The sequence below is a fragment of the Geobacter hydrogenophilus genome, assembly GCF_018501225.1.
GTDB lineage: Bacteria > Desulfobacterota > Desulfuromonadia > Geobacterales > Geobacteraceae > Geobacter > Geobacter hydrogenophilus.
Genome location: NZ_JAHCZI010000012.1, coordinates 1 through 57,671 on the forward strand (window position 1 = coordinate 1; position 57,671 = coordinate 57,671).

At 58.6% G+C, this 57,671-nt stretch carries 49 protein-coding genes and 2 tRNA genes (1 of these 51 running past the window's edge); 43 read left to right on the forward strand and 8 right to left on the reverse strand.

Going from position 1 to position 57,671, the window contains the following annotated elements:
• The 7 genes from KI811_RS15160 to KI811_RS15190 all read left to right on the forward strand — a co-directional run.
• Positions 1–523, forward strand: a 523-nt coding sequence (locus KI811_RS15160; protein ID WP_246551799.1) for a HisA/HisF-related TIM barrel protein, incomplete at its 5' end; no start/stop codon positions are given.
• A 43-nt stretch (positions 524–566) separates the two neighbouring features.
• Positions 567–1,796, forward strand: coding sequence for a glycosyltransferase family 4 protein (locus KI811_RS15165; RefSeq protein WP_214187323.1), 1,230 nt, complete (start codon positions 567–569; stop codon positions 1,794–1,796).
• Between the two features lie 22 nt (positions 1,797–1,818).
• The gene (locus tag KI811_RS15170; protein WP_214187324.1) at positions 1,819–2,529 is read left to right on the forward strand and encodes a class I SAM-dependent methyltransferase; all 711 of its coding nucleotides are present in this window, start codon (positions 1,819–1,821) and stop codon (positions 2,527–2,529) included.
• A gap of 4 nt (positions 2,530–2,533) precedes the next feature.
• Entirely contained in the window at positions 2,534–3,688 is a 1,155-nt protein-coding gene (locus KI811_RS15175; RefSeq protein ID WP_214187325.1) for a DegT/DnrJ/EryC1/StrS family aminotransferase, read from the forward strand.
• Positions 3,682–4,275, forward strand: coding sequence for a sugar transferase (locus KI811_RS15180; protein WP_214187326.1), 594 nt, complete (start codon positions 3,682–3,684; stop codon positions 4,273–4,275). Before KI811_RS15175 ends, KI811_RS15180 begins: the two co-directional genes overlap by 7 nt.
• 72 nt (positions 4,276–4,347) lie before the next feature.
• Positions 4,348–6,288, forward strand: coding sequence for a polysaccharide biosynthesis protein (locus KI811_RS15185; protein WP_246551800.1), 1,941 nt, complete (start codon positions 4,348–4,350; stop codon positions 6,286–6,288).
• 56 nt (positions 6,289–6,344) lie between these two features.
• Entirely contained in the window at positions 6,345–8,024 is a 1,680-nt protein-coding gene (locus KI811_RS15190) for a capsule assembly Wzi family protein (protein ID WP_214187327.1), read from the forward strand.
• A 29-nt stretch (positions 8,025–8,053) separates the two neighbouring features.
• Here the strand turns inward: KI811_RS15190 and KI811_RS15195 are convergent, their stop codons facing one another.
• On the reverse strand, positions 8,054–9,487 hold the full coding sequence (locus tag KI811_RS15195; protein ID WP_214187328.1) for an MBL fold metallo-hydrolase RNA specificity domain-containing protein: 1,434 nt from the start codon (positions 9,485–9,487) through the stop codon (positions 8,054–8,056).
• Positions 9,488–9,693: 206 nt separating this feature from the next.
• On the opposite strand from KI811_RS15195, the gene KI811_RS15200 reads away from it, so the two are divergent.
• The 5 genes from KI811_RS15200 (at position 9,694) to hrpB (ending at position 18,473) form a co-directional block, all read left to right on the forward strand.
• A complete protein-coding gene (locus tag KI811_RS15200; RefSeq protein ID WP_214187329.1) occupies positions 9,694–12,666 on the forward strand; it encodes an SLBB domain-containing protein in 2,973 nt (990 codons plus the stop codon).
• Positions 12,667–12,678: 12 nt separating this feature from the next.
• Complete coding sequence (locus KI811_RS15205) at positions 12,679–13,881, forward strand: GumC family protein (protein ID WP_214187330.1); 1,203 nt, start codon at positions 12,679–12,681, stop codon at positions 13,879–13,881.
• 34 nt (positions 13,882–13,915) lie between these two features.
• Positions 13,916–15,097: a VanZ family protein gene (locus KI811_RS15210; protein WP_214187331.1), complete on the forward strand. Its 1,182-nt coding sequence runs from the start codon at positions 13,916–13,918 to the stop codon at positions 15,095–15,097.
• 73 nt (positions 15,098–15,170) lie between these two features.
• On the forward strand, positions 15,171–15,851 hold the full coding sequence (locus KI811_RS15215) for an HAD family hydrolase (protein ID WP_214187332.1): 681 nt from the start codon (positions 15,171–15,173) through the stop codon (positions 15,849–15,851).
• Positions 15,852–15,941: 90 nt separating this feature from the next.
• Entirely contained in the window at positions 15,942–18,473 is a 2,532-nt protein-coding gene (hrpB, locus tag KI811_RS15220) for an ATP-dependent helicase HrpB (RefSeq protein WP_214187333.1), read from the forward strand.
• 26 nt (positions 18,474–18,499) lie between these two features.
• On the opposite strand, the gene KI811_RS15225 is transcribed toward hrpB, so the two are convergent.
• Positions 18,500–19,222 carry a peptidoglycan DD-metalloendopeptidase family protein gene (locus KI811_RS15225; RefSeq protein WP_214187334.1) on the reverse strand — a complete coding sequence of 241 codons (723 nt, stop codon included), beginning with the start codon at positions 19,220–19,222 and terminating at the stop codon, positions 18,500–18,502.
• 336 nt (positions 19,223–19,558) lie between these two features.
• Here KI811_RS15225 and KI811_RS15230 point away from each other — a divergent pair, with 336 nt between their 5' ends.
• The 6 genes from KI811_RS15230 to rlmB all read left to right on the forward strand — a co-directional run bounded on the left by KI811_RS15230 (position 19,559) and on the right by rlmB (position 25,793).
• Complete coding sequence (locus tag KI811_RS15230) at positions 19,559–19,897, forward strand: P-II family nitrogen regulator (protein ID WP_004513157.1); 339 nt, start codon at positions 19,559–19,561, stop codon at positions 19,895–19,897.
• A gap of 46 nt (positions 19,898–19,943) precedes the next feature.
• Positions 19,944–21,356, forward strand: coding sequence for a type I glutamate--ammonia ligase (gene glnA, locus KI811_RS15235; RefSeq protein WP_214187335.1), 1,413 nt, complete (start codon positions 19,944–19,946; stop codon positions 21,354–21,356).
• Positions 21,357–21,487: 131 nt separating this feature from the next.
• Positions 21,488–22,555 (forward strand): flavodoxin-dependent (E)-4-hydroxy-3-methylbut-2-enyl-diphosphate synthase, encoded by a 1,068-nt coding sequence (ispG, locus tag KI811_RS15240; protein ID WP_214187336.1) that lies wholly within the window; start codon positions 21,488–21,490, stop codon positions 22,553–22,555.
• An 11-nt stretch (positions 22,556–22,566) separates the two neighbouring features.
• Positions 22,567–24,279, forward strand: coding sequence for a proline--tRNA ligase (locus KI811_RS15245; RefSeq protein WP_214187337.1), 1,713 nt, complete (start codon positions 22,567–22,569; stop codon positions 24,277–24,279).
• Between the two features lie 22 nt (positions 24,280–24,301).
• A complete protein-coding gene (gene pyrF / locus KI811_RS15250) occupies positions 24,302–25,021 on the forward strand; it encodes an orotidine-5'-phosphate decarboxylase (protein ID WP_214187338.1) in 720 nt (239 codons plus the stop codon).
• 19 nt (positions 25,022–25,040) lie between these two features.
• The gene (rlmB, locus tag KI811_RS15255) at positions 25,041–25,793 is read left to right on the forward strand and encodes a 23S rRNA (guanosine(2251)-2'-O)-methyltransferase RlmB (RefSeq protein ID WP_214187339.1); all 753 of its coding nucleotides are present in this window, start codon (positions 25,041–25,043) and stop codon (positions 25,791–25,793) included.
• A 45-nt stretch (positions 25,794–25,838) separates the two neighbouring features.
• On the opposite strand, the gene KI811_RS15260 is transcribed toward rlmB, so the two are convergent.
• A tRNA-Leu gene (locus KI811_RS15260) sits at positions 25,839–25,925 on the reverse strand.
• Between the two features lie 127 nt (positions 25,926–26,052).
• Here KI811_RS15260 and KI811_RS15265 point away from each other — a divergent pair.
• The 18 genes from KI811_RS15265 to KI811_RS15350 all read left to right on the forward strand — a co-directional run bounded on the left by KI811_RS15265 (position 26,053) and on the right by KI811_RS15350 (position 42,278).
• Positions 26,053–26,128: transfer RNA gene (locus KI811_RS15265), tRNA-Ala, on the forward strand.
• A gap of 165 nt (positions 26,129–26,293) precedes the next feature.
• Positions 26,294–28,078: an aspartate--tRNA ligase gene (aspS, locus tag KI811_RS15270; protein WP_214187340.1), complete on the forward strand. Its 1,785-nt coding sequence runs from the start codon at positions 26,294–26,296 to the stop codon at positions 28,076–28,078.
• Between the two features lie 14 nt (positions 28,079–28,092).
• Positions 28,093–28,785 (forward strand): LysM peptidoglycan-binding domain-containing protein, encoded by a 693-nt coding sequence (locus tag KI811_RS15275; RefSeq protein WP_214187341.1) that lies wholly within the window; start codon positions 28,093–28,095, stop codon positions 28,783–28,785.
• 253 nt (positions 28,786–29,038) lie between these two features.
• A complete protein-coding gene (locus KI811_RS15280) occupies positions 29,039–31,261 on the forward strand; it encodes an NADP-dependent isocitrate dehydrogenase (protein WP_214187342.1) in 2,223 nt (740 codons plus the stop codon).
• Positions 31,262–31,312: 51 nt separating this feature from the next.
• Positions 31,313–32,266: a malate dehydrogenase gene (gene mdh, locus KI811_RS15285; RefSeq protein WP_214187343.1), complete on the forward strand. Its 954-nt coding sequence runs from the start codon at positions 31,313–31,315 to the stop codon at positions 32,264–32,266.
• Between the two features lie 195 nt (positions 32,267–32,461).
• Entirely contained in the window at positions 32,462–32,656 is a 195-nt protein-coding gene (locus KI811_RS15290) for a 4Fe-4S binding protein (RefSeq protein WP_004513147.1), read from the forward strand.
• Between the two features lie 24 nt (positions 32,657–32,680).
• Positions 32,681–33,814, forward strand: coding sequence for a 2-oxoacid:acceptor oxidoreductase subunit alpha (locus KI811_RS15295; RefSeq protein WP_214187344.1), 1,134 nt, complete (start codon positions 32,681–32,683; stop codon positions 33,812–33,814).
• Between the two features lie 2 nt (positions 33,815–33,816).
• Complete coding sequence (locus KI811_RS15300) at positions 33,817–34,635, forward strand: 2-oxoacid:ferredoxin oxidoreductase subunit beta (RefSeq protein ID WP_214187345.1); 819 nt, start codon at positions 33,817–33,819, stop codon at positions 34,633–34,635.
• A 30-nt stretch (positions 34,636–34,665) separates the two neighbouring features.
• Positions 34,666–35,214: a 2-oxoacid:acceptor oxidoreductase family protein gene (locus tag KI811_RS15305; RefSeq protein ID WP_214187346.1), complete on the forward strand. Its 549-nt coding sequence runs from the start codon at positions 34,666–34,668 to the stop codon at positions 35,212–35,214.
• Positions 35,215–35,364: 150 nt separating this feature from the next.
• Positions 35,365–36,531 (forward strand): HD-GYP domain-containing protein, encoded by a 1,167-nt coding sequence (locus KI811_RS15310; protein ID WP_214187347.1) that lies wholly within the window; start codon positions 35,365–35,367, stop codon positions 36,529–36,531.
• Between the two features lie 85 nt (positions 36,532–36,616).
• Positions 36,617–37,567 carry a GTPase-activating protein gene (locus tag KI811_RS15315; RefSeq protein WP_214187348.1) on the forward strand — a complete coding sequence of 317 codons (951 nt, stop codon included), beginning with the start codon at positions 36,617–36,619 and terminating at the stop codon, positions 37,565–37,567.
• A gap of 39 nt (positions 37,568–37,606) precedes the next feature.
• Positions 37,607–38,344 (forward strand): hypothetical protein, encoded by a 738-nt coding sequence (locus KI811_RS15320; RefSeq protein ID WP_214187349.1) that lies wholly within the window; start codon positions 37,607–37,609, stop codon positions 38,342–38,344.
• A gap of 80 nt (positions 38,345–38,424) precedes the next feature.
• Complete coding sequence (locus KI811_RS15325; RefSeq protein ID WP_246551801.1) at positions 38,425–39,063, forward strand: DedA family protein; 639 nt, start codon at positions 38,425–38,427, stop codon at positions 39,061–39,063.
• Between the two features lie 24 nt (positions 39,064–39,087).
• Entirely contained in the window at positions 39,088–39,834 is a 747-nt protein-coding gene (locus KI811_RS15330; protein ID WP_214187351.1) for an RNA methyltransferase, read from the forward strand.
• The gene (locus KI811_RS15335; protein WP_214187352.1) at positions 39,831–40,148 is read left to right on the forward strand and encodes a SemiSWEET family sugar transporter; all 318 of its coding nucleotides are present in this window, start codon (positions 39,831–39,833) and stop codon (positions 40,146–40,148) included. Before KI811_RS15330 ends, KI811_RS15335 begins: the two co-directional genes overlap by 4 nt.
• On the forward strand, positions 40,145–40,729 hold the full coding sequence (locus tag KI811_RS15340; RefSeq protein ID WP_214187353.1) for a LemA family protein: 585 nt from the start codon (positions 40,145–40,147) through the stop codon (positions 40,727–40,729). Before KI811_RS15335 ends, KI811_RS15340 begins: the two co-directional genes overlap by 4 nt.
• An 11-nt stretch (positions 40,730–40,740) precedes the next feature.
• Positions 40,741–41,613 carry a TPM domain-containing protein gene (locus KI811_RS15345; RefSeq protein WP_214187354.1) on the forward strand — a complete coding sequence of 291 codons (873 nt, stop codon included), beginning with the start codon at positions 40,741–40,743 and terminating at the stop codon, positions 41,611–41,613.
• Between the two features lie 20 nt (positions 41,614–41,633).
• Positions 41,634–42,278, forward strand: a complete 645-nt coding sequence (locus KI811_RS15350; protein ID WP_214187355.1) for a TPM domain-containing protein — start codon at positions 41,634–41,636, stop codon at positions 42,276–42,278.
• Between the two features lie 7 nt (positions 42,279–42,285).
• On the opposite strand, the gene KI811_RS15355 is transcribed toward KI811_RS15350, so the two are convergent.
• The 5 genes from KI811_RS15355 to KI811_RS15375 all read right to left on the reverse strand — a co-directional run bounded on the left by KI811_RS15355 (position 42,286) and on the right by KI811_RS15375 (position 48,969).
• A complete protein-coding gene (locus tag KI811_RS15355; protein WP_214187356.1) occupies positions 42,286–43,839 on the reverse strand; it encodes a DHA2 family efflux MFS transporter permease subunit in 1,554 nt (517 codons plus the stop codon).
• Positions 43,840–43,851: 12 nt separating this feature from the next.
• Positions 43,852–44,976: an HlyD family secretion protein gene (locus tag KI811_RS15360; protein ID WP_214187357.1), complete on the reverse strand. Its 1,125-nt coding sequence runs from the start codon at positions 44,974–44,976 to the stop codon at positions 43,852–43,854.
• Between the two features lie 2 nt (positions 44,977–44,978).
• The gene (locus KI811_RS15365; protein ID WP_246551802.1) at positions 44,979–46,247 is read right to left on the reverse strand and encodes a TolC family protein; all 1,269 of its coding nucleotides are present in this window, start codon (positions 46,245–46,247) and stop codon (positions 44,979–44,981) included.
• Positions 46,248–46,299: 52 nt separating this feature from the next.
• Positions 46,300–46,713, reverse strand: coding sequence for a MarR family winged helix-turn-helix transcriptional regulator (locus tag KI811_RS15370; protein WP_214187359.1), 414 nt, complete (start codon positions 46,711–46,713; stop codon positions 46,300–46,302).
• A gap of 117 nt (positions 46,714–46,830) precedes the next feature.
• Positions 46,831–48,969 (reverse strand): lytic transglycosylase domain-containing protein, encoded by a 2,139-nt coding sequence (locus KI811_RS15375; protein ID WP_214187360.1) that lies wholly within the window; start codon positions 48,967–48,969, stop codon positions 46,831–46,833.
• Between the two features lie 262 nt (positions 48,970–49,231).
• Here KI811_RS15375 and rnr point away from each other — a divergent pair, with 262 nt between their 5' ends.
• The 7 genes from rnr to pilB all read left to right on the forward strand — a co-directional run.
• Entirely contained in the window at positions 49,232–51,535 is a 2,304-nt protein-coding gene (gene rnr, locus KI811_RS15380) for a ribonuclease R (protein WP_214187361.1), read from the forward strand.
• A gap of 76 nt (positions 51,536–51,611) precedes the next feature.
• On the forward strand, positions 51,612–52,472 hold the full coding sequence (tatC, locus tag KI811_RS15385) for a twin-arginine translocase subunit TatC (protein ID WP_214187362.1): 861 nt from the start codon (positions 51,612–51,614) through the stop codon (positions 52,470–52,472).
• 9 nt (positions 52,473–52,481) lie between these two features.
• Positions 52,482–53,453, forward strand: coding sequence for a bifunctional riboflavin kinase/FAD synthetase (locus tag KI811_RS15390; protein ID WP_214187363.1), 972 nt, complete (start codon positions 52,482–52,484; stop codon positions 53,451–53,453).
• Positions 53,450–54,484, forward strand: a complete 1,035-nt coding sequence (locus KI811_RS15395) for a lysylphosphatidylglycerol synthase transmembrane domain-containing protein (RefSeq protein WP_214187364.1) — start codon at positions 53,450–53,452, stop codon at positions 54,482–54,484. Before KI811_RS15390 ends, KI811_RS15395 begins: the two co-directional genes overlap by 4 nt.
• A gap of 2 nt (positions 54,485–54,486) precedes the next feature.
• A complete protein-coding gene (locus KI811_RS15400; RefSeq protein ID WP_214187424.1) occupies positions 54,487–56,346 on the forward strand; it encodes a glycosyltransferase family 117 protein in 1,860 nt (619 codons plus the stop codon).
• Positions 56,347–56,349: 3 nt separating this feature from the next.
• A complete protein-coding gene (gene aroE, locus KI811_RS15405) occupies positions 56,350–57,210 on the forward strand; it encodes a shikimate dehydrogenase (protein WP_214187365.1) in 861 nt (286 codons plus the stop codon).
• A 63-nt stretch (positions 57,211–57,273) separates the two neighbouring features.
• Positions 57,274–57,671 carry the 5' end (the start) of a type IV-A pilus assembly ATPase PilB gene (gene pilB / locus KI811_RS15410; RefSeq protein WP_214187366.1) on the forward strand. Its footprint extends 1,309 nt past the window's final position, so only the first 398 of its 1,707 coding nucleotides appear in the window; its start codon is at positions 57,274–57,276; its stop codon lies off the right edge, out of view.

Genomic DNA, 57,671 nt, shown 5'->3' on the forward strand with positions numbered 1-57,671 from the left:
ATTGAGAAGTTCTCTCCCAGGGAGTGGTACACTTTTCAATTCCCGTAACTGGTACACTTTTACGTTCCCATTGACACTTGTCCGAGAAATTTCCGATTCTCTTGGAGCCTCAAGCACTGTCGTGTGCGTCGACGTCAGGAAACAGCCCCTTGACGATTCCTATATCCCCTACCTGTCAGCGGGCCTGAATCAGGGAAATGTGGACCTGATAGAGTATCTGGTCGAAGTCCAGGAGGCCGGAGCAGGGGAAATTATTGTTACGGACATAGAGCGTGACGGCACGATGTCAGGATTGAATCTGCCGCTCATTGAGGAGCTGCGTCGGCATGTCAGTGTGCCCCTGCTCTTCTCAGGGGGCACTGCAGATATTTCCGATTACGGCAGGGCGGCCGCGCTTGGTGCCGATGGAGTGGTCGCTGGGGCAATGCTGGTCTACTATGGCATACACAAAGCGGTTCTAATCAACTATCCCACTTCAGAGGAAATTGACGATGTCTTCGAATCTTATTGCCTGTGTGCCTGATTTCCATATCAAGTAATGCTGCTGTCGAACAGGAAGAACTCTTTTGAATATACTGCTCGTAAATCATTATGCAGGTTCGCCGGTCCATGGCATGGAGTATCGCCCTTTCTACCTGGCGCGCGAGTGGGTGCGCCTTGGACACAGCGTGCGGATTCTGGCTTCGGCCGAGTCGCACGTACGGGCGCGCCAGCCAGATCTGCTGGGACGGAAAAGTCTCGAAGAGGTCATTGAAGGGGTTTCTTATTCCTGGTACCGTACTCCTCCCTATGTGGGTAACGGGATCGGCAGGGTGCGCAACATGGCTTCATTTGTGGGGTGGCTGTATCGGGAAGGGAAGCGGATTGCGGATGATTTCCGCCCCGACGTCGTCATTGCTTCCAGCACCTACCCGATGGACATCTGGCCGGCTCATCGCATTGCACGGATGGCCGGTGCTAGATTGGTCTACGAAGTCCATGATCTCTGGCCCCTTTCTCCGATTGAGCTTGGCGGGATGCCACGCTGGCACCCGTTCATCATCCTTGTGCAAATAGCGGAGGATTATGCGTACCGGCATGCGGATTCGGTTGTGTCCATGTTGCCCAAGGTGCGAGAGTACATGGAATCCCGTGGCATGGCACCGCACAAGCTGCATATCGTTCCCAACGGTATCGACCCTGCAGAGTGGGACTCGGACTTTCCTCCTTTGGAGGGCGATGTCAAGGCGGTATTCAAACGCTTTCGGGAGGAGGGGTTTTCTATTGTCGGATATGCAGGCGCACATGGGGTTGCCAACGCGCTGGATGCATTTCTGGAAGCGGCAGTTCTAATGGCTGAGGAACGGGTGGTATTCATGCTTGTGGGAAATGGACCGGAGAAAGCAGTGTTACAGCGGCAGGCCTCCGCAGCTGGCTTGAGAAACGTCTGTTTCCTTGATCCCGTTAAAAAAAACCAGATTCCATCACTGTTGAAGTGGTTTGACGTAGCTTACATCGGTTTGCAGAGGCAGCCGCTCTTCCGATTCGGAATAGCCCCCAACAAGCTTATGGACTACATGATGGCGGGCTGCCCCGTGCTCATGGCAATTGAAGCAGGAAATGATCCTGTGGGCGAAGCCGGATGCGGCCTGACCGTCATGCCCGAAGATGCCGGCGCAATCGCAAAGGGAATTCGCACCCTGCTCGCCATGGGCGAAAAGCAGCGGAATGAAATGGGTAGATTGGCAAGGAAGTATATCCTGCAACATCATACTTATCTGGTGCTTGCACGGCGCTTCCTGGAGGCGGTGACATGAGAGAAGAGAGGATAGATCATTAATGGTTGATCCAGAGGAGATCCAACTGGTCAAAGAGCGGTACGAGCGCCGCAAAGGGCTTGGCCAGGCCTCCTTGTACAGCCCCCTCAACCCTGATGTTTACATGGGACAGCAGGAAAGGGAACGTGCACTTATCTCTCTGTTCAAAAGGGCACACCTTGGGGCGCTGGACAGGGTGCGGGTCCTTGAAATCGGTTGTGGTTTCGGCGATAACCTGCTCCAGCTCATTCGGCTCGGGTTCGCCCCCTCAAACTTGACCGGAAACGAACTCTTGCCCGAACGTGCGGAGAGGGCGCGGAGCAACCTGCCACAAGCGACTGAGGTATTGGTTGGAGACGCTTCTGCTCTTGGCTTCGCTGACCGCTCCTTCGATATCGTCTATCAATCCACGGTATTCTCTTCCCTTCTCGACAATTCGTTTCAGCGCATTCTAGCCGACCGGATCTGGTCGCTGATCAAACCGGGGGGGGGGGTGCTCTGGTACGATTTTACCTTTGACAATCCCCGGAATCCGGATGTGCGGGGTATGCCGGTCAGGAGAGTGCGCGAGCTCTTTCCTCATGGTGAGTTGGATTTTCGCCGGATAACCCTTGCCCCACCCATCAGCAGGAGGGTCACGCGGATACATCCCGGCCTTTATACAGTTTTCAATGCGGTGCCCTTTTTAAGAACTCATGTCCTCTGCTGGATAAAAAAAACAACACAAGGTTAAAACCATGTCCTCTTTCCTGCCGTTCGCTCTCCCTGATATCGGAGATGAAGAAATCGCTGAAGTGGTTGACGCCATTAAGTCCGGTTGGCTGACGACCGGACCGAAAACGAAACGATTTGAAGACCAGTTTGCTGCATTCATCGGTTCGGATTGCGAGACAATAGCCGTCAACTCGGCAACCGCCGGTCTTCACTTGGCCTTAGAAGCTGCGGGAATTGGCCCCGGCGATGAGGTCATTACGACCACCTATACCTTTACCGCCACTGGGGAGGTGGTCCGCTATCTTGGGGCCGACTCGGTATTCGTGGATGTGGACCCGCTGACCTTCAACATGGATCCGAAACTTGTAGAGGCATTGATCGGACCCCGTACCAGGGCTATCGTTCCGGTTCATTTCGCGGGCCTTTCGTGTAATATGGAAGCCTTGCTCTCCATTGCCAGAAAGTATGGTTTGAAGGTAATAGAGGATGCTGCCCATGCCCTTCCGACCACCTGCAATGGAAAGCTGATTGGCTCTCTGGAAAGTGATGCCACTGTCTACAGTTTTTATGCCACCAAAACTATTACCACCGGCGAAGGTGGCATGTTGGTTACCCGTGATCCTGAGTTGGCAAAACGCTGCCGAGTTATGCGACTCCATGGCATCAGCCGTGATGCTTTTGATCGTTATACATCCAATAAACCTGCGTGGCACTATGAGGTGGTTGCGCCAGGATTCAAGTATAACATGACGGACCTCGCGGCCTCTCTCGGCATACATCAACTCAAGAAGGCATGGCAATTCCAAAAACGCAGAGCAGCAATGGCTGCTATCTACGACGAAGCATTTAAAGAATTACCGGTAATCCTCCCGCCGCACGCACCCGAGGGTGATGTCCATGCCTGGCATCTCTATGTTATCCGATTGAGAGATGATGTAAGTATCAGCCGGGATCGATTTATTGAGCTTATGGCTGAGAAGGGGATTGGTTGCAGCGTTCATTTCATACCGCTTCATCTTCACCCTTACTGGCGTGACCGATATAATCTTAAGCCTGATGATTTTCCGAATGCCCTTCGTGCCTATGAACGCGCAGTGAGTTTGCCTTTGTACACTAAGATGACGGACTCTGATCAGCAGCGCGTCATTGATGCAGTCAAGGAAATTCTCGAATGTTAGCAAAGCGTGTTTTTGATCTATTTTTTTCCATTGCTGGAATCCTTGTGTTGCTGCCGTTATTTGCATTCATTGCAGTCTGGATTAAATTTGATTCGAAAGGTCCAATATTTTTCCGACAAGAGCGGGTAGGACAGTTTGGCAGAGTATTTCGTATATTCAAGTTCAGGACCATGTGCCAGGACGCAGAGGCAAAGGGGAGACAGATCACCGTTGGAGAGGACTCCCGTATCACCTGCTCCGGTAGATTTCTTCGCAACTATAAGCTTGATGAGCTTCCCCAGCTCATTAACGTAATTAGGGGAGAAATGAGTCTTGTGGGCCCTCGACCTGAAGTGCCACGGTATGTTGCAATGTATCCGCCAGCAGTAAGGGAGAGGGTTTTGTCGGTACCGCCAGGGATTACCGACTACGCCTCGATCGAATATCGTGATGAGAATACAATTCTCGGACATGCGTTGGATCCGGAACGAGCATATATAGAAGAGGTAATGCCTGTGAAACTTTCTTATTACGAACGCTATGTGTCCGAACGATCATTGTGGGTTGATTTCTGGGTGATCCTGAAAACGTTGAGGGTGGTGTGGTAGCTTTTTTTGAGGGTTTTTCGTTGTGCTGATGAATTTACTTTGATCGCTTCTTGGAAGGGACAGCCGGCAACCATGTTCAAACCGTTCATCTTCATTCTGACCCAACGTCGCCTGATGGTTTTCTCTCTTGATACAGCGTCAATCGCTGCCTCGTTCCTCCTCGCCTTCCTCCTCCGCTTCGACTTCACCTTTCCTCCTTCATACCATGAACTCATCAAGGATGGTCTGCTGGTTGTCCTGCTCGTAAAGCCTCTGGTTTTTCTTTTTTCGGGAATGTACCGCAGCATCTGGAAATACGCCTCATTGCAGGACGGTATCGAAATTTTCAAGGTAGTGACCCTTTCCACTCTCATTACCTCCTTTGTCCTCTTTTTCCTGCACGATACCAGCGCAATGCCCCGTTCCATCTATGTCCTCGACTGGGTTTTACTCTTTGCCATGGTGTCGACGTCGCGGCTTCTATGGCGGGTCTACCGCGAAACCTACATCATCCCCCGTTACCATACCGGCAAGCGGACGCTGATTGTAGGAGCGGGCGAGGCGGGCAACCTGTTATTGAAGGAAATAAGGAAGCAGAAAAATCCAGCCAACCAAATCATTGGATTCCTGGACGACGATCCGGCAAAACAGGGGATGCGCCTCGGGGGGGTGCCGGTTATGGGGGATCTCGGCCGCCTGCGGGCCGCCATCAGAAAGCACCGGATCGAAGAGGTCATCATCGCCATTGCGACTGCCCAGGGTGCTGTAACACGGCAGGTCGTCTCCTGCTGCAAGGAGACCAAGGTCAGGTTCAAGACCCTGCCGGGGATCAAGGACATCATTGACGGCACGGTCTCCATCTCGCAAATCAAGGATGTGGAGATTGAGGATATTTTGGGCAGGGAGCCCGTTAAGCTCGACCTTGAAACCATCCGGGGATACCTGACCAACAAGCGTGTTCTGGTGACCGGCGCGGCGGGGAGCATCGGCAGTGAAATTTGCCGCCAGGTGGCGGCATTCTCTCCCTATAAGCTGCTCCTCTTCGAGTGCGCGGAAACCCCCCTGTATCAGATCGAGAAGGAACTTACGGCAACCCACCCCAATCTCCGGATCATTCCGGTCATCGGTGATGTGCGGGACCAGGCCCGGGTCGAGGCGATTTTTGATGAGTTTCAGCCGGAGGTGGTTTTCCACGCGGCAGCCTACAAGCATGTGCCGATGATGGAGTACAATCCGGTGGAGGCAGTCACAAACAACATCGGCGGGACACGGGTGCTCGCAAACGCGGCCCACCGGTTTGGGGTGAAGAATTTTGTCATGATTTCCACCGACAAGGCGGTGAACCCGACCAATATCATGGGGGCCAGCAAGCGGGTGGCGGAGATCTATGTGCAGAGTCTGGCAAGGCGAAGCAGGACGAATTTTACCACGGTCCGTTTCGGTAACGTGCTGGGGAGCAACGGGAGCGTGATTCCGCTGTTCAAGGAGCAGATCAAGACGGGGGGGCCGGTTACGGTCACCGACCCCAAGGTGATCCGGTACTTCATGACCATTCCCGAGGCGTGCCAGTTGGTACTGCAGGCAGGGTGCATCGGCAACGGCGGAGAGATTTTTGTCCTCGACATGGGTGATCCGGTCCGCATCCTTGATCTGGCGGAAGAGTTGATCAGGCTTTCGGGGTTTGTCCCCCATGAGGAGATAGATATCGTTTTCACTGGTCTGCGGCCCGGTGAGAAGCTCTTTGAGGAACTCCTCATCGATGGGGAGGGGATTAAGCCGACACGGCACGAGAAGATAAAGGTCCTTGCGGCCATGGATTCCGATTTCGACGCCGTTGAGAGGGAACTGGGAGTTCTTTTTGCCATGGCCGGAAACGCTGACATCGCGGGGATTGTGAAGCAGCTCCGGACGATTGTGCCGGAATTCTCGCCCCAGTATTCGTTCAACGGTGCTGCACCGGTTGCATTTCAGCGGGTTCGCCCCGATCTTTTTCCTCCCTCGGCTTCGAAGGTGGTCAAACTGCAGAAGCAATAGATTGCGGGAAATTTTTTTATGGTTCGATGGAGTATGTTTATGGGGGAGAGAGCCATATGGCAATTAATCCTGGGGTGAATACCAAGCGGACACGACGTGTTGCCTGCTTCTCATGTCTCGCGACCCTGGCGCTACAGATTTTTGCGGTAAGTGCTTGGGCCTTGTCGTCCCCCAACATCCCCCTCGACAGCCCTGTCTATTCCTATCTTGAAAAGCTGGCCGGTTTCGGATTGATGCGGTCTGACGTGGCGGGGATCAAGCCTTTTTCCCGGGCCGAGGCTGCGCGGCTTTTGTTGGAGGCGGAGTGGAACCTGGAGGCGGGGATGGGCGCCGGTGATCTGGAGTTTGCCCGGTCAATCCTGGCGGAACTGCGCCGGAAGATTCCCCGGGAAGCGGCCCTTTACCAGGAGCCCGGCAAGGCGGTGGCCGTGGATGTGAACCCCCTGTCGAGCGCCCGAATCAGGTACGTGTATCTGGATGGGAAACCCCGCTCCTACGAGCGGCCGGTCCACGACCCGGGTGACGATGGGGTGTTCGGCATCGGGTCGGGGCTTCGGCCCGCCAACTCCTATCCTTATCCCGTGCAGCAGCACGGTACGGAGGGGACGCCCCTCATGGAGAACAACGAGGGGGTTATCTACCGGGACGGCCATAATGCCGAGGTGCGGTTCAGCGCCGAGGCCCACGTGGGAAGCGTGGCGTCCGCCCTGGTGGAGCCGCAGCTTTCCTATGGCCGAGAGGAGGGGGCCTCGGCGAAACTCGTCAAGGGGTACCTGAAGCTCGGCGGAGGCGGGCTGGAGCTGGAGGTGGGACGGGATGCCAACTGGCTGGGGCTAGGGAGCCGCGGAACGGTGACCCTGACCAACAATGCCGAGAACTTTGACCTGGTGAAGCTTTCGAGCCCCGAACCCATTCAGCTGAAGTATATCGGCGCCATCAAGTATACCCTTATCGGCTCCCGCTTCGATGCCACCGTGACCAACGGCGTGGAGCGCCGTCCCTGGTTTCTCGGCGCGAAGCTCTCGGTGAAACCCGTTGATACCTTCGAGGTGGGGATCAATCTGGGGAAGGAATTCGGCGGGCCCGGGGTGAACAACAGTTTCGGCGATTACGTGCGGGGAATTGTCGGCGGCACGAGCGCGGACAACACCAACAACCTTGCCGGGGTGGAGATGCGGCTGAGACTGCCGTTCCTGCGCAATACCGAGATCTACGGCGAGTTCTCCGGGGAGGATTCGGCCTCGTTCTGGCCCATCGTTGAGAGCTACGTGGCCGGCTTCTTCATCCCCCGCCTCACTGCCAGCGGCAGGGACGACCTTCGTTTCGAGTTTTTCAAGGGGAACAACATCCTTTACACCAGCGGCACATTCCCGGAGGGGTACCTCCACAAGGGGATGCCCATCGGCCACTCCCAAGGGGGGGCGGTCATCGAGTTCTATCTCCGCTACAGCCACTGGTTCTCGGCGCGGAACAATCTGGCCTTGGAGTTCTACCGGACCGACCGGGGACACGAGGGGAGGGTGAAGGCGGACGCCGCAGGTCACTTTGATCCGAACGGCGTCATGCAGGCCATCGAGAAGAAGCATGCCGGCCGGATTTCCTGGACTCTTCCGGTCCATGGCGATGTGGACATGAACCTTCTGTACGGCATCGAAAAGGTGGAAAATGTTGACCTTCAGGAGGGGAATGACCGCACCAATCAGCTCTTCAAGGCGGAGTTGCGGTATCGGTACTAAGTGAGAGGAGCGAGATAGCAACTTATTCGCTATTTCACTATCTCACCATCTCGCTCCCTCAACGCTTCTGCCAAAGCCTTTCGCGCCTCCTCCTCGCCATGGACGAGTATAATGGATCGGGGCGGCACAGGGATACCTCGCACGAAATTGACCAGACCCCGCTGGTCGGCGTGGGCCGAGTAGCCGCTGATGCTGTGTACTGTGGCTCGGAGGGGAAAGTTGCCGCCATCCAGGTCGATGAAGGTCTGTTCACCGGTTTCCATGCGCTTTTTTTCAGCTTCCAGAATTTCTCTCCCCGGTGTCCCGTGAGCCTGGTAGCCGACAAAGAGAATGTCGGTGCGCGGGTCCCCCATGAGGGCCTTGAGGTAGTTGACGATGCGCCCTCCGGCGCACATGCCGCCGGCTGCAATGACCACGCAGGGGCGGGCGGTCCTGCGGAGGTAGTCAATGGTGTCCCGATGGTCGTTGTGGTTTTCGATAACCGTCATCTGCTCGAAGGAGAGGGGATGGCGCCCCTGGGAAATGACCTCTGCCGCTTCCTGGTCCCAGAGATGGCGGAGCTGGTCGTAGACCTCGGTGATGTGGAGGGCCAGGGGGGAGTCGACAATGATTTCAAGGTCGTCCCAGGGGAGGTTCGTGGCCGCCTCGTCATTCCTGTGTTCGGCGATGAGGGATTCAATCTCGTAGAGGAGTTCCTGGGTTCTGCCGATGCTGAAGGCGGGAACGAGGAGGGCGCCCCTGTTTTCCAGCGCCCGGACGATGACCTGCCGCAGCTTCTCCCGCCGCTGTTCGCGCCCCTCGTGGAGGCGGTCGCCGTAGGTTGACTCCAGCACCAGGATGTCGGCCCGCTCCGGTGGCGCCGGGTCGGGCAGGAGCGGCGTGAAGGGGGCGCCAAGGTCCCCGGAGAAGACCACAACCGTTTCGTTGTCGTGTTGCGATGCGGTTGTTTCCTGTGCCGATGGGCGGGCGACGCGGAGTTCCGCATAGGCCGAGCCGAGGATGTGTCCCGCCTGCTGAATCCGGAGCGACACGTCCATGCCATCCCAGGTGCCGAGCTTGTGCCACGTGCCAAAGGGGAGGGGGACGAGGCGCTTTTTCATTGCCCCGATGAATTGCTCGATGAGCCTTTCGTCCCGGGTGATACCCACCTTGACGGCGTCTTCGAGGACCAGGGGGAGGAGAAGGGCCGAGGCCTCGCTGCACCAGATGGGCCTCTGGAAGCCGGCTCCCATGAGGTGGGGAATGCGGCCGCAGTGGTCGATATGGACGTGGGTCAGGACCAGACCCTGGACCCGGTCGAGGGGGAAATCGATGAAAGGGGTGTGTTTCTTCCCCTTTCCAGCGTCCGCATCACGTCCCTGGAACAGACCGCAATCAATGAGAATGCTTGCATTTTCTGAGATAACGAGTTCGTGGCATGACCCGGTTACGCCAAATCGCCCGCCATGGTGAATGATTTCCATGATCTCCCCCTGTCAATCTGACCGTAACGAATGAGAAGCTAATAATAAACCCGCCACGGAAAGTCAAGGAAGTTCAGGACGCACCAGGGATCGGGGCGCCGGCGGGAAGAGCGTTTTCGGGTTGACTGGCGGGGTGAGAACGGGGTACTTATCCATGTTCGTTGCACTGCGTTGATCATCGATATTTTTGAGCACATGAGGGACCAATGAAGCGATCCATACAATCTGCATTTCTGCTTTTTCTGGGGGTGGTGCTTGCCATTGCCGCAGTCGCTGCGGCGGTCGAGCCCAATGGTGCCGGCAGGGATTATACCGGCAGCCAGTGGGATGTTTCCGGACCGGGGGGCGGATACGGCGTCCAGACCGCTCCGCAGACAGGCGGGTACATGATGCAGGGAGCCCCCCTGTCAGGAAGCGGATATGTTCAGGGAGTCCAGCAGCCCGGCGGGTATGGGGTTCCCGGAGCCATGCAGCCCGGTGGGTATGGGATGACAGCTCCGGGTGGATATGGCGCTCCTCAGGTTCCGGGCGCAATCCAGTCCCAGCAGGATACCGAGCAGGAGCAGGGGCTTCGCCTCATGGACGAAGGCAAAGAGGTTGAGCAGGGGCCGAAACTGCTGCTCAAGGCGGAGCCAGGCGACGGCATGGTGTCGCTCACCTGGACCGTAACCGGAGTGCGCCGCAAGGCCGAGGATATCCCACCCCGGTTTGTGGTGCTGTACGGGACCGAACCGGAGAAGTATCTGAAGGCTGTGCCGGTGGGCGACGCCACCAGCTTCCGGGTGAGGGAGCTGAAGAACAACCAGATCTATTATTTCAGGGTGCAGGGGCTCCCCGGTCTTGGCCAGCGCCAACTGAAGGCTCTCATTTCGGAAGAACAGAAGGCGACGCCCATACCGGTGGAGGAGTTGGGTTCGTCCCTGGAGCGGGCCTTTGCCCGCAAGAGCCCCACCCTCCTCGACAAGATCGAGCCCACCCCGGTGGACCGGACCCTCAAGCAGTTCGGCTACGACTTTTTCAGGAACAGCATCGCCAACCTCCCTTCGGTGGATAATCTGCCGGTCGGTTCCGATTACGTGATCGGCCCGGGCGATAAACTGCGGATCGACGTCTGGGGGAGCCTCCAGGCCCGCTACGACGTGCCCGTGGACCGCAACGGCGAGGTTACCATCCCGCGGGTCGGCGCCGTCAAGGTGTGGGGGCTCTCCTACGGCCAGGCACGGCAGGCCATCGACAAGGCCTTCTCCCGGTACTACAGGGGGTACGAGCTCAATGTCACCCTCGGCAGCCTCAGGACCATCCAGGTCTACGTGGTTGGTGAGGTTGAGGTTCCCGGCACCTATAATGTCAGTTCCCTCGCCACCGTCATCAATGCCCTTGCCGCGGCCGGGGGGCCGTCCAAAAACGGCAGCCTCCGCTCGATCCGGATTTCACGCGGCGGCAAGGCGGTCCAGGAGATCGATCTTTACGACATGTTCCTGAGCGGCGACCGGAGCCGTGATATCCGCCTGGAGAACGGCGATACGGCCTTCGTGCCGGTCATCGGGCCGGTGGTTGCCGTGGCGGGGGAGGTCAAGCGCCCCGGCATTTATGAGATCAAGGGGAAGACGACCCTGCCGGGCCTTCTCGTGATGGCAGGTGGGATAACCGCTGCCGGCGACACGGGGCGGATTCAGGTGGAGCGGATCGAAGGAAACAGCACCCGGGTGGTCGCCGATTACGTGACCGACGGAAAGTCGCCGGATACGGAACTGGCCAAGGTCGAGGTGCGGGACCACGACATGGTGAACGTCTTCCCGGTCCGCGAGGCGATGCGCGAGGTGGTGACCCTGGCGGGGAATGTGGCGCGCCCCGGGGCCTACCAGTTCCGGAAGGGGATGCGGGTGAAGGACCTCGTTCCTGACGCGTCGGTTCTTCTTCCCGAGTCGTACCTAGAGAGCGCTGAGATTACCCGCCTCTCGCCCACCGACTACCGCCGCGAGGTCATGACCGTTAACCTCCGGGAGGCGCTGAAGGGGAATCCGGCCGACAACGTGGAGCTGCAGGAACAGGATACGATCAAGATTTTCTCCCGGGACGAGATGGTGGAGCGTCCCCGGGTTTCCATCAACGGACAGGTGGTGAATCCCGGCATCTACGACTACTTTCCCCGCATGACGGTCCGTGACCTGGTGACCGCTGCCGGCAGCCCCAAGCGCAACGCCTATCTGGAGAGCGCCGAACTGACAAGGGTGGCGGTTGGCGGCAACAGTGCCAAGGCGTCCCGCCTGGAAATCAACCTTGGCAAGGCCCTTGCCGGGGACCCGGCCAACAACCTGGTTCTTGAGCCCGAAGATGCCCTGATCGTACGGGGTATCGAGAACTGGCTTGAGGCCACCGATCGGTTCGTGACCCTGAGGGGAGAGGTGAAATTCCCCGGAACCTATTCCATTGCCAAGGGGGAACGCCTGAGCTCAGTCATCGCCCGGGCCGGCGGCTTCACCGACAAGGCCTATCTGAAGGGTGCCAAGTTCAAGCGGAAATCGGTTCGGGACGAGCAGCAGAAGCGGATGGACGAGGTGATAACCCGGACCGAGCAGGAAATCCTCCGCAAGCAGGGTGAGTTGGCAGCGGTTGCAGCGTCCAAGGAGGAGCTCGAAGCGACGCGCACGGCCCTGGAAGGGCTCCAGAAGAGCTTGGCAAAGCTGCGGGAGTCAAGGGCCGAAGGGCGCGTGGTGATCCGCCTTGCCCAACTGGATTCGTTCAGGAAGTCTCCCTATGATCTTGAGCTCATGGGGGGAGATATCCTTGAGGTGCCCCAGGTTTCCAGCGTCGTGAACGTCATGGGGCAGGTCTACAATCCCACCTCCTTTGTCCATCTTCCGGGCGAGGATGTGGCCCACTACCTGAAGGATGCAGGCGGGGCCACGCGGGACGGCGAAGAAGACGACATGTACATCATCAGTGCCGACGGGTCGGTCCTCAGCCGCCATCAGACCTCCTTCGGCATCAATTGGAGCGATTCCCAGCGACGCTGGACCTTTGGCGGGTTCCTGGCAACGCCCCTCGATCCGGGGGACACCCTGGTGGTACCCCAGAAGCTTGAGCGGATCGCCTGGATGCGGGAGATCAAGGACATGACCACTATCCTGTCGCAGGTTGCCCTGACCGCCGGGGTGGTTGTTGCGGCCGGACTGTAGGGGCGAGACGACATGACTGAACCCATGAGAAATGAACAGATCGTCGAAGATGACGAGATCAACCTCCTGGAGCTGCTCCAGGTGCTGGTGCGGCGCAAGCGGCTGATTGTGGTGATGTGCGCTGTCGCGGCGCTTCTTTCGGTGGCGTACAGCCTCACCCTTCCCAATATCTACACGGCCACGGCACGGGTTCTCCCTCCCCAGAAGGACGGGGGTGGCGGTCTGTCGGCCCTGGTAGGACAGGCAGGGGCCCTTGCCGGGCTGGCTGGCGTTGGAGGGCTTGGGGGGGGGGCGGATCTCTACGTGGGAATTCTTAAAAGCCGGTCGGTTGCCGATGCGGTGATTAAAAAACTCGACCTTCAGAAGGAACTAAAAACCAATAGTTCCGACGAGTCCCGGATGGCTCTACAAAGCCTTGTAAAGATCCAGGCCGGGAAGGACGGCATCATCACGGTCGCCGCCGACAGCAGGAATCCCCAACTGGCCGCTCGGCTGGCCAATACCTTTGTCGATGAACTGGGAAAGAAAAGTGTCGAGCTGAATCTGACCAAAGCCGGTACGGAACGGATTTTTCTGGAGAAGCGGCTCGACGTGGTAAAGGCTGACCTGAAAAAGGCGGAAGAATCCCTCAGGGGGTTCCAGGAGAAGAACCGTGCCTTCAAGGTTGACGACCAAGCCACCGCCACGATCGAAGGGGCAGCCAAACTCAAGGCCGAGATCGTTTCGAAAGAGGTGCAGCTTGCCTCGTTGCGCAGCTACCAAACCAACGAGAACCCTGAGGTGAAGGCAGTGGAGGCCGCCCTTGCCAAGCTCAGGGGGCAGTTGGGCGTCCTCACCGGAGGGGGAAGAAGCAGCGACCTGATGCTGTCGGCCGGAACAATGCCGAGCCTTGGGCTTGAGTACGTACGACTCATGCGCGAGGTGAAGACACAGGAAGCCATATTCGAGCAACTCACGAAACAGTACGAGGTGGCCAAGCTGGGAGAGGCCAAGGATTCTTCGTCGATTCAGGTGCTCGACGAGGCAGTCGCTCCCCAAAATAAGAGCAAGCCCAAGCGTTCCCTGATCGTCATCCTGTCAACGGTTACGGCGTTTTTCCTGGGGATATTTATCGCATTCATCCAGGAGTACGCCCAGAAGATGAGTGACGAGGACCGTACGCGGTGGAACGAGATCAGGGAATCCCTTTCGCTCTCCCGAGCCCGGCGCGGTTGACGGCGTGGGACTGTTTGCGTTGAATGGAGACCACATGAACGACAGTGCCAAGAAATTCCCTTCCCTTCGTTTCATTCTCCTTGCTGGTTGGGTGGGGACAATTATCTGGCTTTCCCTTGATCCGTCTCCGCCTCATCCCACCATAGGGCTCATAGGGTGGGACAAGTTCCAGCACGCCTCGGCCTACGGGCTCCTTGCCCTGTTGTGGGGGAATTTCCTGGTGACGTACCGCCGGTGCCAACGGCGCTGCTGGCTCATGGCCTTTGTGGGGGCCGTCGTGTTGGGGGCCTTCATGGAGGTGGCCCAGGGAGTCCTGACGACCGCCAGGACCGCCGAGTTCGGCGACCTCATTGCCGATGCGGTTGGAGCCGGTGCCGTGAGCCTTGCTGCCTGCGCCTGGAGTGCGAGAAGACTATCCTTGGCCCTTGTCGTGGCCTTGACGCTCCTTGTGGGTGCGCGGGGAGCCCAGGCCGATGACAATGGCGGGGTGGGCACCTTTGTACGCGACGAGGCCGTAACCCTTAGCGACGAGACCGGGGAGTTTCTCGCCGCTCCCTTCCGGACCGACAACAACGCCATTTGGAAGACCTTGGCTGTCGCCGGTGCCGTCGGGCTTACCTACATTTATGATACAGACATCCGGGACAAGGTGCAGGGAACAAGGGGAAAGACCCTTGACCGGGCAGCCGATGCGGGGAACGTGATTGGCAATCCCTTCGTTCACCTGGGAGTTGCCGGTGCCGTCTGGGGTGGCGGGATCCTTGCCGATTCACCCCGGTGGCGGGACACGGGGCTCATGATGGGGGAGGCGGCGGTCATTGCCGATGCCGCCACCTTTGTCCTGAAGCAAGCCGTCGGACGGGCGCGCCCCCTCACGGGGAGCAGCAAGGGAAGTTTCCGCCCGCTGCAGTTCGAGTCGGATTACGATTCGCTTCCTTCCATGCACACGGCCAGCTCTTTTGCCATGGCCTCGGTCATCACCCGAACGTCGGGGAGCGTCCCGGTGGGGGTCCTTTCCTATGCCACCGCCGCCTTTGTGGGGTTCTCGCGCATGTACGAGGACAAGCACTGGGCAAGCGACGTGCTTCTGGGCGCTGTCATCGGCGAGCTGGCGGGGCGGGTCGTCACGGACCATTATGCGCGGAAGGGTAGTGTTACGGTGGTCCCTTCTGTCAGCAGTTCGTCGGCGACACTGGCGCTGGTGGGCAAGTTCTAGGCAAATTTGGAAGAGGAGCAGATATGGGGACAGTGCTTTTCCTGGTCACTGATCCCAACTCCCGGAGGTATTAATGCTTTCCGCAATCATTTTCGATTTCGACGGTATCATCGTCGATACCGAGCCGCTCCATTACCGGGCTTTCCAGGCTATTCTCGAGCCTCTGGGGCTTGGCTATGCCTGGGAGGAATACGTGAACCTCTATATGGGATTCGACGACCGCGACGCCTTCCGCGAGGCCTTCAGGGTTCACGGCAGAGCCCTGGATGACCATGAGCTGGAACTGCTCATTGACCGCAAGGCTGCGGCGTTCCAGGAGATCATCTCCAGCGGCGTTGCTCCCTATCCGGGAGTTGTCGAGCTCATCGGATCCATTAACGGTACCCTCCCGCTGGCGCTTTGCAGCGGCGCCCTCAGGTGCGACATCCTGCCCATACTTGCCGGTCTCGGATTGTCCAATGCCTTCGACGTGATAGTCACCGCCGAAGAGGTGACTGCCAGCAAGCCCGATCCCGCCAGCTACGCCCTTGCCGTGGAGCGGCTCGCCGCTGCCTTCGCCGACCGGAGGATTCTCCCCGGTCGTTGCATCGCCATTGAAGACACCCCCGCCGGCATCGCCTCCGCCACCGGCGCCGGCATTCCCGTCATCGCCGTCACCAACAGCTATCCCGCCGAGATGCTCAGCGGCGCCGTCCGGGTGGTTGACTCCCTTACGGGGCTTACCTTGACGGACATTGAGAACCTGGCGAGATAGCGAGGGAGCAAGTAGTAAAGTCTCACTCCCTCGCTATCTCACTCTCTCGCCACTTGCTGTTTCGCTACCTCGCCATCTCACCATCTCGCTATGCCTCTTCCCATTGAAGACATCCTGCCTCAGCTGAGATCCTCCCTTCAGACCCACAATTCAGTGGTCATCCAGGCTCCGCCCGGAGCCGGCAAGACGACGCGTGTTCCCCTTGCACTCCTGGACGCCCCATGGCTCACGGGGAAGGGTATTGTCATGCTCGAGCCGCGACGGCTTGCGGCCACCAACGCGGCCCGCTGGATGGCGTTCACCCTTGGCGAGGAAGTGGGGGAGACGGTGGGTTACACGATCCGCTTCGACCGGAAGGTGTCGCGCCGAACACGGGTGGAGGTGGTGACCGAGGGGGTGCTCACTCGCCGGCTCCAGGCAGATCCGCTCCTCGAGGGAGTTGGAGCGGTGATCTTCGACGAGTTCCACGAGCGGAGCATCCATGCGGACCTGGCCCTGGCCCTGTGCCGCGACGTCCAGCAGGGACTGCGGGAGGAACTGCGGATCATCGTCATGTCGGCGACCCTCGATGCCGCACCGGTGGCAGAGCTTTTGGGGAACGCGCCGATCATCACGAGCGAGGGGCGGGGTTTCCCCGTGAATATCCGCTATCTTCCCGAGGACTCCCGCGACCCCCTCCCGGTCGCCGTTTCCGGTGCTATCCGCACGGCCCTCGCCTCTACGGAGGGGGACATCCTCGCCTTTCTGCCCGGCGCGGGGGAGATTCGTCGCTGTCGCCAGCTTTTGCAGGAGGGGGGAGCGCTCCCTTCGTCTCCCTTGATCGCACTCCTCTTCGGCGACCTTCCCTTTGCGGATCAGGAACGGGCCATTCTTCCCGCCGAGCGGCGCAAGGTGGTACTCGCCACCAACATCGCCGAGACGAGTCTCACCATCGAAGGGGTGCGGGTTGTCATCGACGGCGGTTTCTGCCGTCGCCTGCGGTTCGATCCCGCGTCGGGCATGGACCGGCTCGTGACGGAGCGGATTTCGGCAGCCTCCGCCACCCAGCGGTCAGGGCGGGCCGGCCGGCTCGGTCCTGGCACCTGCTTCCGGCTCTGGTCCGAACACACCCAGCGGACTCTCATTCCCGCTGACCCTCCCGAGATCGCCACCTCCGACTTGACGCCGGTGGCCCTTGACCTAGCTGCCTGGGGGGTGACCGACGCCTCAACCCTTTCGTGGCTCACGCCCCCTCCCAAAGCCTCTTTCGAGGAGGGGCGACAGCTCCTTGTTCAGCTTGAAGCCCTCGACCGCAACGGCATGATCACCGAGGTCGGCCGACGGATGGCAGAGCTGCCGGTTCATCCCCGCCTCGCCCACATGCTCATCAGGGCCGTCGGAAAGGGCGTTGGCCCTCTTGCCTGTGACGTGGCAGCGATCATGTCGGAGCGTGACCTCGTGAAGGTTTCCGGAGGGGTGGCGTTGGAGCGGAGCGAAAGCGACATGCTCGTGCGGGTGGAGGCGCTGGAGGGATGGCGGAAGGGGCGGCGTGTTGTCGAGGTCGATGCCGCAGCTTGCCGCACCGTCGACCGATCTGCCCAGCATCTGCGCAGGCTGCTCAACATCGGGAAGGAGAATGGGGTTGCCGGCGCGGATGCCGACACGGTGGGCCTCCTGCTCGCCTGGGCTTACCCGGATCGAATCGCGCTACGACGCGGTGACGGCGGACGCCGGTATCTCCTTGCCGGAGGCCGCGGTGCGCTTCTCTCCGAACGAAGCTCGGTTCATGACGAGCCGCTTCTGGTGGCCCATGTGGTGGAACGGGGGGCGAGGGGAGACGACCTGATCCGCCAGGCAAGTGTTCTGACGCTGGAAACCTTCACAAGGGATTTCTCCGACGACATCGTCACCGAGAGGAAGGTTTTCTGGGATGAACGGGAAGGGCGGGTTGTAAGCTGCGAGGAGGAGCGGTTCGGTGCCCTCGTCCTTGGAAGCAGGCCATCCGCTGCCACAGCTGATGAGGTGAGAAGCGCCCTGGTGGAAGGAATCGTGAGGGGACCCGGCCTGTCAGCCCTTAGCTGGTCCACGGCCGCACGTCGGTTCAGGGCGCGGGTGCGGCTCATGGCCCGCGTTTTTCCCGACGAGGGATGGCCCAATCTCTCCGATGAGGCCCTCCTGGCAACTCTTGGCGAGTGGCTGGGCCCCCATCTGGACGGGGTGCGGCGACTTGCCGACGTGGCTGCGGTTGACCTGCTCCCTCCGTTGCAGGGGCTCCTCCCCTGGAATCTGCTCCGCCGGCTTGACGAAGGGGCACCGACCCATCTGGTGGTTCCGAGCGGTTCACGAGTCCCTATCGATTACGGAGATGACGGGATACTGACCCTGGCGGTGAAGCTCCAGGAGATGTTCGGCCTTGCCGAGACCCCCACGGTGGCGTGGGGGAGGGTGCCGGTGGTTGTCCATCTCCTGTCGCCGGCCGGCCGGCCCCTTCAGGTGACCGCAGACCTGCGGGGGTTCTGGAACGGGGCCTACCAGGAGGTGAAAAAGGAGATGCGGGGGCGCTACCCCAAGCATCCGTGGCCCGATGACCCGTGGTCTGCCATCCCGACGCGCAGGACAAAGGGGCAGGAGGGGAGAAAATAGTATGATATCTGATATAGTTAAGGGGGTTATGGAATGTTGCTGAAATAGAGGGTTCCGTCCGCCTGGACGATGCGACGGATGGCATCGACTGTGCGCCGGTTGGCGGCACTCCCCGTGGACGGTCCCCCCGCCAGGAAGGTGGAGGTGATGTTGTTTTCGCCCCGCCACGCCTCGAAGTGGAGGTGAGGACCCGTTGAGCGCCCCGTGGAGCCCGAGAGGGCGATGGGGGAGGTGCCGTCCACTGAGTCGTTTTCAGCCACAAGATTGACGGAATTGTGGGCATAGAGGGTAATGGTTCCGTCGCCGTGGTCCACGATGACCATGTTGCCATAGCCGCCGCGTAATCCGGCAAAGACCACCCTTCCCGGAGCCACCGGACGGACGGCGGTTCCTTCGGCAACGGCGATGTCGATTCCGTGGTGTTCGCGAAGGTTTCCGTTGATGGGGTCGTGGCGGAGTCCCACCAGGGAGGAGATTCTCCCGTGGACGGGAAGGGTAGGGGAAAACGTGGGAGATGACGCCTGTGACGGCTTTTCGCCGATGCCGGTGGCGGCCAAATGGCCGGGTATGCTCCGTTTGCCGCGGCGTGGGGCAGGCCGCTCCTTCATTACCAGCGTCGCACCGCTTTTCCCGGGGGCATCGGTGAAGCAGACCACTCCCTCTTCATCCACATAGCGGTAGATGTCGGCGACTCCTTCCCGGGGGAGGACGATAACGAGGGCAGCGATTATGAGGGCGTTCTTTTTCATGGTCTGGACTTACCGGTACTATACCTATCGGCATTAGAGCCTGCAAGCTTGAGATGAGAGTATATTTTTCGTGCGATGCTTCTGATTTGGGCATGGTGATTCTGCTTGTGCCTCATTTTTAAGCTGATGTTTTTCCGTTCTTTGCATTAGAGTGCGCTGTTGTTGGGTAACGCATTGTAATTGTTGGGGAGAACAAAGTGTGCCGTTTTGGGCAAAGTATTTGCTATGCCCATGAACATTATTGGCGTGCAAGGTTTTCCTGGAATCTTGCTTTTGAACCCCGACGCACCTATAATCAGCCAGTTTTTAACCATTTCCAAGAGGGGGTGCTGTGTCTTGAAAAAAGTCGAAGCGATCATAAAGCCGTTCAAGCTGGACGAGGTCAAGGAAGCCCTGAACGAGATCGGCATCCAGGGGATTACGGTCGCCGAGGTGAAGGGTTTCGGCAGGCAGAAGGGGCATACGGAGCTCTACCGGGGCGCCGAGTATGTGGTTGATTTTATCCCCAAGATCAAGATGGAGATCATAGTCGGCGACGATATTGTCGGAAAGGTTGTCGAGACCATCGAGCAGGCCGCCAAGACCGGCCGCATCGGTGATGGCAAGATATTCGTGACGCCGGTGGAGGAAGTGATCCGCATCCGCACCGGTGAGCGGGGCGAGGACGCTCTGTAGGACCAATACAATAAGCCAGGTAGTTACCATGAAAGGAGACGTTTAGATGACACCACAAGAAGTAGTAAGCTTCGCCAAGGAAAACGGCGCGCTGATGGTCGATTTCAAGTTCATGGACTTCGTCGGGACGTGGCAGCACATTTCCGTGCCCATCACGGAGTTCAGCGAAGATACCTTTGAGGAAGGGCAGGGGTTTGACGGTTCCTCCATCCGCGGCTGGCAGCCGATCCATGCCTCCGACATGATCCTTCTTCCCGATCCCGAGACGGCGAAGATGGACCCCTTCGTGGCGGTGCCGACCCTGTCGCTGATCTGCAATGTCTTCGATCCGATCACCAAGGAAGATTACACCCGCGATCCGCGGAACATCGCCCGCAAGGCCGAGGCCTACCTGAAGTCCACCGGCGTTGGCGATACCGCCTTTTTTGGCCCGGAAGCTGAGTTCTTTATCTTCGACGAGGTGCGCTACGATTCCAGCGCCAACCAGTCCTTCTACATGGTCGACTCTGTGGAGGGGGCCTGGAACACCGGCCGCGAGGAGTTCCCGAACCTGGGCTACAAGCCGCGCCACAAGGAAGGATACTTCCCCCTTTCCCCGACCGACTCCCAGAACGATCTCCGCAACGAGATGGTGATGGAGCTCCAGAAAGTCGGCATCCGGGTCGAGTGCCAGCACCACGAGGTTGCCACCGGCGGCCAGGCCGAGATCGACATGCGCTTCTCCTCCCTCGTGGACATGGCCGATCAGCTCCAGTGGTTCAAGTACGTCATCAAGAACGTTGCCTACAGAAACGGCAAGACTGTAACCTTCATGCCGAAGCCCCTTTACGGCGACAACGGTTCCGGCATGCACTGCCACCAGTCCATCTGGAAGAACGGCCAGAACCTCTTTGCCGGCGACAAGTACGGCGGGCTCTCCCAGATGGCCCTCTGGTATATCGGCGGCATCATCAAGCACGCCAAGGCCCTCTGCGCCATCACCAACCCGACCACCAACTCCTACAAGCGTCTGGTGCCGGGCTTCGAGGCGCCGGTGAACATGGCCTACTCCAGCCGCAACCGTTCGGCCTCCATCCGGATCCCGATGCTTTCCTCCAACCCGAAGGCCAAGCGGATCGAGTACCGGACTCCCGACCCCTCCTGCAACGGCTACCTTGCCTTCGCCGCCATGCTTATGGCTGGCCTTGACGGCATCGAGAACAAGATTGATCCGGGGCAGCCGCTGGATAAGGATATCTACGGTCTTTCCCCGGAAGAGCTCAAGGACATTCCGTCCGCTCCAGGTACCCTTGAGGAAGCCCTCAATGCCCTCAGGGACGACCATGAGTTCCTTCTCAAGGGCGACGTCTTCACCCCCGACGTCATCGAGAAGTGGATCGAGTACAAGACCGAGGCCGAAGTCAACCCGGTACGGATGCGTCCGGTTCCCCTCGAGTTTGACCTCTACTACGACATCTAATCCGTTTTCACTGCGGCATCGTCATGGAAAGGCGGGAGCAATCCCGCCTTTCTTTTTTGTCACTGTCGCCCGTCTCCCGAAGCCAAACCGTTCTTGACTTTCCGCGGCCCTTCCGGCTACTATGCTCCGCTATGACACGCCAAACCAAGCAGATTCACGTAGGAAATGTCGCCGTCGGCGGGGGGGCCCCCTGCTCGGTGCAGTCCATGTGCAACACCGACACCCGCGACGTGGCTGCCACCCTTTCCCAGGTTCTTTCCCTTTCCACGGCCGGTTGCGAGATCGTCCGCTGCGCCGTGCCCGACATGGCTGCGGCCGAAGCACTGGGTGAAATTAAGCGGCAGAGCCCTATTCCGGTCATTGCCGATATCCATTTTGATTATCGCCTTGCCCTGCGGGTGCTCGAGGGGGGAATCGATGGTCTGCGCCTCAACCCCGGCAATATCGGCGAGCGGTGGAAGGTGGAGGAGGTGGTGAAGGCCGCCCGGGAGCGCCTCGTGCCGATCCGGATCGGAGTCAATGCCGGTTCCCTGGAGAAGGAGCTCCTCGAAAAATACGGCCACCCCACTGCCGAGGCCATGGTTGAGTCGGCCCTGGGGCATGTCCGCATCCTGGAGGAGATTGGTTACGACCAGATCAAGATATCCCTCAAGGCCTCCGACGTCATGAAGACCGTCGAGGCCTACCGGCTCCTGGCCCAAAAGGTCGATTACCCTCTCCACATCGGCATCACCGAAGCCGGCACCATCTTCTCCGGCACCATCAAGTCCTCCGTGGGGCTCGGCATCCTCCTGGCCGACGGCATCGGCGACACCATGCGCGTGTCGCTCACCGGCGACCCGGTGGACGAGGTGCGGGTGGGGTTCGAGATCCTCAAAGCCCTGGGGCTTCGGCAGCGGGGAATCAATTTCGTCTCCTGCCCCACCTGCGGTAGGTGCCAGATCAATCTGATCGGCGTTGCCCAGGAGGTGGAGAATCGCCTTGCCGCCATCGATACCCCTCTGACCGTGGCGGTCATGGGGTGCGTGGTGAACGGCCCGGGCGAGGCGCGGGAGGCTGACGTGGGAATCGCCGGGGGGCGGGGCGAAGGGCTCCTCTTCCGTCACGGCGAGATCGTCCGCAAGGTCCCCGAGAGCGAAATGGCCGATGCCCTGGTTGCCGAGGTGCAACAGATGGCCAAGGAAAAAACACACTCATAGAGGTTCATTTAATGCGCTATTCCCAGTATTTCATCCCCACGGTCAAGGAGACTCCCTCTGACGCCGAGGTCGTTTCCCACAAGCTCATGCTCCGTGCCGGCATGATCCGCAAGCTCGCTGCGGGTATCTACAACTATCTCCCCTTGGGGCTTCGTTCCATACGCAAGGTCGAGCAGATCGTCCGAGAGGAGATGAACCGTGCCGGCGCCATCGAACTCCTCATGCCGAGCGTCCAGCCGGCCGAGCTCTGGCAGGAGTCAAAGCGGTGGGAGCAGTACGGCAAGGAACTTCTCCGTTTCAAGGATCGTAAGGACGCCGAGTTCTGTCTCGGACCAACCCACGAGGAGGTCATTACCGATCTCGTTCGCCGCGAGGTGAAGAGCTACCGGCAGATGCCGTTGAACCTCTACCAGGTCCAGTCCAAGTTCCGGGACGAGATACGTCCCCGGTTCGGCCTCATGCGTGGCCGCGAGTTCATCATGAAGGACGCCTACTCCTTTGATGTGAGCTCCGAGGCGGCTGATATCTCATACGACAAGATGTATCAGGCCTACCGCCGTATCTTCCAGCGTTGCGGCCTCAGGTTCCGGGCCGTGGAAGCGGATACCGGCTCCATCGGCGGCTCTTCGTCCCACGAGTTCATGGTGCTTGCCGATTCGGGTGAGGATGCCATCGTCTCCTGCACCGCCTGCGAATATGCCGCCAACGTGGAGAAGGCCGAGGCCCGGCTCTTCCCGCCCGAGCATGCCGAGCCACGGGAACTGGAAAAAGTGGAGACCCCCCAGAAGCGGAGCGTCGAAGAGGTGACGGCCTTCCTCGGCATTCCCGCCTCGTCGTTGGTGAAGACCCTCCTCTGCGTGGCTGACGGCGAACCGGTGGCGGCGTTGGTGCGTGGCGACCACGACCTTAACGAGATCAAGCTCAAGCACCTTCTCGGCTGCGAAGAGTTGGAGATGGCCAGTGAGGAGGTCGTGGAGCGGGTCACTGGCGCCCCCGTCGGCTTTGCCGGCCCCGTGGGGCTGAAGATCAAGATCGTCGCCGACCTGGTGGTCCAGGGGATGAAAAACTTCGTCACTGGCGGCAATGCCCGTGATCTCCATTTCAAGAATGTGAACATCGGTAGGGATTTTACCCCTGCGCTCATTGCCGACATCCGCAACGTGGTCCACGGCGACCCCTGTCCCCGTTGCGAGGCCGGCCATCTGGAGATGTGGCGCGGCATTGAGGTCGGGCACGTCTTCAAGCTGGGAACCAAGTACTCCGAGTCCCTCCGGGCTACTTTCCTGGACGCTGACGGTAAGGAGCAGGTCATCTTCATGGGCTGCTACGGCATTGGCATCAGCCGGACCGTGGCCGCCTGCATCGAGCAGAACCACGACGCAGACGGCATCATCTTCCCGATTCCCATCGCGCCGTTCCACTGCATCATCTCGGCCGTCAGCACGAAGGATGCGGAGGTCATGGCCGCGTGCGACGAGCTCTATCGTGCCCTTACCGCTGTCGGCGTCGAGGTCCTCTTTGACGACCGCGACGAGCGCCCCGGTTCCAAGTTCAAGGACGCCGACCTCATCGGCATCCCGCTCAGAATAGTCGTGGGGAGCAAGAACTTGGCTGAGGGGAAGGTGGAACTCAAGTACCGCAAGAGTGGCGAGGTTTCTCTCCTTACCCTGGCCGAGGCAGTGGAAACGGTCAAAGGGCTCGTCGTTGCAGCTCTCAACCAGTAACCATCAAGGAGACGATACCCCCATGACAAGAGACCAGGCTCGTGAGAAGGTCATCTTTGCCCTCGATACCGGTGAATTCGCCCATGTTCAGTACTGGGCCGAGACACTGTCCGACAAGGTCGGGATGTTCAAGATCGGCAAGCAGCTCTTCACTGCCTGCGGCCCCGCCGCGGTGCGAATGATCCAGAAGTTCGGCGGCGAGGTCTTTCTCGATCTCAAGTTCCACGACATCCCCAATACCGTTGCCATGGCATCGGTTGAGGCGGCCCGCATGGGAGTTAAACTTTTCAATCTCCATGCCCTGGGGGGCTACGAGATGATGGCGAAAACAGTGGATGCCCTCGATAAGGAATTCAAGGGCGGTGATAGAGCAAAGGTCCTGGCGGTTACTATTCTCACCTCTTCCACCGAGGAGACCCTCAAGGATGTGGGAATCGAACACGCTGTCCCCGACATGGTGGTGCGGCTCGCGACCCTTGCCAGGAAAGCCGGTATCGATGGCGTAGTGGCTTCACCCCGGGAGATTCCCCTCATCCGCGAAGCATGCGGGAGCGACTTCCTCATCGTCACTCCTGGCGTTCGCCCATCCTTCGCGGCCCTCAATGATCAGAAGCGGGTCATGACGCCGGCCGAGGCGGTGAATGCAGGGAGTGATTACCTTGTCATCGGCCGCCCCATCGGCGATGCGCCGGACCCGGCCGCTGCCGCCGAGATGATCCTTGACGAGATTGTCGCCGGCTGAGCCGGCTGAAAGGTCAGGAGTGAAAGAAGAGATACTCTACGGGATAAACAGTGCCATGGAGGCCCTGCGCGGCAAGCGGAGGGCCTTCGAGCTTTTCGTCTCCCGCGATGCCAGCGATCGCCGCATGGAGAAGCTCCTGAAGCTAGCAGCAGAGAAGGGGGTCCCGGTCCGCAATCGCGACAAGCGCGACATCAGTCGCCTCTGCGGCACCGATCACCACCAGGGGGTGGCTCTCCGACTGGAGGGATTCTCCTATGCGGAGTTGACCGATATTATTGCCGCCTGGCGCGAGTCCGGGGAGAGCGGGCTCATTCTCGTCCTCGACGGAGTTCAGGATCCCCACAACCTTGGTGCCCTCATCCGGAGCGCCGCCTGTGCTGGTGCACACGGAGTCATCATCCCCAAGGATAGGGCCGCCAGGGTGACGGCCACAGTGGAGAAGAGCGCCGCAGGTGCCGCTGAAACCATACCCGTTGCCCAAGTGACCAATCTGGCCCAAGCCCTCGACGAGTTGAAGGAGGCTGGCTTCTGGATTTACGGCGCTGCCGACAGTGCCGCCTCGTCCCTCTATGATCAGGATCTGTCTGGAAACGTAGTTGTTGTGATTGGCAGTGAAGGCGAGGGGGTAAGGCCCCTGGTGCGGAAAAAATGCGATTTTCTTGTCGCCATTCCGCTCAGGGGGGGCGTCAGTTCCCTCAATGCATCAGTTGCAGGGGGAGTGATTCTCTTCGAGGTCCTTCGCCAGAGGCTGGCATCTACACACCAGAACTGAAAAAGGGCCTTCAGTAGTGATGCTGAAGGCCCTTTGATCTTTGACTGGTGCCGGAGGTCGGAATCGAACCGACATGCCCTTGCGGGCGGCGGATTTTGAGTCCGCTGCGTCTACCAGTTTCACCACTCCGGCAAAAGTGGCCGGATTAAAACACATGTGCCGGAGAGCGTCAAGGGTAAATCCCCTGATAATTTTTTTTCGGGAAAAATGTATTGACACCCTTGATGTCGTTTTGGTATAAACCAAATCTCTTTTGAACGGGGCTGTAGCTCAGCTGGGAGAGCGCTTGAATGGCATTCAAGAGGTCGTCAGTTCGATCCTGATCAGCTCCACCAAAACATTAAGGGGTTGGCCGAAAGGCCAGCCCCTTTTTGCGTTATTGGCATGCATCACCAAGGCACCCGTTGCATGTTGTCCTATTCAGTATGTTTTTCTTGAAGGATCTTTTCATATTCAGTATGCTGACACGATTTTAGCGACCAGCAAGGAGGTTTTTGCCGATGGAAGATATTCTGAGCGGATGGAAGAGGAGTCGTTATTGCGGCAACCTGACGAAGGCCGACGTGGGGCGTGAAGTTATCCTCATGGGATGGGTTCTGCGCCGCCGTGACCATGGTGGTCTGATTTTTGCCGACCTCCGCGACCGCGAGGGCATTGCTCAGATCGTCTTTGATCCCGCAAAAAATGCCGATGCCCATAATAAGGCTGAAGCGATCCGTAACGAATACGTCGTAGCCGTAAAAGGGGAAGTTATTCCCCGCCCTGAAGGGACAGTCAACTCCGCCATGAAGACCGGCGAAGTGGAAGTCCTTGTTACCGAGTGCAAGATTCTCAATCGCTCAAAGGCGCTCCCCTTTACTCTTGACGACTATGTCGATGTGGCTGAAAACATCCGTCTTAAGTACCGTTATCTGGATCTTCGGCGCCCTGTGCTTCAACAAAACCTTATCCTCCGCTCGATGGTTGCCCAGATAACCCGTCAATATTTGACTGAAAACGGGTTCCTTGAGATCGAGACTCCTTTCCTCACCAAATCAACCCCTGAAGGTGCCCGCGACTTTCTCGTCCCGTCCCGGATCAACCAGGGGAATTTTTATGCCCTTCCCCAGTCTCCCCAGATCTTTAAGCAAATTCTGATGATTTCCGGTTTTGATCGCTACTTCCAGATTGTACGCTGTTTCCGTGATGAGGATCTGCGCGCTGACCGTCAGCCTGAGTTTACCCAGATCGACTGCGAGATGTCTTTCATCGATCGTGAGGACATCATTTCGGTCATGGAGGGGCTCATTGCGAAGATTTTCACGGTTGCCAAGGGGGTGGATGTTCCCCTTCCCATGCCACGCATGACCTATGCTGAGGCCATTCGCCGCTTCGGTGTCGATAACCCCGACGTCCGCTTCGGCCTGGAGCTTGTTGAACTGACTGATATCGTCAAGGGAGCAGGTTTCAAGGTCTTTGCCGATGTCGCGGCTTCCGGTGGAATCATCAAGGGGCTGAACGCTAAAGGCTGCGCACGGTTTTCCCGCAAGGAGATCGACGATCTCACCGAGTTCGCCAAGATTTACGGTGCGAAAGGGCTTGCCTACGTCAAGATCGAAGAGGGGCAATGGCATTCCCCAATCGCCAAGTTTTTCTCTGCCGAAGAAATCGCTACAATGAACCAGGCGTTCGGAGCCGAAGAAGGCGATCTTCTTCTCTTTGTGGCGGACAAGCCGAAGGTGGTCAACGATTCTCTCGGTAAACTCCGTAATCATCTTGCCGGAATTCTTGGCCTTTCGGACAAGAATACGTTCAAATTCGTCTGGATCACCGATTTTCCTCTCCTTGAGTGGGATGAGGATGAAAAGCGGTGGGCTGCGGTCCATCACCCCTTCACCGCGCCCATGGATGAGGATCTGGAGAAGGTCGAATCGGATCCGGGAAGCTGTCGTGCCAAGGCATATGATCTGGTTCTCAACGGCAACGAAATCGGCGGTGGCAGCATCAGGATTCACCAGCAGCATGTTCAGTCCCTCATGTTCAGCATGCTTGGGCTTTCGGAGGAGGAGGCGCGCGCCAAGTTCGGGTTCCTTCTTGACGCTCTCGAATGCGGAACTCCACCCCATGGCGGGATTGCCTTCGGAATGGACCGTCTCATCATGCTCCTCACGGGCAGCGATTCGATTCGTGACGTTATTGCCTTCCCCAAAACTCAGAAGGGAGCTTGTCTCATGTCAGAAGCTCCCTCCCCTGTTGATGCAAAACAACTCAGGGAGCTTGCGCTCAAGGTGACCGTCAAGCAATGAGAGCGGAAAAGTGAATGAAGACGAGAAACCTGGCAATGGTTTCGGTGCTGGCTCTCTGCCTTGCGGGTTGTGCTCCGGGGCTGCCACGTTACCGTACCGACGCCCTGACAAAATTCTCTGCTGTGAGGATGCAGTGGGGAGAGCGCGCTAGGGCCGAAGAATTTACGAGTATTACCGATGCCCTCGAAGCCGGAGACCGGCTCCTTGAGCGCAACCGGGTTTCGGATGCCGAGCAGTTCTATCTCCTTGCCCTTAGGAAGTCAGAGTTGGTAGAGCAACAACTCGCTGCCGAGAAAACACGTCAGGAAGCACAAAGGCTCAAGGCTGAGGAGGAGCGCCGAGAAGCCGAGCGGCAGAGGATCCTTGAGGAGCAGAAGCGCCGCATGGTTGAAGAGCGGGAAAGGGAGGCGCGAGAGGCTCGAAAAAAAGTCGAGAAGCCTGTGGCTGTCAAGGAGAAGGAGCGGGAGGTTCGTCATCTCCCCTCTGTTCACACGGTAAAGCGGGGAGAGACGCTGCCCCAGATTGCAGCTCAATCCGACATATATGGCGATGCTTTACTATGGCCGCTCATTTATCGTGCGAACAGGGATCAGATACGCGATCCGAAAAGAATCTGGCCGGGACAGATGCTCAGGATACCGAGAAATGTGGGTCGGGATGATATTGCGGAAGCTCGCCGCCTTGCCCAAGAACGTCGTCTGCAATAGTCGTGAATATGAACGGAAGCCGGGTTAACACCCGGCTTTTTTGCGTGTAACTTCAAGGTATTTTTGTCGTAAACGGAAAATAGTTTTTCCTTGACAGTACATGTAATTTTGCATACTGTATACACACTTTATGGTAAAAGGTTAATTTGGTTTCATGTAAGTAGATTCACGCCAATTATTTGCAGTTGATAACGTATTTCCTGACCATTTTATAAGCCTCTGGCGGATTGCCGTAAAAAATAAAGGAGGGAACATGGCGACACACAAGATTATTTGGACAGAAATTGACGAAGCACCTGCACTGGCAACGTATTCCTTGCTGCCGATCATTCAGAAGTTTACCGCAGGGACAGGTGTTGAGGTTGAGACACGGGATATTTCTCTTGCTGGCCGGATTCTTGCCACCTTCCCTGAAAAACTGACGGAAGCTCAGAGGGTCTCTGATTATCTGACCCAGTTGGGGGATCTTACCCATAGCCCGGAAGCAAATATCATCAAGCTTCCGAATATCAGTGCGTCGGTCCCGCAGTTAAAAGAGGCCATCGCGGAGCTCCAGAGCCAGGGGTATAAGGTTCCGGACTATCCTGAAGTTGCAACGAACGATGAGGAAAAAGCCATTCAGGAGCGCTATGCCAAGGTTCTTGGCAGTGCCGTAAACCCGGTGCTGCGTGAAGGCAACTCTGACCGCAGGGCTCCGCTTGCAGTGAAGAATTTTTCAAAGAAGCACCCCCATAAACTGGGCGCATGGACTTCGGATTCCAAGGCTGAAGTTGCCCACATGACCACCGGTGACTTTTATGGCAACGAAAAATCCGTTGTCATGGAGAATGGTGGCGGCTTCAGGATTGAGTTGGTTGGTGCTGACGGTAAAACCACTGTCCTGAAAGACAAGCTCGTTGCCGAAAAAGGTGAGATTCTCGACGCCACCTTCATGAACGTGAAGGCTCTGAGAAAGTTTTATGCAGAGCAGATTGAGGATGCGAAAAAGAACGGCCAGCTCCTCTCTCTCCATCTCAAAGCAACGATGATGAAGGTCTCTGACCCGATCATGTTCGGCCATGCCGTTTCTGTCTTCTATTCTGACGTCTTTGAAAAGCATGCCGCAACGTTCAAGGAGCTTGGCGTCAACCCCAACATGGGGTTGGGCGATCTTTATAACAAGATTCAGTCCCTACCGGAAGCCAAGAGGGCAGAGATAGAGGCCGACATTCAGGCCGAGTATGCCAAGCGTCCTGCTATTGCAATGGTTGACTCCGACAAAGGGATTACCAACCTGCATGTGCCTAACGACATCATCGTTGATGCCTCCATGCCGGTTGTCGTTCGCGAGTCGGGCAAGATGTGGAATGCGGAAGGCAAGCTGCAGGACACCAAGGCGATGATTCCTGATCGTTGCTATGCGACCATGTACAAGGCGATCATTCAGGACTGCCAGAAGAACGGCGCACTTGATCCTGCAACCATGGGCTCCGTTCCGAACGTCGGTCTGATGGCTCAAAAGGCGGAAGAGTATGGGTCGCACCCGACGACGTTCGAGATTCCTGCAAACGGGACTGTCCGTGTTGTTGCAGAAGACGGCAAAGTGCTGATGGAGCAGGCCGTCGAGAAGGGTGATATCTGGCGGATGTCCAGAGCAAAGGATATTCCGATCCAGGACTGGGTGAAGCTTGCTGTCCGTAGAGCACGTGCAACTGGTGCACACGCTGTGTTCTGGCTAGACAAGAACAGGGCCCATGACGCAAACGTTATCGCCAAAGTTGAGAAGTACCTTAAGGACCATGACACTACCGGTCTGGAAATCAAGATTCTTGATCCGGTAGCAGCAATGAACTACTCGCTTGAAAGAATCCGCAAAGGGCTGGATACCATCTCCGTAACCGGCAACGTGCTTCGTGACTACCTTACCGACCTCTTCCCGATTCTTGAAGTTGGCACCAGCGCCAAGATGCTCTCCATCGTTCCGCTTCTTGCCGGTGGCGGTCTGTTCGAGACCGGTGCTGGGGGATCCGCTCCCAAGCACGTCCAGCAATTTGTGAAGGAAGGGTACCTGCGCTGGGATTCACTCGGTGAGTTCTCTGCATTCGCCGCGTCTCTGGAGCATCTCGGCACTACTTTCAAGAACGACAAGGCCCTCGTGCTGGCCGAAACCCTCGATCAGGCTATTGCCAAGTTCCTCGACAATAACAAGTCGCCAGCCCGTAAGGTTGGTCAGATTGACAACCGTGGTAGCCATTACTATCTCGCCATGTACTGGGCAGAGGCGCTGGCAGCCCAGACCAAGGATGCGGAGCTTCAGGCGAAATTCGCTCCCGTTGCGAAAAAGCTTCAGGAGAACGAAGCCAAGATCAACGAGGAGCTGATTGGTGCACAGGGCAAGTCCGTTGATATGGGTGGCTATTACCACGCTGACAAGAAGAAGGTGGAAAAGGCAATGCGTCCTAGTCCGACCCTGAATGCAATTATTGACGCTATCTAATACGCAGTTGTATCACGTAGATAACCCCAATTCATAACGGAGGAAGAAAACATGGCACGTAAGAAGATTGCTCTCATCGGTGGTGGTCAGATTGGTGGCGTCCTTGCTCAACTTTGCGCCCTGCGCGAACTTGGCGATGTAGTGATGTTTGATATCGTCGAGGGTCTTCCTCAGGGGAAGATGCTTGATATCGCCGAGGTTGGTCCAGTTGACGGTTTTGATGTATGCCTCAAGGGTACCAACAGCTACGCGGACATTGCTGGATCTGATGTTGTCATCGTTACCGCTGGTCTTCCCCGCAAGCCGGGCATGAGCCGTGACGATCTCATCGAAGTCAACTCCAAGATCATGACCCAGGTTGCTGAGGGTATTAAGCAGTATGCCCCCAATTCTTTCATAATCGTTATCTCCAACCCGCTGGATGCCATGGTTACCCTTTGCCAGAAAATCACCGGTTTCCCCTACAACAGGGTTATCGGCCAGGCAGGCGTTCTCGATTCCTCCCGCTTTGCCGCCTTCATCGCTTGGGAACTGGGCGTTTCCGTGAAGGATGTCGTTGCCGTAACCCTCGGTGGGCATGGCGATGACATGGTACCGCTTGTTCGTTACACCAGCGTTTGCGGTATTCCGGTCATGGAGCTTCTGGAGCGCAAGTATAAGGACAAGGCTAAGGCCAAGGAAGTCATGGAGGCAATGGTCAAGCGGACTCGTGGTGCAGGTGGCGAGGTTGTCGCTCTCCTCAAGACGGGCTCTGCCTTCTACTCACCGGCTTCTTCCGCCATCGCCATGACCGAGTCGATCCTCAAGGATCAGAAGCGGGTTCTCCCGACCTGCTGCTTCCTCCAAGGCGAGTTCGGCGTGAATGGCTATTATGTCGGTGTGCCGGCGGTTCTGGGCGAGAACGGTGTTGAGCAGATCATTGAGTTCAATCTCGATGCCGAAGAGCAGGCGATGATGGATAAGTCGGTTGCCGCGGTCAAGAGCCTCGTCGACAGCCTTAAGTAATTCAAAGATTCCTACTGAAGCAAGGCAAAGAAGGGCCCTGTGCCCTTCTTTTGTCTTGTAGGGTCATTGCCTCGAAAAAAATAACGGCATTTCATAAGCGTCGCGTTCTAAACGTTGAAATTGTATACACGGGTGTGCTATAACCACAAAGGTTTTGCCGGAAACGGCCTCATTTTAGTAAAGGAGCGTATCTAGATGGAAAAAAAGCTTCCGACTATCGAGATTGTTGAGAAGTACTGCAAGGGCTGCCATATCTGTGTTGAGTTCTGCCCTACCAAGGTACTGGAGATGAAAGGTTTCGTCGTGGCGGTGAAAAACCTCGAAGCTTGTATCAAATGTATGCAGTGCGAACTGCGCTGCCCCGATTTCGCTATCAAGGTCACCCCGTAACCATTCCAAGAGGAGGTATTTGACGTGGCTAAGAAAGTTGCATTTCTCCAGGGTAATGAGGCCGCAGCCCACGGCGCTCTCTACGCTGGCTGCCGGTTTTTCGCCGGTTACCCTATTACTCCTTCCACCGAAGTTGCAGAGGTATTGTCTGCTGAACTCCCGAAGGTGGGTGGCAAGTTCATTCAGATGGAAGACGAAATCGGTGCTATGGCTGCTCTTATCGGGGCATCTTTGACCGGTTCCAAAGTGCTTACATCGACTTCTGGTCCGGGCCTTTCGCTTAAGCAGGAGAACATTGGTTATGCCTGCATTACCGAAGTACCCGCCGTTATTGTCAACGTGATGCGTGGCGGTCCCTCCACTGGTATGCCGACAGGTCCGTCGCAGTCGGACGTTATGTGCGCCAAGTGGGGCACCCACGGCGATCACCCCGCCATCTGCCTCGTTCCTGCTTCGGTGCAGGAACTTTTCGAGGAGACGGTCCGGGCCTTCAACCTAGCTGAAAAATATCGTACGCCGGTCATGATTATGCCGGACGAGATCGTTGCTCACATGCGCGAGCGCATTGTTTTCCCCGAGCCGGGTGAGATCGAAGTAGTCGATCGCAAGGGACCCTCTGTCCCGCCTGAGCAATACAAGCCGTATGACACCTCGTTCGGTGACGTCCCTCCGCTGGCTGCATTCGGTTCCGGCTACAAGTTTCACGTTACCGGCCTCAACAAGATGCAGGACGGCTTCCCGACCACCAAGGCTGAGATCGTTCAAGCAGAAGAAGAGCGTCAGGTTCGCAAGGTTGAAGCCAACAAGGCTGACATCATGAAATGGGAAGAGTATCTGTGCGACGATGCAGACGTCATCGTTGTTGCGTTTGGCTCTACTTCCCGTTCGGCCCGTTTCGCAGTGAATGAGGCTCGCAAAAACGGCATCAAGGCGGGTCTTTTCCGTCTCATCACCTTCTGGCCGTTCCCTGAGGAGCGCCTTCTGGAACTCTCCAAAAAAGTCAAAGGGTTCATAACTCCGGAAATGAACCTTGGAATGTGCACTGGTGTGGTTAAAGGCTGCATCGAGGGGAATGCTCCGGTTCTCGGTATTTTCCGGGTCGATGGTGAGCCGATCAATCCGGATCAGATCCTCGACAAGATGAAGGAGGTCAAGTAACCATGGCGTTTGATTACGATAAGTATATTCGTCCCGGTAAATTGCCGCACATTTGGTGCCCCGGCTGTGGCCACGGGATTGTCATGAAGGGGTTGATCCGGGCAATGGACTCCCTGAACCTTAAGAAGGAAGATACGTGCATTGTCTCTGGTATCGGCTGCGCCTCGCGTCTGCCGGGCTATATTGATTGCTGTACGCTGCACACTGCCCACGGCCGGGCTGCTGCCTTTGCCACCGGCGTCAAGATGGCAAAGCCTGAAATGAACGTTATCCTGTGCGGCGGTGACGGCGATGGCACTGCTATCGGCGGCAACCACTTCATTCATGCCTGCCGCCGCAATATCAACATGACGTATATCATCATGAACAACTACATTTACGGGATGACCGGCGGCCAGTTCTCTCCCTGTACCCCCACCGGCGCCAAGGCATCCACTACTCCTTACGGCAACCCGGACCCCGGCTTCGACATCGCCAAGCTTGCCATCGGCGCAGGCGCAACCTTTGTTGCCCGCGGCACCGCATACCATGCCGCCCAGATTGACAAACTGATTGCTGAGGCTATCCAGCACAAGGGCTTCTCTGTCGTTGAAATCCTTGATGACTGCCCGACTACCTATGGGCGTCGCAACAAGTACCGCTCGGTTATTGATATGATGAATCGCCTCAAGGAAGTTGCTGTTCCGGTGAAGGCTGCCGAGAAGATGACGGCCGAGCAACTGGAAGGCAAGGTTCTTACTGGCGTTCTTCATAAGGTTGAGAAGCCTGAATATACTGAAGAGTACGCAAAGGTTATTCAGCGGGCGCAGGCTGCAAAATAATCACCCTGATTGCAAAAGGAGACTATACAGATGGCTGGAAGATATGAAATTCGTTTTTCCGGGGCTGGTGGTCAGGGCCTGATTCTGGCAGGCGTGATCATGGCTGAAGCTGCCTCGATCTATGATGGCATTCAAGCCGTTCAGTCACAAAGTTACGGGCCTGAAGCCCGCGGCGGCGCATCGAAGTCGGAAGTTATTATCTCCGATGAAACTATCGACTATCCGAAGGTTACCCAGTGCGACGCACTCCTGGCTCTTACCCAGGAGGCTTGCGACAAATATTCCCACGACCTCAAGGAAGGGGGAGTACTCCTCATCGATTCCGATCTGGTTCTGCGCGAGCCGGTTGGAAATTTCAAGGTGACGAAGTTCAATATCACCAATACCGCCAAGAATGAAATTGGTCGTGAGATCGTCACCAATATCGTTGCGCTGGGTGCTATGGTGGCCCTGACCGGCGTGGTTACGAAGGAAGCGGCTGAGAAGGCGGTTCTTGCCCGGGTGCCGGAAGCTTTTCTTGAATTGAACAAAAAGGCGTTCCATCTCGGTTACGACAAGGCAATGGCGGCGAAGGCTTAAATTTCTTCGCCCCGTGAATAATACAGAAGGCCCGATGCCATTGGCTCGGGCCTTCTGTCGTTTTGGGGCTGGATCCTTGCCGGAGGCGGTTTTATAGAGTATAACCAACACTGTATGGCAGGCAGTTGAATTTTCCGGTGAGATTTTCTTATGACCTTGGAGCTTTGCAACACATCGCTACAGCAGACACAGGAACTCCTGCGGTTAGTCAACGTCACTCTCCGAAACCTCTCGAACCGTAAATTTACGGACAAGGAGCTCTATGTTGAAGCTCTCGGTCGCGTTCTGGGCGGGAGCGGCAGGCGTGGCCCTCTTAGTATCTTTATTCTTCTGAATGGGAAGTCAGGAGCTAGCCGCGGCAGAGTCTTCCATCTCAGTGCCGGGGAGATCGTGGAGGGCTCTGAAGAGATTCTTATTGATCCTGCATCGGTCTATGCTCCGGAACGCCTTACGGATGAAGTTATTATCTCCAATTGGTGTGATGCCTGTGAAACGGTTGAGGAGTATCAGGCCTATTTTCATCCAACGGTAAAAGCGTACATTGGCAAGCTCTTAACAAATTTCATCTGCTGTCACATAGGAGGCGAAGCAGGCGGAGCGCTCCTGGCCTTCAACTATCCCGGTGAGGCTACGGAGTACGATGCAATGGTTCTTCAGAGTCTTGCCGTAGTTATCGGGTCGTTGACCACGTTATCCAACAGTGTCAGGGAGACGGAGAAGGCTTTCATCTATACCATTGAATCCTTGGCACGGGCGTGCGAGGCTGCGGAGGAGGGTACTGGCGAACATATTGTCCGTGTCAACCGCTATGCAGGGGCCTTGGCTGCCAATATGGGGCTGCCGGTTGAGCTCGTGGAAGTGATTTCCTACTCGGCGCAGATGCATGATGTGGGTAAGATCCGGGTGCCGAATGAAATCCTTCTTAAGCCAGCCCCTCTTGACGAAGACGAACTGCGGATCATGCGCTTTCACCCCGCCTATGGTGAGAAGATCCTCGGTGATTCACCCCGGCTGCAAATTGCACGTGAGATTGCCATATCACACCACGAGAACTGGGATGGTAGTGGATATCCCCATGGATTGCGCGGGGAGGGTATTCCACTCTCCGGGCGAATTGTGAAACTGGCTGATGTCTACGATGCCTTGCGCTCAAGGAGAAGCTACAAAGAGCCCTTAAGTCACGAAGAGGTGCTTTCTGTCTTCACGGTTGGAGACAGGCGCATCGATCCGGGACGTCATTTCGATCCTGCAGTTCTTGCGACTTTCTTTGCCATTGAACATATTTTTGCCCGGATTTATAAGAGTATGAGTACTTAGTCGGCCTGGATTACCCCTACTTAGGCTTTGACTCCCGCACACAAATCGATTACTTTGTGAAAAACCTCTGACCAAGGAGACCGGGATGTTCCTCCTTCCCAAGGGAAACCCACTGTATGAGAACATAGCTGCTGCCAAGGTCAAGCTTCCTGATATGTTCGAGAAGCTCAAGGCAGGCGGGTTCACGGGCTACCTGAACTTTACGTTTCCCTCGGCAACGGCGATTCTCTTCTTTGAAGCCGGCAAGCTGATCAGTGCCATGCATGAACAGGATGGGCGAAAGCTCACGGGGTTCGAGGCGCTTGCTGCCGTCTGCACCCTTATTTTTGCTGGCGGTGGAAGTCTCAGTGTCTACAGGCTTTCCAAGGATTTGACCATGTGTTTGCACGCGATGATCCATGGGGATGTCCTCTACGCGGGGCAGGAACTGAAGCTGATCGACATTAAGGGGCTTCTGGAGAAGATGAAAGCCCAGAGGCTCAATGGTTGTCTCAGGCTCTACACCGAGAGCCGCACAGCCCTTATTTTTTACAAGGAGGGGGCGCCCCTCGGTTTTTTCCATGACGGCTCCACTGATATAGAGACATCGGCAACCGAGTCCCAGAAGATTGCAGGGCTACCGGGGGCAAAGATAGATGTGCTCTCCACGAAGAGCGCCGATGAGTTGATGCACTATGACCTTCTTGAGATGGTCAACGTGTCGAAGCTTTGGGAGTCGACCAGCAGCAGATTTGCCTCCGAGCGTGACAAAATCCGCAATGAAGCTGCTGTTGTCGACCGGTACCAGGAAGAGGAAAAGCTTCGGGAACTTGAGGATGATCTGAAAGAAGTTGCCATGGCGTACGTGGGGAGGATGGGGGCTGCCCTCGTGGAGAAGGAACTGAATGACCGGGGGGGACGGAGGGCTCTCCAGGATAGTGCGCTAGTCGGCGCGTTTCTGGCCGGGGTGGAAAAGGGGGCAAAGCTGCTCACCAGTATGTCCAAGACGAAGGAGATGCTGGACACCATGAAGGAAGAGATTGCCCGGCGGATTTGACAGGCTGTTGATGATTTTTTCGAGTAGTGTGGGGGGACAATGGCGGACATCACCACGGTTGACCTTGTACAGATAATATTTTGGTTCCTGGCGGGATGTATCAGTTTTTACTTCAGTATCGGTAATGCCCGGGTCTGGACCAGTATTTCGCTGGGATTCTTCCTCATTTTCCTGAGCCAGCTCTATGTGGTGGAGAAGGCCCTCGATATGCCGTGGACCGCCTATACCCAGCTTGAGGCCATCCACTACATTATCGGCACTATCTCTATCATGGTCATGACCCACGGGTTCCAGGAGTATTATATTTTCAGCCGTACCCTTGAGATCGGGGGAACCAAGACGGCGGTTTACCTCACGGTCCTCGGCGTTGTCGCTGCATCGGTCGTTTTCGTGTTCATCAATCCGGAACCCCAGTACACGGTCCTTCGTAACATCAGCGTGATCGAGAATACCACCTGGGTGTTTCTTTCCCTGGTCAATCTCGATATGGTTCGAAAGATTTATGCCCAGATCCGGGACTCGGTCATTGCCAAGGGATTCATCGGTTTCGGCATCGTCTTTATCGCCATCTTCCTCTGGAAGGGGGCTGAACTCTATCTCCAGGTTTACAACTGGGATGCGGACTGGAAGCTCATCATGCAGAACCTGGGAGGCGTCGTGCCCGACCAGTACATGGGCCGTCGCGACTTCTCGCTCATGGTCCACGACTATGCCGGCCTCCTTTCGGGGGTTTCTGTTGGGGGGACATTCATCTATCTGTTGAAGTTGTTGCGTTAGAGCAGCACGTGTATCTATTTTTTCAAGAAAAGGGCTGTGAGGCCCTTTTCTTGTTTGCGGAACAGTGATCCGTTCCGTCGATGCTCGGGGGCTACGTGAACCACCTGCTTGGTGAGTATCTGCAACAACATGGTTACTGGGTTCTCTTCCTTTGGACTTTCCTGGAAGGGGAGGCGGGTCTCATACTGGCCGGGTTCCTGGCCTTCCAGGGGTATCTGAACCTTCCCGTCGTTATCGTAACGGCCCTCGGCGGCGCGTTCCTCGGCGACCAGTTTTACTTCTATCTGGGCCGTTGGAAGGGGCCATGGCTTCTCAAGATGTTCATCCTCATCGCCCGGAAGTTCCGCAAGGCCCTGCGGCTCATAGAGAAGTACGGTACGTTCGTCGCGTTCGTCTCCCGATACACCTATGGTTTTCGGATTGTTTTGCCGATCATCCTCGGTATGTCCACTTTTCCGGCGGTCCGCTTTCTTTTTCTCAATATGGCGAGTGCGCTCCTCTGGGCGACGCTGTTTTCGTTGGCCGGTTACTTCTTCGGCAAGAGCGCCTCGTTGTTTGTTGAGGACGTGAGCCGCTACGAGATGCACCTTCTTGCAGTGCTTGCCGGCCTTATTTTCTGTATGTGGCTCTCTCATTTCGTCCATGCCTGGTTCCGGCGCAAACCAGCCCGAACGAGGTTGAAGAGGATGAGGGATAGCCGAAAAAACGTGGATCAGTGACAACGAGATTTGCTGGAGACCTCGATGACCGTTTCGATGAAGAATAGCATTTCAATCATTCTCGTGGAGCCCCAGAGTCCGGGTAACGTGGGAATGGTCTGTCGGGCCATGAAAAACATGGGCTTGGCTGAACTCCGCATCGTCAAGGGGTGTCCTCTCGACCATCCCGAGGCGTACAAGTTTGCCGTTTCCACCAAGGACCTCCTGGAGGAGGCCCGGATCTTCCCATCCCTGGAGGAAGCTCTGGCCGACACGGAACTCTCCGTTGCCACCACCCGCCGTCACGGCAAGTACCGGCAGGAGATCTATTCTCCGGGAGAAATCGTGCAGAAGATTGCTGCGAACCTGGCCGGGAACCGTGCGGCCCTCGTTTTTGGTCGGGAAGACAGCGGTCTGACCACCGACGAGCTTTCCCTCTGCCGGTGGCACGCCACCATCCCCACCTCCGCGGAATATGGATCATTGAACCTGGCCCAGGCGGTGCTGATCTTCTGCTACGAACTTTTTGGAGGATTGGGTGAGGGAACCGTTGCGGGTGAGGCCCGGACCCTCGCAGGCAGCGCCGCCCAGGAGGCCCTCTTCGGCCAGATGGAGCGGACGCTCTTGCGGATCGGTTTCCTCAATCCCCAGAACCCGGACCACATCATGCGGTCAGTGCGGCGCATCTTTTCCCGTGCCGAGCTGGATGACCGAGAGGTGGCCATCCTACGCGGCATGATGACCCAGATCGATTGGGCCGCCGACCAGTTCAAGGGGAAGAAGGGACAATGAACGGCGAGACAATGCTGGGACTGGTTGCCGGGGCAGTGACGAGCATCGCGGTGGTGCCGCAGGTGGCCCGGGCCTACCGCACCAAGCGCGTGCGTGACATCTCGGTCTGGCAGCCGGTGATCCTTGTCGTCGGAATGATCCTCTGGCTCGCCTATGGCGTCATGATCGGGGACATACCGCTCATTGCGGCCAACATATTTTCCATCGCTTGCAACGGCATTCTGATCGTGATGAAATTTTTCTATTGCGGGGATGACAACGGGGCCGATGGTGATTATCCTTTAGGACAAACCAATCAAGCGGAGGACCTATGAAACGGATAGTAATGCTTGTGCTTGCCGCTCTCACCCTCTCGGGGTTGACAGGGTGTGGCTACAACGTGATGCAGGCCAAGGAAGAGGCGGTTCTCGCCGCCTGGGGCGATGTGGAGGCCTCCTACCAGCGTCGTGCAGACCTGGTTCCCAACCTCGTGGAGGTGGTGAAGGGGTACGCGAAGCACGAGGCGGATACCTTGACGGCGGTGACCGAGGCCCGGGCAAAGGTGGGCTCCATGCAGGTGACCAAGGAGGCGCTGTCGAACCCTGAGACATTCGCCAAGTTCCAGCAGGCTCAGGGGGAGCTTTCAAGCGCCCTTTCCCGTCTCATGGTGGTTGTTGAACGGTATCCCGATCTCAAGGCGAATCAGAACTTCCTCGACCTCCAGAACCAGCTGGAGGGGACCGAGAACCGGATCAACGTAGCCCGCACCCGTTACAACAAGTCGGTTCAGGACTTTAATACCAGCATACGCACCTTCCCCAACAGCCTCACCAACAAGCTCCTGCTTCACCTGGAGCGGAAGGAGCCTTTCAAAGCGGAAGAAGGGGCCAAGACGGCACCCAAAGTGAAGTTCTGACCGTGATCTGAATGAAACGCTTCTTCCTTGCCATACTCATCGTTCTCCTCCCCGCGTTAGCTTCGGCTCTGGACGTGCCGCAGCTGCGGGGATATGTGAACGACTATGCCGGCATCCTCTCCGCCGGGACGGTGCGGCAGCTCGAAGAAACCCTCGCCGGGTTCGAGCGGAGCGATTCGACCCAGATCGTGGTCCTCACGGTGCCGTCCCTGGAAGGGGACGATCTGGAAACATACTCCATCCGGGTTGCCGAGGCATGGCAGATTGGCCAGAAGGGAAAGGACAACGGCGCCATCCTCCTGGTTGCCAAGGCGGAGCGGAAGGTGAGGATAGAGGTGGGGCGCGGCCTCGAAGGAACCCTCACTGATCTTGTCTCGGGGCGGATCATCCGGGGCGAGATCACTCCCCGCTTCAAACAGGGGGATTTTGACGGCGGCGTCACTGCCGGCGTTACCGCCATTATGGCCGTGGTCAAGGGAGAGTATGCCGCCACCCCGCAAGATCTCCGGCAGGGGAAAAAAAGCGCCCCTCCTGTGGCGGCGCTCCTTTTCTTCCTAGGAGTCGCCTGCATCTTTGTCGGTGCGCTCTCTCGGGTCTTCGGCGGCATAGCCGGGGCTGCAGGGCTCCCCCTGGTGGCATCGCTCACGTTTCCGGGACTCGGGATTGTCGTCCTTGCCGGACTGGCAGTGGCGGGGTTTTTCCTCGGTTTCTTCCTGACGTTCCTCTTCGGCGGTGGTGGACGGGGAGGCGGGGGGGGCTGGGGTGGGACCACTTATGGCGGAGGTTTCGGTGGAGGATTCGGCGGCGGCTTGTCATCGGGCGGGGGAGGCTTTTCCGGTGGCGGTGGCGGCTTCGGCGGCGGCGGGGCGTCGGGTGATTGGTGATCAGGGATGAGGGGGAAGGCGTGAAAAGGGAGGCGGAGTTTTTCACCCCGGGAGAACGGGAGCGGGTTAGGGCTGCGGTGGCGGAAGCCGAGGGAAGCACCTCGGGGGAGATCGCCACCATGGTCGCGGATGCCAGCGACAGCTACCGGGAGGCGGAGATTCTCGGTGCGGTGCTCCTCTCCGGGCTCCTGTCGGTTATTCTTGCCGTGGTGATCCGCCATGTGACCATCTGGTCGTACATCCCCCTGGTTGTTCTACTGTATTTCCCGTGCTGGTATCTTTTCCGTCTCGTACCGCGTCTGAAGCTTCCGTTCGCGGGGCGTCGCCGGGTCGTCGAGGCAGTGAGGGAGCGGGCGGTTCGGGCTTTCTACGAAAAGGGGCTCTACCGGACTCGCGAGGAAACCGGCATCCTCATTTTCATTTCCCTTCTTGAGCGCAAGGTATGGATTCTCGGCGACCGGGGTATCAACGAGAGAATTGATCCCCATTTCTGGCAGCATCTGGCCGTTCAACTGGCTCGGGGACTTCGGGATAAACAGGCCTGCGAGGCCCTCTGCACGGTCATTGCCGGGTGCGGCACCGAACTGGCCAAACATTTCCCCCACAGGGCCGACGACGTGAACGAGCTGAGAGATGAGATTCTCACCGAGCGTTCCCCTTCGTAGTTGAACTCTAGTGCACCCCTTCAGTTTCCGCGCCGATTTTTTGCTTTCTGAGCAGGAGCAAAAACGGCATCACACCGAGAAACGTCAATCCCACAATCCAAAAAATACGGTTATAGGCGAGCATCCCCGCCTGGCGCTGGACCATGCCGTAGACGGCGGCCAGGGATGCCTTGTCGGCGGAGGCGGCATCGAGGCCCCTGAGCATGAATCCTTGCTTCAGCATCAAGAGTTTCTGCCGGGCCACCTGACTGTAAGGAGTCACCCCGTCCACCAGGACATTCTGAAAGAACTGGGTCTGACGGGAGAGCATCGTCGCTGCCACGGCGATACCGACACTCCCCCCCACGTTCCGCAACAGATTGTACAAGCCGGCCGCATTTCCCATCTCCACCTTGGGGATTGAGCCGAGGGTGAGGGTGGAGAGGGGGACGAAGAGCATGGCGAGCCCCACGCCGAGGATGACCCGGGGCCAGACAAAATCCCAGTACGACGCTTCCAGGGTGAATCCCCGCATCAGGAACATGGACCAGGCGCTGATGATGAGTCCCGCCAGGATCACCTTCCTCCCGTCGTATTTCGAGAGGGCCACGCCAACGAACGGCATGGTGATCAGGGTAGCCAACCCGCCGGGGGCGAGGACCATGCCGGCCAGGGTGGCGTCGTACCCCATGAGGGTCTGGAGGAAGAGGGGGATCAGCACGATGGAGCTGTAGAGCCCGAAGCCGAGCATGAACATGACGAAGTTGCCCGCCGAGAAGGAAACATCCTTGAAAAGGCGCAGGTTGATGATGGGATGCTCGTGCTTCAACTCAACATAGACGAGGGCAATGAGGGCAAGGGCAGAGAGGATCGAGCAGGACAGGATGAAGGATGAGTTGAACCAGTCGTCCTGCTGCCCCTTGTCGAGAACGATCTGGAGCGCCCCGAGGCCGACGGTGAGCAGCACCAGACCCCACCAGTCGATGGCAACCCTGGCCCGGCGCAGGTACGGCGGGTCGAAGATGAAGGAGACGGCCATGATGACGGCAATGATGCCGAGGGGGATGTTGATGTAGAAGATCCACCGCCAGTTGAGGTTGTCGGTGATCCACCCCCCGAGGGCCGGGCCGATGATCGGCCCGAACATGGCCCCCACGCCGAAGATGGCGTTGGCCATTCCCCGTTCGTGGGGAGGGAACGTTTCCAGGAGGATAGCCTGACTGCTGGGGATGAGGGCGCCGCCAGCCGCTCCCTGGAGCACCCGGAAGAAGATGAGGCTTGCCAGGTTGGGGGCCGCGCCGCAGAGGAGCGAGGCCATGGTGAAGAGGGTGATGCAGGAGATAAGGAAACGTTTACGGCCGAAATGCCGGGAGAGCCAGCCGGTCATGGGAAGGACCACGGCGTTGCTCACCAGGTAGGAGGTGAGAACCCACGTGATTTCATCGGTCCCCGCGTTGAGGCTCCCCTGCATGTGGGGGAGCGCCACGTTGGCCACCGATGTGTCCACGATCTCCATGATGGTGGGAAGCATCACCGTGATGGTGACGATCCATTTGTTGACGTCCTTGACCGGTGCGTCCATGAATCAGCACCCCTAAAAAGGCCGGAAGTCCCTGAGGATTTCCCCAATCTTCCGTCCCGTGTTCACGGTGGGGACCACGCTCATTCCCACCCGGAGGAGATGCTGGGGGTCGCTTCCCGGATCCACCACGATCTTCACCGGCACCCGCTGCACCACCTTCACGTAGTTGCCGGTGGCGTTCTCAGGGGGGAGGAGGGAGAAGGCGGCGCCGGTGCCGGCCATGATGCTCTCGACCCGGCCGGTGAAGGTGCGTGATGGGTAGGCGTCCACGGTGAACTCCACCTTCTGGCCCGGCTTCATGTGGGTGAGTTGGCTCTCCTTGTAGTTGGCCGTTACCCAGGTGTCGTCAAGGGCCACCACCGCCATGAGGGGCTGCCCCGCCTGGACCGTGGATCCCGTCTCAACGGACTTGCGGGTCACGTAGCCGTCAACGGGGGCGACGATGCGCGTGTAGGAAAGGCTGAGGGATGCTTCCCGAAGCTTAGCCTCCCGCTGGGCGACCCGGGCCTCTTTGCCGCCGCTCCCTGCCAGCCCCAGCTCGGCCTGGACCTTGCGCACCCCTTCCTCTGCCTCCCGGAGCTGGGCAGCAGCCACCCGTCGCGCCGTTTCGAGGCGATCCAGCTGCTCCCGGGGTATCACCTCCTTGGCAAAGAGGGCACTTCCCCGCCTGAGGTCCAGTTCCGCCTGGTCAAGCCGCGCCCGGGCGTGGGAAACCGTTGCTCGCGCCGCTTCCACCTGGGCATAGTCCCCAGAGGTTTCATTGCGTGCCATGTCAAGGTCGGCCGTCGCCACCCGGACTCGAACCTCATAGTCCGTGGGGTCCAGTTCCACCAGGGTCTCCCCTTTTTTCACGAACTGGTTGTCCTTCACGGGGACAGCGGTCACGGTACCCGAAACCCGGGGGGATACTGCGTGGATGTGGGCCTCCACGAAGGCATTGTCGGTCGTGATGAGAGCCTTGCTCCGAATGACCCAGCGTAGTCCCATGAAGAGGCCGATAAGGATCACCAGGAGGAGGATGATTCCCGCGCGCTTCCGCCTCCCTCCCCGATGCTTGACCGGAGCGCCCGCCGTTTCGGTTGCGGTTTTGGCGGTTTCTTCCGCCTCTTGATGTCCCTTTGACTCATCCACTGCCATGACTACAGTTCTCCCATTGCTTTTCTGACCCGCGCCGCCGCCACCTGATAATCGAAAACGGCCCGGAAATAGTCGGTCCTGATCTGGGTAAGGAGGGTCTGGGCGTCAATGACGTCGGTTGCGGTCCCCACCTGGGCCTGATAGCGGTCGCGGTTGATGCGCAGGTTCTCTTCTCCCTGCTTGATAGCCGTTTCGACGGTCCTGATCCGTTCGGCCGCAACCCGGGCATCGTTTTGGGATGTTGCCAACTCAAGGCGGATCTGTTCCCGGGCCAGCCGGAGGTTGTCCCGCTGCTTTCCCAGATTTTCCACTGTCTGACGGTACCGCGACGTGGTGGCAAGGCCATCGAAAAGGTTGACGCGCAGTCCCACGGTGGCGGCGTAGATGGCTTGCTCCCGCGCCTTGCTGTTCTCCATGTAGTCGATGCTTCCCTGGGCGAATATCTCCGGGAAGTAGCCGGTACGGGCCTCGGATACCTCTGCTTCCCCTGCCTCCACCGTCCTGGCGAGAGCGGCGAGCTCGGGGCGGTTCGCCAGAGCCTTCTCTTCGGCTGCTTCAAGTGGCGGTAGGGACGCCGGTGTATCCTTCTCCTCCAGGTCTGCCCGGAAGGGGAGAGGGCGCCCCGTCAGATAGTTGAGGAAGAGCCAGCGGTTTTCCACGAGGTTTGTCGCCGCGAGGCGTCTCTGCCGGCTGTCGGCCAGTTTCACCTCGGCCTGCAACAGGTCGTTGCGGGTCACCACTCCCTGCTCGTACAGGTTCTGGGCCACCCGCAGGTGGTCGGTTCGCTGAACGATCTCCTCGTCGGCGGCGCCGAGGACTTTTTTCGCTTCGAGGATTCCGTAGTAAGCCTCCACCACCTGGAGGAAGACATCTCGTTCCTGGGCGTCATAGCTGTGTGACACCGCTTCCTGGAGTAGCGATGCCCTCCTGGTGCGGGAGGATGTGCGGCCGAAGTCGTAAATGGTCTGGGTGGCGGTAATGTTGAAAAAACCGTAGGTGGCGTCCTGGGTTTCGGTCTCGCGTCCCGCAAAGGAAAAGGCCTGAGGTTTGGCCTGGGCCGTGTATCCTCCCTGGAAATCGAGGCGGGGGAGGAAGCCGCTTTTGGCCAGGGATATGTTCTCGGCAGCGATTCGCCTGTCATGGGCTGTCACGGTCAGACCGTAGTTGCCGGCGGCTGCCCGGCGGAGGCACTCATCGAGGGAAAGGGTTTCGGCGTGTGCCGCTCCCGCTAGGGAGAGAACGGCCACCAAGCCCCAAAGCAATCTGTTCATTGCCCATCGGGAAATGGGCGCTTTCTGGTCTTTCCTCATGGAGAATCCTCCGTTACTGGCGCAGTTTCTTGAGGGTTGAGCGCAGGACGGTCTGTTCCTCGGCGGTGAGGGGTGAAAGGAACTTTTCCGTGACACGGGCGGCGAGACCGCAGAGTTCCTTCTCAAGTTCTCGTCCCCTTTCGGTGAGGCAGATGCGGTAGGCCCTTCGATCCTCAGGTGTGGGAAGTCGCTTTACAAGGCCGAGTTTTTCGAGACGGTCGATGAGTCCGCCGATGGTGGTCCGGTCCACCTGGGTTTTATGGGAGAGGCTGGTCTGGGAGAGGTCGTCCTCGATCCAGAGAAAGGCGAGGAGGCTAAACTGCTTTGGGGTCAGGCCGTAGCTGTCGAGCTGTTCCTTGAAGAGCCCGAACCCCCGTTGGTAGACCTTGGCGAGGAGGAAACCGATGCTGTTTTCGATATCGTACATGGAACACCTCTGTGCGCCGAAAATCGGAGGCATTATACCGATAATCAGTGTGCTGTCAATCGGGGGAAAGAAGGAGTCAGAATTCAGGAGTCAGAATTAGCCTGAAAAGAAGGGGGGTTATTCTGACTTCTGAATCCTGGCTTCTGACTCCTTGGTATGACTGGGCCGGTAGAGGGTGCGGTACATCTGCGCATTGGCGAGAACTTTCTTCACGTACTCCCGGGTTTCGTAGTAGGGGATGTTTTCGATGAACTCGTCATCGCGTTGGAAGGGGAGGGTGCGGCGCCAGCGGTCAACGGGTGTGGAGCCTGCGTTGTAGGCAGCCACGGCCGCCACGGTGTTGCCGTTGTACTGCTGGAGTAATCCTTTCAAGTGGCGCACCCCGAGGCTGATGTTGAAGCCGGGGTCGGTGAGGCGCGTGGAGATGCTGGCGCCGTTGCCGTTCACCATTGCCTTGGCGGTGGCCGGCATGAGCTGCATGAGCCCCACGGCGCCGACGGGGGAGACGACGGTTGGCGAGTAGGTGCTCTCCGCCCTGATGACGCCGTAGACGAGCTCTTCCGCCACACCTTGGTCGCTGGACTGGCGAGTCACGGCTTCACGGAAGGCCTTGGGATAGAGGAGGCCCCACTGGGTGAGGGAGTCGCTGTCAATCCGGCGGGGGAGGTTGTCCCGGTACATGGCCGCTGCCGCGTTGTAGTCATCCATCTCCAGATAGAGGCGGGCCAGTCCCAGGAGCGACTTCTGCTTCGAACCGTTTTTCTTTCGGACGGCAGCAAGCTCCTTCCGGGCCTCGTCGTGGAGTCCGACGGTGATAAGGAGCTTTATCCGCTCGTATCCGGCAGGCATCGGCAGTGACAGCGCAGCCGGTTCAGCCGCCAAGGACGGAGTTTCCTCGCTGGTATTCAGCGCTGCACGGGCCTGGTGGCCGTAGAAAGAGAGGGGGTACTCCTCCATGACCCGGGCAAGGGAGACTGCGGACCCCTCCTTGTCTCCTGACCCTTCGAGGGCGCGGCCATGCCAGTAGAGGGCCCGCTCGCGGTAGTCATGGATGGTCTGGAGCGACTTGAATGCTTCTGCTGCCCCCCGGAAGTCTTTCGTCCCGTAGAGGGCCCAGGCATTTTCCCAGGTGGCACGTTGCCGCAGCTTTGCATCGGTGGTGACGGACAGGAGCCGGTCGAGGAGGAAATGCTCGTCCTGGTAGCGGCCCTGGAATTTGCGGATGAACGCTGCTTCCAGGAGCGCCTCGTCGGCCAGCTCTCCCCGCGGAGAGGCTTCTGTTATCTTGAGATAGGCATTGATGGCGTCTTCGCTCTTTCCGATCCCCTCAAGGGACTTTGCATGCCAGAACCGGGACTCCTCGGCCAGGGCCGGTTTCAGCTCACGTTCCAAAAGCCGGGCAAAGGTCCGTTCGGCATCCTTGCGGCGGCGGGCCTTGTAAAGGGCCTGGCCGCTCTTGAACGCGACCCGGGCAGTGAAGTCGGCAGACTGGTTTGCCAGGGGGATTGCGTCAAAGGCCTTGACGGCCTGCTGGTACCGGCCAAGATTGTAAAGGGTGCTTGCCCTCCGGAACAGCTCGTCGGCGGTGTACGGCGAAGCCGGGAATCCTTGGCGTTCCAGTTGGCGCATGGACTCTTCGGCGTCCTCGGCCACCGGCGAGGCAGGGTAGGCGAGCCAGAGGTTTCTCAGCTCCTGGACCGCTTTTGCCTTCTCGCCGAGTCCCTCGCGGCAGCGGGCTGCCTGGTACATGGCGGTGAGGGAATCCCCACCCGAAGGGTAGCTTTCCACGAACCGGATATAGACGGCCTGGGCCTCTTTCAGGTCACCGCGGGCAAAGAGAATATCGGCCTGGAGCCTCCGTGTCCGCCGGACGAGGGGGCTCTCGGGCCTGTCGTGGAGCAGTCGCTTCGCAGCTTCAAGTGCCTCGTCGTAGCGTGCGGTATGATAAAGGGCATCAGCCTGCCAGAAGAGGCAATAGTCGGCCAGGAGGGGGAGTTCCTTTGCCGCCTTGCCGAGCAGTTCGGCGGCCTTGACCCACTCTTCGAGACGGTATGCGGCAACTCCGGCAATCAGGTTTCTTTCAGGAGACTCGGTTGCGTCCATGGCGTTGTCCAGCGCTCCACGGCTGTCCTTGAGTTTGAGACGCAGGGCAGCCTTGGCGAGTTTCTCGTCGAGTGATGGGCTAAGGTTCTGGGATGAGGCGGAAACAGCCAGACAGAGGAGCAGGGCCGTGGCAAGTAGCAAGCGGTCAAGCATGGGTATCGGACCTTCGTGAATAAAAGTAAACGGATAGTATTTCGGGAAGCAAAAAGTCGGCCGCATGGCGCCGGACCAGGGTCTGGCACCCATAGTACCTGCACCCTACTGAAAAAATCAACCGCGAACCGGCAGTAATGTGCACTAGACTGCTATTTGTCGGGAAGCAAGGGGAGGGTCACCCGCACGTATACGGATTGACACTCGCCGTGGCCGTGTGCATAGTAGCCCGGTGCAATGGGCAATGGGGAAAGGACTGATCATGAAACGGAATCGGGAAACAGTGCAGGCGGTGATCCGCGAGCGCGGAGGCTCTATCCCCTTTCGGGATTTGATGCAGGCTTTCGGGGTAACCAAGGGGGAGCGGAAAGGCTTCAAGGATTTTGTGGACCGGCTCGTGTCCGAGGGGCATCTCGTTCGTTTCAAGGGGAACCGCTACGCCCTTGCGGATGGGGAGAATCTCGTGACCGGCCGCCTTTCGTGCCATCCCGACGGCTACGGTTTCGTCATTCCCGAAGGGGGAGGGGACGACGTCTATATCCCGGCCCGGGCCCTTGCCGGGAGTATGCACGGCGACACGGTGGAGGTGCGGGTCGAGACCTTCAAGGCCGGCGGCAAAAAGGAGGGGCGGATCGTGCGGACCGTGACGCGGGGGCAAACCCGTGTCGTGGGGCGGTTCGAGCAGCTCAAAGGGTTTGGTATCGTGGTTCCCGATGAAACCCGCATCAGCCAGCAGATCGTCATTTCCCAGCAGGGGATTGGCCGGGCCAAGGGGGGGCAGACGGTCGTGGCCGAGATCACCGCCTACCCAACGGAGAAGCGCAGGCCCGAGGGGCGCATCGTTGAGGTCCTTGGGTGGTCTGAAGACCCGGAGGTGGAAGTCCGGACCATCATTGTCAAGCACGGGCTCCCCTTCGAATTCCCCGCCGATGTCCTGGACGAGGCCCGGGCTGTGCCCCAGGCAATCGGAGAGAAGGATCTGAAGGGGCGGACCGATCTCCGGGAGATCGTGACCGTCACCATCGACGGCGAGACGGCCCGGGACTTCGACGACGCCGTGGCGGTCCGGAAGGAGCGGGGAGGGAACATCCGCCTCTGGGTCTCCATCGCCGACGTTTCCCACTACGTGAAGCCCGAGGCGCCCCTGGACCGGGAGGCGTACCTGAGGGGGACCTCGGTCTATTTTCCCGACCGCTGCATCCCCATGCTCCCCGAGGAGCTTTCCAATGGCATCTGCTCCCTGAACCCCCGGGTGGAGCGGCTCACCATGACGGCGGAGATGGTATTTACCCGTAGCGGCACCATGAAGGAGGCCGCCTTCTACCCCAGCGTGATCCGAAGCGACGCCCGGCTCACCTACACCATTGTAAAAAAGATTCTCGTGGACGGCGATGCCGAGGCAATAGCAGCCCACCATGAGCTGGTTCCCCATCTGGAAATCATGCGGGAACTGGCCCAGAGCCTGACCGAGAAACGGCGTAAGCGGGGCAGCATCGACTTCGACCTGCCCGAGCCCCAGATCATCCTCGATCTCCAGGGGGAGACCATCGACATCGTCCAGGCCGAGCGGAACCTGGCCCACCGGATCATCGAGGAGTTCATGCTGGCCGCCAACGAGGCGGTGGCATCCCACATCGAGGCAAAGGGAATCCCCTCCCTCTACCGGGTCCACGAACCCCCCGACCCGGCAAAGCTCATCGACTTCCAGGAGTTCATCTTCAATTTCGGTTTCCACTTCCGGATGGAGGAGGACCGGGTGGAGCCGGCGGAGATCCAGCGGCTTCTGGTGGAGACCGAGGGGACGCCGGAGGAACGGATGATCAACCAGGTGCTCCTGCGGTGCATGAAGCAGGCCCGTTACAGCCACGAGAACCTGGGGCATTTCGGGCTTGCGGCCCGCTGTTACACCCACTTCACGTCCCCCATCCGTCGTTACCCCGATCTGGTTGTCCACCGAATTCTCAAGGCGCTCCTGGCCGGGAAGATGACCGAGAAGGAGATCGAGCGGCTGGAGACGACCCTCCCCGAAACGGCGGAGCAGACGAGCCGGCGGGAGCGGGTCGCCATGGAGGCGGAGCGGGAGATCGTTGCCCTCAAGAAGGCCCAGTTTATGCGGGAGAAGATCGGGGAGGAGTTCGACGGTTACATCACCGGCGTGACCTCCTTCGGCCTCTTCGTGGAACTGGCGGAGATTTTCGTGGAGGGTATGGTCCACATATCCACCATGGGTGACGATTTCTACCGCTATCTGGAGAAGCAGCACGCCCTGGTGGGTGAGCGGCTCAAGGAGACCTATCGCATCGGCGATAAGGTGCGGGTGACCGTGGCAGGGGTGAGCATCGAGAAGAGACAGATCGAGTTCGTGCTGGCCGGACTCCACGAACGGCGTCCCGGCGCCTCGTCGCCGCCCGGGTCCGAGGAGTACCCGCGGATTCCCGTCACAGGGAAGCGCCCCCGGGTTCTGGAGGAGCGCCGAAAGCAGGCGCAGGGCGGGAAGAAAGTGGACAGCAGGGGGAGCAAGAAGGGGGGCGGCAAGGGTGGGGGAGGCCGCGGAAGGCGCCGGTGAAAGAGTGTTGCGCGGTTTCGCGGTGCTGTGCTAGTCTTGACCGGATTTACTTTCGTTTCACAGGGATAGAGTAATAATGACTGAAGAAAACGGGAAAGTCCTGCCGTTTCTGGAGCACCTGACCGAGCTCCGCAAGCGGCTCATCATCATAATCATTGCTGTCATCATCGGCATGGGGGTCGCCTGGAACATCTCCGGCGATGTCCTCCACTTCGTCACCAAGCCGATCACCGGCAAGACCTACCTGACCGACATCAAGAAGCAGGTCTATCAGGAGGTGGGGAAGCGGTGGCCCGCCGCCTACCAGCAGTTCAACCTGGGCAAAGAGGTGGATGCCGCTCCCAAGGAGCGCAAGCTCAACTACAGCGCGCCCCTAGAACCCTTCTTCGTCCAGTGCAAGATATCGATCATCGCCGGCTTCATCCTGGCGCTTCCCATCGTCTTTTACCAGCTCTGGCTCTTCATCGCGCCGGGACTCACCCGTAAGGAGAAGCGGCTGGTGGTCCCCTTCGTGACGGTGAGCTCCATCAGCTTCTGCGTCGGGGCGCTCTTTTTCCTGGTGATCATCTGGCCGGTCATCATCAACTTCTCTCTCTCCTACGAGGCCGAGGGGCTCAACAGCCTTTTCAATATGAGCGCCTATGTGAACTTCTGTCTTAGGCTCATTCTGCTGTTCGGCCTCATTTTCGACCTTCCCGTCCTGCTGCTCCTGTTGTCCCGCTTCGGGGTCGTGACCTATCCCTTTCTGGCCCGAAACCGGCGCTATGCGCTTCTGGCCAGTTCCATCGTCGCCGCGTTCCATGCGGACCTCATTACCATGTTCGTCATCATGGTTCCTCTCTACGGGATGTATGAGATCGGTGTCTGGCTCGTATTCCTTTTCGGCAAGAGAAAGCCTGCCCCGGCAGAGGCCGAGGTCGGCGGAGAGGGGGAGTAGCGCGAAGCCATGCACATATTCAGGCATATTGAGGAAATAACGGAAAAACTGCCCAATGCCGTGGTGACCATCGGCAACTTCGACGGCGTCCACCTGGGGCACCGGGAGATCTTCCGACGGGTGAAGCGGGAGGCGGCGGCCCTTGGGGGCGTATCTCTGGTCATTACCTTTGTTCCCCACCCCATAAAGATGCTGGGAGTGAAGAAAGAGTTTCGTCTCATCAATACCTATGCCGAGAAGGAAATCCTCCTGGAGGCGTCGGGGATCGACTACCTCCTGATAATCCCCTTTACAGCGGAGTTTGCCGCCATCGGCGCCGAGCAGTTCGTGCGGGATATTCTCGTGGGGACCATCGGGGTCCGCAAACTCATCATCGGCTACGACTACGCCTTCGGCAAGAATCGCCAGGGAGATGTGGCGATGCTCCGTCGCATGGGGGATGAACTAGGGTTTACGGTGGACGTGCTCGAACCGATAGCCTCGGGAGAGCTTGTCTACAGCAGCACGGCCGTGCGGCGCATGATCGCCGAGGGAGACGTTCGGGGGGTGGTGCGGCTCCTCGGCCGCCATTTCTCCGTGGGTGGCACCGTCGTTCATGGTCGGCAGCGGGGGAAGGGGCTCGGGTTCCCCACCGCAAACCTCCAGACCGACAAAGAGCTGATTCCCAAACCCGGCGTCTACGCCGTGAAGGTGAAGGTTGACGATGACGCCACCTACGACGGGGCGTGCAATATCGGCGACAACCCCACCTTCGGCAACGGAAGCCTCTCCATCGAGGTGTTCATCTTCGAATTCGACGGGGACATCTATGGCCGCGAGGTGCGGCTCTACTTCGTGGACCGGCTCAGGGACGAGATGACGTTTCCCAATCCCCAGGCCCTCCAGGAGGCCATCGCCCGCGACGTGGCGCGGTGCCGGGAGATCCTGCGTGGCGTTTCCATTATTGAGTACCAGGAATATCTGGCAGAGGAAGCTCCGTGAGCGCTCTCTCCGGCGACAAACGCCTCTGGCTCGGGATAGCGATCAGTCTTGCCCTGCTGGCACTCCTTTTTCGTTCCGTCGACCCTTCGGAACTCCTTAGGGCCTTCCGCGGGATTAACGGAGTCTGGCTTATCCCCGCCGTGGTATGTACCTTCCTTAGCTACCTCATGAGGGCGGTCCGCTGGAAGTACCTCCTCTCACCCCTCAAGCAGACCTCCTTCCCGAATCTTGTCTCCGCAACCCTCATCGGGTACATGGCCAACAACCTCCTTCCAGCCCGGCTGGGGGAACTGGTACGGGCCTACGTCCTTGGTGAGCGGGAGGGGATCGATACCGGGGCAGTGGTGGCGACCCTGGTCATCGACCGGCTGGCCGACGGCTTCACGGTGCTTCTTCTTCTGGTGACGGCCGTTTTCACCCTGCGTCTTCCGCCGGGGAGCGAAGCGGCCCAGCAGGGACTCGTGGCGGGGGGGTACATAACCCTCGGGCTGTACCTGGCGGTTGTGGTTTTCCTGGTTCTCCTGCGGCGGAACACCATGGGGACCATCCGGCTCCTGGAGAGCCTTCTGAGGCCTTTTCCCGGTAAAATCGCCGAGAAGGTCATCCCGTTTCTCGGGGCGTTCATCGACGGGGCGAGAATTACCCCCCACTGGAGGGAGCGGCTGGCTCTTGTGGCCTCGTCACTCGTCATCTGGGGGTTCGCGGTTTTCCCTATCCATTGCGTGCTCAAGGCCTTCGGGCTGGATTTTCCCATCCCTGTTTCGCTCTTTATCATGGTTCTCCTCGTTTTTGCGGTCATGGTTCCGGCCTCTCCCGGTTTCGTGGGGACCTACCACGCCGCGTGCGTGTACGGACTACTCGCCCTGGGGGTCCCGAGGGGGATGGCCTTGAGCGTGGCCATTGTCATCCATGGAATCAATTTTTTCCCCGTCATCGTTGTGGGACTTGCCTGTCTCTGGCGGGAGAACCTGTCGCTCGGCGCCCTCGGCAAGAGGGCCCTTGACCGGAATCCGCACGCGGAGGGACCGTGACGATGCTCTCTTCCATTCTCAAGAGGGTTGATCCCTTTGCCGTGTTGGCGGTGACCCTGCCGCTCGCCATCTACCTCCTGACCCTCGCCCCGTCGGTCACCTTCTTCGACAGCGGCGAATTCATCACCGCCATCCATTCCCTCGGCACCGCCCATTCGCCGGGCTATCCCTTCTTCGTCAACTACGCCAAGCCCTTCACCTGGCTCCCCTTCGGGAACATCGCCTTCCGGGTCAATATCGCCACGGCGGTCTCGGCGGCGGCGGCCTGCTATGGAGCGTATCTTCTGGTGCTGGCCATGCTTCCCTGCGGGGATGCCGACGGCGCTGCGATGCCGCGCTACGTTGCAAGGGGATGCGCCCTTGCCGCGGCCCTGGCTTTTGCCTTCTCGGCCCGGCTCTGGCTCCAGTCGAACCATGACAAACCCTATCCCCTGGTTTCTTTCATCGTCGCCGTGGTCTTCTGGGCGCTCCTCCGTTTCCGGGCCCGCTACGACGAGGGGGAGGAATGCCCCCACTACGTTTATCTCGGGGCATTCCTCTGCGGTCTCGCCACCGGCGCCCACCAGACCATCGTCCTCATGCTGCCGGCCTTTGCCTGGCTCATCATCTCCAAGGATTGGCGGCTCCTGGGGCGGGTAAAGGAGTTTGTCATTGCCGTCGCCTTCGGCCTGCTCGGCTTTGCCATCCAGCTCCACATGCCGATTCGCGCCCTGAAGAATCCTCTCCTCAACTGGGGAGACCCCCGGACCCTCGACCAGTTCCTCTGGAACCTGCTCCGCAAGGGATACCCCAGCGAGCCGCCGGTGCGGGATCTGGCGCTTCTCTGGCAGCAGACAAGTGCCTTCAACGTGCCGCTTGAGTTTACCTGGGTGGGTGTCGGGTTTTTGACGCTGGGGCTTGCGGTGAGTCTCCGGAGGCGTCGCGACGAGGTGATCGCCTACCTCCTCGGTGTAGTCACATCGCTTCTTGTCATCGTCGGCTACTTCAACACTCCGTCTGACCTGATCTTCCTTACCGAAGAGTTTTTCACCCCTCTCTATCTTCTCTCAGCCGTTTTCATCGGGGTGGGGCTGTTCTGGCTTCTGCGGCGGGCCCTCGACAGTATTCAAGTCGAAAAATTGACGTCGATGCCGATAAAGGTGCTCGTCCTGGTTTTTACCCTGATGCTCCCCGGGACCATCTGCGCCCTCAACTACTACGAGAACGACCAGCACGACAATTATGTGGCATTTGACTACGCCACAAATACCTTCAGGTCTCTCCCCCAATACACCGCTCTATTCACTTGGGGGGACAGCGGCGCCTTTCCTCTCTGGTACCTCCAGGGGGTCGAACGGATGCGTGAGGACCTGGATCTGCTCCACACGCCACACCTGGTCTTCCGGTGGTATCTGGACGCTTTTCCCCACCTCTTCAGCCAAAGCATGCTGAGGGCAGTGCCCGAATCCGCCCAATCGGCCGAGTCGGCCCTGAAGATGGCGGTGGCCGAACAGATCGGTCGCCGGCCGGTCTTTATCGATTTCTCCACCCGCTACTCGCTCCCCTTTGCCGAGTACGGCATGCAGCAGCGGGGGATTGCCTACCACCTGATCCAGGGAGGGAAGGATACGGTCTACCCCCCTGACCTCTCTGTCTGGGGCCTCTACAGCAGCCGGGGCTACACAAGCCAGATGGGGTTCCGGGACCTCGACACGGGGAAGGCGATCCTGATCTATGCCATGGCAAGGCTTGAGGGTGGAGAGACTTTGCTGCGGACGGGATACCGCGCCCAGGGGGCGGAAGAACTGCGCCTGGCCGCCGCCATTGCGCCCGAACTGAGGGGGCAGGTGGAGCAGATGCTCGGCACGTACGGGGTGAGGTGACCCATGGATATCACGGGAAAGACACGGGTGCTTGGCATTATCGGCTGGCCGGTGGCCCATTCCCTGTCGCCGCTCATGCAGAACGCCGCCCTGGAGGCCATGGGGCTCGACTGGATCTACGTTCCCTTCGCCGTGCGCCCGGAAGACCTCACCAGTGCCGTGGCGGGACTCAGAACCCTTGGCGTTGCCGGATTCAACGTGACCATCCCCCACAAGACCGCCATCATTCCCCTTATTGACCGGATTACCCCCGAGGCGCGCCTCATGGGGGCGGTCAACACGGTGAAACGGGAAGGGGACGAGCTCGTGGGATACAATACCGACGGGGAGGGCTTCATCCGGTCCCTGGCGGAAGACCTCGGGTTTGTCCCGGCCGGGAGGCGCATCCTCGTTCTGGGGGCGGGTGGGGCGGCCCGGGCCGCCGTGGCATCACTGGCCCGGGAAGGGGCCGCGACCGTCATGATTGCCAACCGGAGCGTGGCCAGGGGGGAGGAACTGGTTGCGGCGTTTCGTGGTGTGTTTGGCGGCACGCAATTTGCTGCGATGCCTCTCGATATCCCCCTGATCAATGCAGAGGTCCAAAATTTTGACTTGCTCGTCAATACCACGTCCGTGGGGATGGGGGAAACCGCCTTCGGGGGGCTCGACATCTCGCGCATGAACCCGGCTGCTTCCGTGTACGACATGGTCTATGCCCCCTGGGAAACACCGCTTCTTGCCGAGGCATCCCGGGCGGGGAGGCGGTGCGCCAACGGGATCGGCATGCTTGTGGCACAGGGTGAGTGCGCCCTTGCCATCTGGACCGGTATGGAGCCGCCACCCGGCGTCATGAGGAGACGTGTTCTGGCAGCCCTGAAGCGCTAACCACTTCTTGACATTGGGGTTTTGCCACCCTACCATTACGGCGACTTTTTCCGCGGAGAAACTATGCAGGCCAGCAGACTGGGAGAACTCCTGGTTCGAAATAACGTCATCACCAAAGAGCAGCTCGCCAAGGCCCTTGAGGAGCAGAAGAGCGCAGACGGCCAGCAGCGCCTCGGCTCCATTCTCATCAAGAACGGTCTCATCTCCGAACCTGATCTTACCTCGTTCCTTTCCAAGCAGTACGGTGTCCCCTCCATCAACCTGAGTGAATTCGAGGCTGAACAGGCAGTCGTCAAGATCATTCCCGCTGACGTGGCCCAGAAGTACCAGATCGTCCCGGTGAACAGGGCCGGTTCCACCCTGATCATCGCCATGGCCGACCCCTCCAACATCTTCGCCATCGACGACATCAAGTTCATGACCGGCTACAACGTGGAGGTGGTGGTGGCCTCCGAGTCGGC

Bases quoted from the DNA above. Each gene is read 5' to 3' on its own strand.
- KI811_RS15170 (WP_214187324.1), top strand. From the start codon at position 1,819: ATGGTTGATCCAGAGGAGATCCAACTGGTCAAAGAGCGGTACGAGCGC.
- KI811_RS15175 (WP_214187325.1), top strand. From the start codon at position 2,534: ATGTCCTCTTTCCTGCCGTTCGCTCTCCCTGATATCGGAGATGAAGAA.
- KI811_RS15180 (WP_214187326.1), top strand. From the start codon at position 3,682: ATGTTAGCAAAGCGTGTTTTTGATCTATTTTTTTCCATTGCTGGAATC.
- KI811_RS15185 (WP_246551800.1), top strand. From the start codon at position 4,348: ATGTTCAAACCGTTCATCTTCATTCTGACCCAACGTCGCCTGATGGTT.
- KI811_RS15190 (WP_214187327.1), top strand. From the start codon at position 6,345: ATGGCAATTAATCCTGGGGTGAATACCAAGCGGACACGACGTGTTGCC.
- KI811_RS15195 (WP_214187328.1), bottom strand. From the start codon at position 9,487: ATGGAAATCATTCACCATGGCGGGCGATTTGGCGTAACCGGGTCATGC.
- KI811_RS15200 (WP_214187329.1), top strand. From the start codon at position 9,694: ATGAAGCGATCCATACAATCTGCATTTCTGCTTTTTCTGGGGGTGGTG.
- KI811_RS15205 (WP_214187330.1), top strand. From the start codon at position 12,679: ATGACTGAACCCATGAGAAATGAACAGATCGTCGAAGATGACGAGATC.
- KI811_RS15210 (WP_214187331.1), top strand. From the start codon at position 13,916: ATGAACGACAGTGCCAAGAAATTCCCTTCCCTTCGTTTCATTCTCCTT.
- KI811_RS15215 (WP_214187332.1), top strand. From the start codon at position 15,171: ATGCTTTCCGCAATCATTTTCGATTTCGACGGTATCATCGTCGATACC.
- hrpB (WP_214187333.1), top strand. From the start codon at position 15,942: ATGCCTCTTCCCATTGAAGACATCCTGCCTCAGCTGAGATCCTCCCTT.
- KI811_RS15225 (WP_214187334.1), bottom strand. From the start codon at position 19,222: ATGAAAAAGAACGCCCTCATAATCGCTGCCCTCGTTATCGTCCTCCCC.
- glnA (WP_214187335.1), top strand. From the start codon at position 19,944: ATGACACCACAAGAAGTAGTAAGCTTCGCCAAGGAAAACGGCGCGCTG.
- ispG (WP_214187336.1), top strand. From the start codon at position 21,488: ATGACACGCCAAACCAAGCAGATTCACGTAGGAAATGTCGCCGTCGGC.
- KI811_RS15245 (WP_214187337.1), top strand. From the start codon at position 22,567: ATGCGCTATTCCCAGTATTTCATCCCCACGGTCAAGGAGACTCCCTCT.
- pyrF (WP_214187338.1), top strand. From the start codon at position 24,302: ATGACAAGAGACCAGGCTCGTGAGAAGGTCATCTTTGCCCTCGATACC.
- aspS (WP_214187340.1), top strand. From the start codon at position 26,294: ATGGAAGATATTCTGAGCGGATGGAAGAGGAGTCGTTATTGCGGCAAC.
- KI811_RS15275 (WP_214187341.1), top strand. From the start codon at position 28,093: ATGAAGACGAGAAACCTGGCAATGGTTTCGGTGCTGGCTCTCTGCCTT.
- KI811_RS15280 (WP_214187342.1), top strand. From the start codon at position 29,039: ATGGCGACACACAAGATTATTTGGACAGAAATTGACGAAGCACCTGCA.
- mdh (WP_214187343.1), top strand. From the start codon at position 31,313: ATGGCACGTAAGAAGATTGCTCTCATCGGTGGTGGTCAGATTGGTGGC.
- KI811_RS15290 (WP_004513147.1), top strand. From the start codon at position 32,462: ATGGAAAAAAAGCTTCCGACTATCGAGATTGTTGAGAAGTACTGCAAG.
- KI811_RS15300 (WP_214187345.1), top strand. From the start codon at position 33,817: ATGGCGTTTGATTACGATAAGTATATTCGTCCCGGTAAATTGCCGCAC.
- KI811_RS15305 (WP_214187346.1), top strand. From the start codon at position 34,666: ATGGCTGGAAGATATGAAATTCGTTTTTCCGGGGCTGGTGGTCAGGGC.
- KI811_RS15310 (WP_214187347.1), top strand. From the start codon at position 35,365: ATGACCTTGGAGCTTTGCAACACATCGCTACAGCAGACACAGGAACTC.
- KI811_RS15315 (WP_214187348.1), top strand. From the start codon at position 36,617: ATGTTCCTCCTTCCCAAGGGAAACCCACTGTATGAGAACATAGCTGCT.
- KI811_RS15320 (WP_214187349.1), top strand. From the start codon at position 37,607: ATGGCGGACATCACCACGGTTGACCTTGTACAGATAATATTTTGGTTC.
- KI811_RS15325 (WP_246551801.1), top strand. From the start codon at position 38,425: ATGCTCGGGGGCTACGTGAACCACCTGCTTGGTGAGTATCTGCAACAA.
- KI811_RS15330 (WP_214187351.1), top strand. From the start codon at position 39,088: ATGACCGTTTCGATGAAGAATAGCATTTCAATCATTCTCGTGGAGCCC.
- KI811_RS15335 (WP_214187352.1), top strand. From the start codon at position 39,831: ATGAACGGCGAGACAATGCTGGGACTGGTTGCCGGGGCAGTGACGAGC.
- KI811_RS15340 (WP_214187353.1), top strand. From the start codon at position 40,145: ATGAAACGGATAGTAATGCTTGTGCTTGCCGCTCTCACCCTCTCGGGG.
- KI811_RS15345 (WP_214187354.1), top strand. From the start codon at position 40,741: ATGAAACGCTTCTTCCTTGCCATACTCATCGTTCTCCTCCCCGCGTTA.
- KI811_RS15355 (WP_214187356.1), bottom strand. From the start codon at position 43,839: ATGGACGCACCGGTCAAGGACGTCAACAAATGGATCGTCACCATCACG.
- KI811_RS15360 (WP_214187357.1), bottom strand. From the start codon at position 44,976: ATGGCAGTGGATGAGTCAAAGGGACATCAAGAGGCGGAAGAAACCGCC.
- KI811_RS15365 (WP_246551802.1), bottom strand. From the start codon at position 46,247: ATGAACAGATTGCTTTGGGGCTTGGTGGCCGTTCTCTCCCTAGCGGGA.
- KI811_RS15370 (WP_214187359.1), bottom strand. From the start codon at position 46,713: ATGTACGATATCGAAAACAGCATCGGTTTCCTCCTCGCCAAGGTCTAC.
- KI811_RS15375 (WP_214187360.1), bottom strand. From the start codon at position 48,969: ATGCTTGACCGCTTGCTACTTGCCACGGCCCTGCTCCTCTGTCTGGCT.
- rnr (WP_214187361.1), top strand. From the start codon at position 49,232: ATGAAACGGAATCGGGAAACAGTGCAGGCGGTGATCCGCGAGCGCGGA.
- tatC (WP_214187362.1), top strand. From the start codon at position 51,612: ATGACTGAAGAAAACGGGAAAGTCCTGCCGTTTCTGGAGCACCTGACC.
- KI811_RS15390 (WP_214187363.1), top strand. From the start codon at position 52,482: ATGCACATATTCAGGCATATTGAGGAAATAACGGAAAAACTGCCCAAT.
- KI811_RS15400 (WP_214187424.1), top strand. From the start codon at position 54,487: ATGCTCTCTTCCATTCTCAAGAGGGTTGATCCCTTTGCCGTGTTGGCG.
- aroE (WP_214187365.1), top strand. From the start codon at position 56,350: ATGGATATCACGGGAAAGACACGGGTGCTTGGCATTATCGGCTGGCCG.